At 46.0% G+C, this 57,671-nt stretch carries 49 protein-coding genes (2 of these 49 cut by a window edge); 44 read left to right on the forward strand and 5 right to left on the reverse strand.

Annotated features, from left to right (window positions below):
* From rpoB to V9W66_RS11640, 5 genes are all read left to right on the forward strand, one after another.
* On the forward strand, positions 1–450 hold the 3' portion of the coding sequence (gene rpoB / locus V9W66_RS11620; protein ID WP_144094191.1) for a DNA-directed RNA polymerase subunit beta. It extends 3,408 nt beyond the left edge of the window; 450 of the gene's 3,858 nt are visible here — the last part of the coding sequence; the start codon falls outside the window, past its left edge; its stop codon occupies positions 448–450.
* 17 nt (positions 451–467) lie between these two features.
* Positions 468–4,166, forward strand: coding sequence for a DNA-directed RNA polymerase subunit beta' (rpoC, locus tag V9W66_RS11625; RefSeq protein WP_118609109.1), 3,699 nt, complete (start codon positions 468–470; stop codon positions 4,164–4,166).
* 98 nt (positions 4,167–4,264) lie between these two features.
* Positions 4,265–6,214, forward strand: coding sequence for a serine/threonine protein kinase (locus V9W66_RS11630; protein ID WP_144094190.1), 1,950 nt, complete (start codon positions 4,265–4,267; stop codon positions 6,212–6,214).
* A 30-nt stretch (positions 6,215–6,244) separates the two neighbouring features.
* Positions 6,245–7,060 (forward strand): PP2C family protein-serine/threonine phosphatase, encoded by an 816-nt coding sequence (locus V9W66_RS11635; RefSeq protein WP_144094189.1) that lies wholly within the window; start codon positions 6,245–6,247, stop codon positions 7,058–7,060.
* 42 nt (positions 7,061–7,102) lie between these two features.
* On the forward strand, positions 7,103–8,329 hold the full coding sequence (locus V9W66_RS11640; RefSeq protein ID WP_144094188.1) for a hypothetical protein: 1,227 nt from the start codon (positions 7,103–7,105) through the stop codon (positions 8,327–8,329).
* A gap of 68 nt (positions 8,330–8,397) precedes the next feature.
* On the opposite strand, the gene V9W66_RS11645 is transcribed toward V9W66_RS11640, so the two are convergent.
* Both V9W66_RS11645 and V9W66_RS11650 read right to left on the reverse strand, forming a co-directional pair.
* Positions 8,398–9,552, reverse strand: a complete 1,155-nt coding sequence (locus V9W66_RS11645; protein ID WP_144094187.1) for a serine hydrolase — start codon at positions 9,550–9,552, stop codon at positions 8,398–8,400.
* A 21-nt stretch (positions 9,553–9,573) separates the two neighbouring features.
* Positions 9,574–10,599 (reverse strand): N-acetylmuramoyl-L-alanine amidase family protein, encoded by a 1,026-nt coding sequence (locus V9W66_RS11650; RefSeq protein ID WP_243121739.1) that lies wholly within the window; start codon positions 10,597–10,599, stop codon positions 9,574–9,576.
* Between the two features lie 176 nt (positions 10,600–10,775).
* On the opposite strand from V9W66_RS11650, the gene V9W66_RS11655 reads away from it, so the two are divergent.
* From V9W66_RS11655 to V9W66_RS11750, 20 genes are all read left to right on the forward strand, one after another.
* On the forward strand, positions 10,776–11,096 hold the full coding sequence (locus V9W66_RS11655) for a PadR family transcriptional regulator (RefSeq protein WP_015526294.1): 321 nt from the start codon (positions 10,776–10,778) through the stop codon (positions 11,094–11,096).
* Positions 11,093–11,806: a DUF1700 domain-containing protein gene (locus V9W66_RS11660; protein ID WP_144094186.1), complete on the forward strand. Its 714-nt coding sequence runs from the start codon at positions 11,093–11,095 to the stop codon at positions 11,804–11,806. Before V9W66_RS11655 ends, V9W66_RS11660 begins: the two co-directional genes overlap by 4 nt.
* The gene (locus V9W66_RS11665) at positions 11,799–12,809 is read left to right on the forward strand and encodes a DUF4097 family beta strand repeat-containing protein (protein WP_144094185.1); all 1,011 of its coding nucleotides are present in this window, start codon (positions 11,799–11,801) and stop codon (positions 12,807–12,809) included. Before V9W66_RS11660 ends, V9W66_RS11665 begins: the two co-directional genes overlap by 8 nt.
* Before the next feature lie 231 nt (positions 12,810–13,040).
* Positions 13,041–13,973, forward strand: a complete 933-nt coding sequence (cysK, locus tag V9W66_RS11670) for a cysteine synthase A (RefSeq protein ID WP_059086667.1) — start codon at positions 13,041–13,043, stop codon at positions 13,971–13,973.
* Between the two features lie 426 nt (positions 13,974–14,399).
* Positions 14,400–14,834 (forward strand): RrF2 family transcriptional regulator, encoded by a 435-nt coding sequence (locus tag V9W66_RS11675; protein ID WP_118512709.1) that lies wholly within the window; start codon positions 14,400–14,402, stop codon positions 14,832–14,834.
* 155 nt (positions 14,835–14,989) lie between these two features.
* Positions 14,990–15,853, forward strand: a complete 864-nt coding sequence (locus V9W66_RS11680) for a substrate-binding domain-containing protein (protein WP_144094184.1) — start codon at positions 14,990–14,992, stop codon at positions 15,851–15,853.
* 123 nt (positions 15,854–15,976) lie between these two features.
* Positions 15,977–16,834 (forward strand): phosphate ABC transporter permease subunit PstC, encoded by an 858-nt coding sequence (pstC, locus tag V9W66_RS11685; protein ID WP_144094183.1) that lies wholly within the window; start codon positions 15,977–15,979, stop codon positions 16,832–16,834.
* Complete coding sequence (gene pstA, locus V9W66_RS11690) at positions 16,824–17,738, forward strand: phosphate ABC transporter permease PstA (protein ID WP_144094182.1); 915 nt, start codon at positions 16,824–16,826, stop codon at positions 17,736–17,738. The genes pstC and pstA overlap by 11 nt, the downstream gene beginning before the upstream one ends.
* A gap of 9 nt (positions 17,739–17,747) precedes the next feature.
* On the forward strand, positions 17,748–18,506 hold the full coding sequence (gene pstB / locus V9W66_RS11695; RefSeq protein WP_021652472.1) for a phosphate ABC transporter ATP-binding protein PstB: 759 nt from the start codon (positions 17,748–17,750) through the stop codon (positions 18,504–18,506).
* Between the two features lie 4 nt (positions 18,507–18,510).
* Positions 18,511–19,179, forward strand: a complete 669-nt coding sequence (gene phoU, locus V9W66_RS11700) for a phosphate signaling complex protein PhoU (protein ID WP_144094181.1) — start codon at positions 18,511–18,513, stop codon at positions 19,177–19,179.
* A gap of 202 nt (positions 19,180–19,381) precedes the next feature.
* Entirely contained in the window at positions 19,382–21,064 is a 1,683-nt protein-coding gene (locus V9W66_RS11705) for a sensor histidine kinase (RefSeq protein ID WP_330575366.1), read from the forward strand.
* A gap of 262 nt (positions 21,065–21,326) precedes the next feature.
* The gene (locus tag V9W66_RS11710; RefSeq protein WP_243121737.1) at positions 21,327–22,655 is read left to right on the forward strand and encodes a hemolysin family protein; all 1,329 of its coding nucleotides are present in this window, start codon (positions 21,327–21,329) and stop codon (positions 22,653–22,655) included.
* Positions 22,656–22,810: 155 nt separating this feature from the next.
* Positions 22,811–23,371, forward strand: coding sequence for a TetR/AcrR family transcriptional regulator (locus tag V9W66_RS11715; RefSeq protein WP_144094179.1), 561 nt, complete (start codon positions 22,811–22,813; stop codon positions 23,369–23,371).
* A 200-nt stretch (positions 23,372–23,571) separates the two neighbouring features.
* Positions 23,572–24,126: an HdeD family acid-resistance protein gene (locus tag V9W66_RS11720; protein ID WP_144094178.1), complete on the forward strand. Its 555-nt coding sequence runs from the start codon at positions 23,572–23,574 to the stop codon at positions 24,124–24,126.
* A 56-nt stretch (positions 24,127–24,182) separates the two neighbouring features.
* On the forward strand, positions 24,183–25,559 hold the full coding sequence (locus V9W66_RS11725; protein WP_144094177.1) for a radical SAM protein: 1,377 nt from the start codon (positions 24,183–24,185) through the stop codon (positions 25,557–25,559).
* 206 nt (positions 25,560–25,765) lie between these two features.
* Positions 25,766–27,214 carry a uracil-xanthine permease family protein gene (locus tag V9W66_RS11730; protein ID WP_144094176.1) on the forward strand — a complete coding sequence of 483 codons (1,449 nt, stop codon included), beginning with the start codon at positions 25,766–25,768 and terminating at the stop codon, positions 27,212–27,214.
* Positions 27,215–27,649: 435 nt separating this feature from the next.
* The gene (locus V9W66_RS11735) at positions 27,650–28,606 is read left to right on the forward strand and encodes an N-6 DNA methylase (protein WP_330575365.1); all 957 of its coding nucleotides are present in this window, start codon (positions 27,650–27,652) and stop codon (positions 28,604–28,606) included.
* Between the two features lie 85 nt (positions 28,607–28,691).
* Positions 28,692–29,114, forward strand: coding sequence for an IS200/IS605 family transposase (gene tnpA / locus V9W66_RS11740; RefSeq protein WP_439362779.1), 423 nt, complete (start codon positions 28,692–28,694; stop codon positions 29,112–29,114).
* Entirely contained in the window at positions 29,114–30,211 is a 1,098-nt protein-coding gene (tnpB, locus tag V9W66_RS11745) for an IS200/IS605 family element RNA-guided endonuclease TnpB (protein ID WP_439362780.1), read from the forward strand. The genes tnpA and tnpB overlap by 1 nt, the downstream gene beginning before the upstream one ends.
* A gap of 357 nt (positions 30,212–30,568) precedes the next feature.
* Complete coding sequence (locus V9W66_RS11750; RefSeq protein ID WP_144100377.1) at positions 30,569–31,495, forward strand: site-specific integrase; 927 nt, start codon at positions 30,569–30,571, stop codon at positions 31,493–31,495.
* 197 nt (positions 31,496–31,692) lie between these two features.
* On the opposite strand, the gene V9W66_RS11755 is transcribed toward V9W66_RS11750, so the two are convergent.
* Both V9W66_RS11755 and V9W66_RS11760 read right to left on the reverse strand, forming a co-directional pair.
* A complete protein-coding gene (locus V9W66_RS11755; protein ID WP_015526276.1) occupies positions 31,693–31,881 on the reverse strand; it encodes a hypothetical protein in 189 nt (62 codons plus the stop codon).
* Positions 31,882–32,045: 164 nt separating this feature from the next.
* Positions 32,046–32,909 carry a class I SAM-dependent methyltransferase gene (locus V9W66_RS11760; protein ID WP_144095358.1) on the reverse strand — a complete coding sequence of 288 codons (864 nt, stop codon included), beginning with the start codon at positions 32,907–32,909 and terminating at the stop codon, positions 32,046–32,048.
* 393 nt (positions 32,910–33,302) lie between these two features.
* Here V9W66_RS11760 and V9W66_RS11765 point away from each other — a divergent pair, with 393 nt between their 5' ends.
* The 5 genes from V9W66_RS11765 to V9W66_RS11785 all read left to right on the forward strand — a co-directional run bounded on the left by V9W66_RS11765 (position 33,303) and on the right by V9W66_RS11785 (position 39,369).
* Entirely contained in the window at positions 33,303–34,586 is a 1,284-nt protein-coding gene (locus V9W66_RS11765; RefSeq protein WP_144095360.1) for an aminotransferase class I/II-fold pyridoxal phosphate-dependent enzyme, read from the forward strand.
* Positions 34,587–34,658: 72 nt separating this feature from the next.
* Positions 34,659–36,059, forward strand: coding sequence for a L,D-transpeptidase family protein (locus tag V9W66_RS11770; protein ID WP_144095362.1), 1,401 nt, complete (start codon positions 34,659–34,661; stop codon positions 36,057–36,059).
* Positions 36,060–36,126: 67 nt separating this feature from the next.
* Positions 36,127–37,167 carry a D-alanine--D-alanine ligase family protein gene (locus V9W66_RS11775; protein ID WP_144095458.1) on the forward strand — a complete coding sequence of 347 codons (1,041 nt, stop codon included), beginning with the start codon at positions 36,127–36,129 and terminating at the stop codon, positions 37,165–37,167.
* Between the two features lie 64 nt (positions 37,168–37,231).
* Positions 37,232–38,620, forward strand: coding sequence for a UDP-N-acetylmuramoyl-tripeptide--D-alanyl-D-alanine ligase (locus V9W66_RS11780; protein WP_144095364.1), 1,389 nt, complete (start codon positions 37,232–37,234; stop codon positions 38,618–38,620).
* Between the two features lie 149 nt (positions 38,621–38,769).
* Positions 38,770–39,369 (forward strand): hypothetical protein, encoded by a 600-nt coding sequence (locus V9W66_RS11785; protein WP_022427348.1) that lies wholly within the window; start codon positions 38,770–38,772, stop codon positions 39,367–39,369.
* A gap of 193 nt (positions 39,370–39,562) precedes the next feature.
* Here the strand turns inward: V9W66_RS11785 and V9W66_RS11790 are convergent, their stop codons facing one another.
* Positions 39,563–39,829, reverse strand: a complete 267-nt coding sequence (locus tag V9W66_RS11790; RefSeq protein ID WP_015526267.1) for a hypothetical protein — start codon at positions 39,827–39,829, stop codon at positions 39,563–39,565.
* A 226-nt stretch (positions 39,830–40,055) separates the two neighbouring features.
* Here V9W66_RS11790 and V9W66_RS11795 point away from each other — a divergent pair, with 226 nt between their 5' ends.
* The 14 genes from V9W66_RS11795 to V9W66_RS11860 all read left to right on the forward strand — a co-directional run.
* A complete protein-coding gene (locus V9W66_RS11795; RefSeq protein ID WP_144095366.1) occupies positions 40,056–42,314 on the forward strand; it encodes a hydratase in 2,259 nt (752 codons plus the stop codon).
* Positions 42,315–44,625: 2,311 nt separating this feature from the next.
* Positions 44,626–45,324: an RluA family pseudouridine synthase gene (locus V9W66_RS11800; protein WP_092069748.1), complete on the forward strand. Its 699-nt coding sequence runs from the start codon at positions 44,626–44,628 to the stop codon at positions 45,322–45,324.
* A gap of 140 nt (positions 45,325–45,464) precedes the next feature.
* On the forward strand, positions 45,465–46,562 hold the full coding sequence (locus V9W66_RS11805) for a substrate-binding domain-containing protein (RefSeq protein WP_144095368.1): 1,098 nt from the start codon (positions 45,465–45,467) through the stop codon (positions 46,560–46,562).
* 286 nt (positions 46,563–46,848) lie between these two features.
* Complete coding sequence (locus V9W66_RS11810) at positions 46,849–47,184, forward strand: hypothetical protein (RefSeq protein WP_144095370.1); 336 nt, start codon at positions 46,849–46,851, stop codon at positions 47,182–47,184.
* A 16-nt stretch (positions 47,185–47,200) separates the two neighbouring features.
* On the forward strand, positions 47,201–49,207 hold the full coding sequence (locus V9W66_RS11815; protein WP_144095372.1) for a V-type ATP synthase subunit I: 2,007 nt from the start codon (positions 47,201–47,203) through the stop codon (positions 49,205–49,207).
* 4 nt (positions 49,208–49,211) lie between these two features.
* Complete coding sequence (locus tag V9W66_RS11820) at positions 49,212–49,682, forward strand: V-type ATP synthase subunit K (protein ID WP_015526259.1); 471 nt, start codon at positions 49,212–49,214, stop codon at positions 49,680–49,682.
* Positions 49,683–49,702: 20 nt separating this feature from the next.
* Positions 49,703–50,296, forward strand: coding sequence for a V-type ATP synthase subunit E (locus V9W66_RS11825; protein ID WP_015526258.1), 594 nt, complete (start codon positions 49,703–49,705; stop codon positions 50,294–50,296).
* A 30-nt stretch (positions 50,297–50,326) separates the two neighbouring features.
* Positions 50,327–51,298 carry a V0D/AC39 family V-type ATPase subunit gene (locus tag V9W66_RS11830; RefSeq protein ID WP_118752864.1) on the forward strand — a complete coding sequence of 324 codons (972 nt, stop codon included), beginning with the start codon at positions 50,327–50,329 and terminating at the stop codon, positions 51,296–51,298.
* Positions 51,291–51,611, forward strand: a complete 321-nt coding sequence (locus V9W66_RS11835) for a V-type ATP synthase subunit F (RefSeq protein ID WP_021652678.1) — start codon at positions 51,291–51,293, stop codon at positions 51,609–51,611. Before V9W66_RS11830 ends, V9W66_RS11835 begins: the two co-directional genes overlap by 8 nt.
* Positions 51,612–51,635: 24 nt before the next feature.
* The gene (locus V9W66_RS11840; RefSeq protein ID WP_144095374.1) at positions 51,636–53,405 is read left to right on the forward strand and encodes a V-type ATP synthase subunit A; all 1,770 of its coding nucleotides are present in this window, start codon (positions 51,636–51,638) and stop codon (positions 53,403–53,405) included.
* 1 nt (position 53,406) lies between these two features.
* Entirely contained in the window at positions 53,407–54,780 is a 1,374-nt protein-coding gene (locus V9W66_RS11845; RefSeq protein ID WP_015526254.1) for a V-type ATP synthase subunit B, read from the forward strand.
* Between the two features lie 14 nt (positions 54,781–54,794).
* Positions 54,795–55,469: a V-type ATP synthase subunit D gene (locus V9W66_RS11850; RefSeq protein ID WP_022427340.1), complete on the forward strand. Its 675-nt coding sequence runs from the start codon at positions 54,795–54,797 to the stop codon at positions 55,467–55,469.
* Positions 55,470–55,807: 338 nt separating this feature from the next.
* Positions 55,808–56,362 (forward strand): phosphatase PAP2 family protein, encoded by a 555-nt coding sequence (locus V9W66_RS11855; protein WP_144095376.1) that lies wholly within the window; start codon positions 55,808–55,810, stop codon positions 56,360–56,362.
* A 156-nt stretch (positions 56,363–56,518) separates the two neighbouring features.
* Positions 56,519–57,671 carry the 5' portion of a pyridoxal phosphate-dependent aminotransferase gene (locus tag V9W66_RS11860; protein WP_144095378.1) on the forward strand. It continues 38 nt past the right edge of the window, so the window shows 1,153 of its 1,191 coding nt (coding positions 1–1,153); the start codon lies at positions 56,519–56,521; its stop codon lies beyond the right edge, outside the window.

Consider the following 57,671-nt stretch of genomic DNA (forward strand, 5'->3'; position numbering starts at 1 on the left):
TTCGGAGAGATGGAGGTTTGGGCACTGGAGGCATATGGTGCTTCCTACACACTGCAGGAGATCCTGACAGTGAAGTCTGATGATGTGATCGGACGTGTTAAGACCTATGAAGCGATCATCAAAGGTGACAACATTCCTGAGCCAGGTATTCCTGAGTCCTTTAAGGTACTTCTTAAAGAGCTTCAGTCTCTTGGTCTGGATGTACGTGTGCTCAGCGAGGACGGATCAGAGGTACACATTATGGAAACCTCTGATTACGGAGATACGGATCTTCGTCATGTCATCGAGGGCGATTCCAGAGGACGCAGAGATGAGGAGTCCTTCGGTAAACACGGCTACACCAAGCAGGAGTTCAGCGGAGAAGAGCTTGTCAATGTAGAAGAAGATGAGGACATGGAAGACGAAGATGATATGATCGAGTTTGAAGAGTCCTTTGATGATGAGGAATAAGAAAGGGGAAAGAATACATGGCAGAAACAACCAACGCCAATGAAACATATCAGCCAATGACTTTCGATGCCATCAAGATCGGACTGGCGTCCCCTGAGAAGATCAGAGAGTGGTCACACGGTGAGGTTTTAAAACCTGAAACGATCAACTACAGAACCTTGAAGCCTGAGAAGGATGGTCTTTTCTGTGAAAGAATTTTCGGACCGAGCAAGGACTGGGAGTGCCACTGTGGAAAGTACAAAAAAATTCGCTATAAAGGCGTTGTCTGCGACAGATGCGGTGTTGAGGTAACCAAATCTGCCGTTCGTAGAGAGCGTATGGGACACATCGAGCTTGCAGCTCCGGTGTCTCATATCTGGTACTTTAAAGGAATTCCGTCCCGTATGGGTCTGATCCTTGATATTTCTCCGAGAACACTGGAGAAAGTGCTTTACTTTGCTAACTATATCGTTCTGGATCCTGCAGATTCCGGACTTATGTACAAACAGGTACTCACCGAGCGTGAGTACCAGGAAGCACGTGAGTCTTACGGAGAGGGATTCCGTGTAGGTATGGGTGCCGAGTCCATCATGGAGCTCCTTCAGGCTATTGATCTTGAGAAGGATTCCGAAGAACTGAAGGCAGAGCTTGTGGACGCAACAGGCCAGAAGCGTGCAAGGATCATCAAACGTCTTGAGGTTGTGGAGTCCTTCCGTGAGTCCGGCAACCGTCCTGAGTGGATGATCATGACCGTTATCCCGGTTATCCCGCCGGATCTTCGTCCTATGGTACAACTGGACGGGGGACGTTTTGCAACATCTGACCTGAATGATCTTTACAGAAGGATCATCAACAGAAACAACCGTCTGAAAAGACTTCTGGAGCTTGGTGCTCCGGATATCATTGTCCGCAACGAGAAGCGTATGCTGCAGGAGGCTGTAGATGCCCTGATCGATAACGGACGCCGCGGACGTCCTGTAACAGGCCCTGGAAACAGAGCACTGAAATCCCTTTCCGATATGCTGAAGGGTAAATCCGGACGTTTCCGTCAGAACCTTCTCGGTAAACGAGTTGACTATTCCGGACGTTCTGTAATCGTCGTAGGACCGGAGCTGAAGATCTATCAGTGTGGTCTTCCGAAGGAGATGGCTATCGAGCTGTTCAAACCTTTCGTTATGAAAGAGCTTGTTGCCAACGGAACTTCCCACAACATCAAAAATGCCAAGAAAATGGTAGAGAAGCTTGAGCCGGCAGTATGGGATGTCCTTGAGGACGTCATTAAGGAGCATCCGGTTATGCTGAACCGTGCACCTACACTGCATCGTCTGGGTATCCAGGCATTCGAGCCGATCCTTGTAGAAGGTAAGGCGATCAAGCTTCATCCGCTTGTTTGTACCGCGTTCAACGCTGACTTCGATGGTGACCAGATGGCTGTACATCTTCCGCTTTCCCAGGAAGCACAGGCAGAGTGCCGTTTCCTTCTGTTATCACCGAACAACCTTCTGAAACCGTCAGATGGTGGTCCTGTAGCCGTTCCTTCACAGGATATGGTCCTTGGTATCTACTACCTGACACAGGAAAGACCTGGAAACAAGGGTGAGGGCAAGTTCTTTAAGAGTGTCAACGAGGCAATTCTTGCATATGAGAACAAGGTCATCACACTCCAGACAAAGATCATTGTCCATTGTCATAAGACAATGCCGGACGGAACTGTTTTAAGCGGCAATGTTCAGTCCACACTGGGACGTTTCCTGTTCAACGAGATCCTTCCGCAGGACCTTGGATTTGTGGACAGAAGCGTACCTGGAAACGAACTGCTTCTTGAGGTTGATTTCCTTGTAGGTAAGAAACAGCTGAAGCAGATCCTTGAAAAGGTTATCAATACTCACGGTGCAACAAAGACAGCCGAGGTACTTGACTCCGTTAAGGCTATGGGCTACAAATACTCCACACGTGCAGCCATGACCGTATCTATTTCCGATATGACCGTGCCGCCGCAGAAGCCGGAGATGATCAAGCAGGCTCAGGATACTGTTGACCGTATCACAAAGAACTACAAACGTGGTCTTATCACAGAGGAAGAGCGTTACAAAGAGGTTGTTGATACCTGGAAGAAGACCGATGACGAGCTTACAAAGGCACTTCTTACAGGTCTTGATAAGTACAACAACATCTTCATGATGGCTGACTCCGGAGCCCGTGGTTCCGATAAGCAGATCAAACAGCTTGCCGGAATGCGAGGACTGATGGCTGATACAACCGGTCATACCATCGAGCTCCCGATCAAGTCAAACTTCCGTGAAGGTCTTGACGTACTGGAGTACTTCATGTCCGCTCATGGAGCCCGTAAAGGTCTTTCTGATACCGCTCTTCGTACAGCCGATTCCGGATACCTGACAAGACGACTTGTTGACGTATCCCAGGATCTGATCGTTCGTGAGGCGGACTGCTGTGAGAACAGAGCAGAGATCTCCGGTATGGTCGTTCGTGGATTCATGGACGGAAAAGAAGAGATCGAGAGCCTTCAGGAGCGTATCACAGGACGTTTCTCCTGTGAGACAGTTAAGAATAAAGACGGAGAAATCCTTGTTAAAGCAAACCACATGATCACACCGAAGCGTGCGGCCCGTATCATGAAAGAGGGCGTAAGCAACCAGACAGGCGGACCGATCGACAAACTGAAGATCCGTACCATCCTTTCCTGTAAGTGCAAGGTTGGTGTCTGCGCAAAATGTTATGGTGCGAACATGGCTACCGGTGAGCCGGTACAGGTTGGTGAGTCTGTTGGTATCATCGCAGCACAGTCTATCGGTGAGCCAGGTACACAGCTGACCATGCGTACTTTCCATACCGGTGGTGTTGCCGGTGGAGATATCACACAGGGTCTTCCTCGTGTCGAGGAGCTTTTCGAGGCAAGAAAGCCGAAGGGTCTTGCGATCATCACAGAGATTCCAGGTGTTGCCACGATCAACGACACGAAGAAGAAACGTGAGATCATCGTAAACGATCCGGAGACAGGCGATTCCAAGACTTACCTGATCCCATACGGTTCCCGTATCAAAGTCCTTGACGGACAGGTTCTTGAGGCCGGCGATGAGCTGACAGAAGGTAGTGTAAATCCGCATGATATCCTGAGAATCAAGGGTGTCCGTGCAGTTCAGGATTACATGATCCGCGAGGTTCAGCGTGTATATCGTCTGCAGGGTGTTGAGATCAATGATAAGCATATCGAGGTTATCGTTCATCAGATGCTGAAGAAGATCCGTATCGAGGATAACGGAGATACAGAGTTCCTGCCAGGAACACTTGTTGATGTCCTTGATGTTGAGGAAGTTAACGAGAAACTTGAGGCAGAGGGCAAACAGCCGGCAGAGGGAAAACAGGTTATGCTTGGTATTACCAAAGCATCCCTTGCTACAAACTCCTTCCTGTCAGCAGCATCCTTCCAGGAAACAACAAAAGTCCTGACAGAGGCTGCTATCAAAGGTAAGATCGATCCGCTGATCGGTCTGAAAGAGAACGTTATCATCGGTAAGCTGATTCCTGCAGGTACAGGTATGAAGCGTTACAGTGAGATCAGTCTTGACACAGGAATGCCGGAGGTAAAAACAGCTTCCGAGGAGCCTGAGGATACAGAGGAAATTTCCGTAGAGGAAGAGAAGACTGAGACTGCTCCGGAGGAAGAGACCATTGCTGTTGAAGAGACAGCAGAGGAAACTGCACCGGTAGAAGAATAAGTCGATATACCTTGCTAATATAAATAAATCTCCCCCCGGAAATCCGGAGGGAGATTTCTGTTTATAAGCAGGGATTTTCTGAGAGAGGAGGGATTGCGATGGACAAGGAACTGCCAATTTCCCCGTGGCCGGAATGGAAGATCGTAAGCAAGATCGGGGAAGGCTCTTTTGGAAGAGTGTATAAAGCTCAGAGAACTGAGAAGGGACGTTCTTTTTACTCGGCAATTAAGATAATCACAATCCCCGCCAGTAAAGGGGAGCTGGACAGTGTGCGCTCAGAATCCGGTGATGAAAAATCTGTCCGCGGTTATTTTGAAAATCTGGTGGAGGAGTGCATTCAGGAAGTAAGCACCATGGAGTATTTCCGGGGAAATTCCCATATTGTATCTGTAGAAGATTACAAGGTGATGGAATATCTGGACGAGATCGGATGGGATATTTTTATCCGCATGGAATATCTCACAAGCTTCATGGAATATTATGCGGGAAAAAATCTCACAGAAAAAGAAGTGATGAAGCTGGGTATCGATCTTTGCAGATCACTGGAATACTGTGGGCAGCTTCACATCATCCACAGGGATATCAAACCTGAGAATATTTTTGTATCCAGGTTCGGGGATTTCAAGCTGGGGGACTTTGGAATCGCCAGAGAACTGGAAAAAACCATGAGTACTCTTTCCAAAAAGGGAACTTATTCCTATATGGCGCCGGAGATGTACAGGGGAGAACAGTACGACAGCAGAGTGGACATTTATGCACTTGGTCTGGTGTTATATAAACTGATGAATCATAACAGGCTTCCGTTTCTGAATCTTGAAAAACAGCTGATCACATACAGAGATAAGGAAAACGCACTTACGAGGAGGATGTCAGGCGAAACACCGCCACCACCTGTGGATGCAGGAGAGGCTTTCGGCTCCGTTATCTTAAAAGCCTGTGCTTATGATGCAAAAGAACGATATCAGACTCCGGATAAGTTTCGGGAAGCACTGGAAGAAATCCGGTATGGAGCAGCAAACAGAGAACAGGGAGTTCATGAGAAACCGAAACCAGTGGAGGAAAGACCTGTTCCGGAGTCCATGCCGAAGTTTCTCCAGGAGGGTGCAGCCAGACAACTGGCAAGAACAAGTCAGCTGAATACCGATGCGATCCGTCAGGCACGTAAAAATCCTGTGCCGGTATCCGTACAGCCGGAGAAACCGACAGCCGGAGAAATAGCAAAAAATGCAGCCCGGAATACGCCAAAGGCTCAGAGCACAATACAGAAGCCTCAGGAATCTGCATCCGGAAAAACAGCATCCGAAAAGGATAGCCTGTCCGGTTATCCGTCAGGACGTTCCCGTCAGTCAGATCCCGGTATAAGAAAAAACGGAGCTGTAAAGCCCAGAGTTACCTCTATCACAGATCTGGAAGACGACCGTGACCAGAATCTCCAGGAGTGGGAAGGATCCATGCCAGAGAATGACGGAAATGACGATGACAGAAGGAAACGGAAAGGTATTTTCAGAATGCTTATAACAGCCGGGATCCTTGTTGTGCTGATCGGCGGGATCCTTGCGGTACGAACGATACGGAAACCTGCGGATAACGGGGAACCTTCGTATACAGATTCCGATGATTCTGATGCTCTGAACAAAGGAAATTTCGGTACTGCAGACAATTCGGATAAAAGTTTCGCACAGGCAATGGAAACGATACGTGACCATGCGACAACCATAGAAAATGCTCTGGACAGCTATAGACGTGAAGGTACAGAGGGGGATCGCCTGCGCTTTTATAACGGATCAGGAGAGATCGCCAAAGTACTTGTATATCCCGGCAGTTCCGCAGATGGCGTTTATGAGGAATATTTTTACTGGGGCGAGCAGATGTTTTATACTTATGTATGGGACGGAGATGAGAAACAGTATTTTTATTATCAGGACGGCCTTCTGATCCGATGGATCGATGCAGATGGTAAGGTTCATGATAAAGAGAGCGATAACGACAAATATGTAGAACTGGGAGACAAATACTGGAGTAATTCTGTAGTGGAGCTTCAGCAGTAATGTCGAAGGGTTTTTACGAAAGGAAAAAGAATGGCCTATCAGATTGATTATGCGTATACATGTCACACCGGAAAGGTGAGGACAAATAATGAGGATAATTTCTGGTGCTGCGGAGTGCGCCTGCCGGTGCACAACCAGGGGGTTGACGGAATCCTGGCAGGTCATACACAGCACTGGCAGCTTCCAATGTTGGCTGTTTTTGACGGCATGGGCGGAGAAAGCTACGGTGAAATGGCAGCTTCTGCAGCTGTGGAAGCGCTGGGAGGCTTCTATGAAGAAAACAAAAAGACCCTGAAAAAAGAGCCTGTGGTTTTTCTGACAGGAGCCTGCGAAAATATGAATGAGGCAGTATGTCGCTACAGCAATGAAAACTGTATCAGAAGCATGGGAACAACCATGGCACTTTTGTCTTTCAGCGAAAAGGCGATCTATGCCTGCAACCTTGGGGATAGCCGTATCTACCGTCATTTTCAGGGGAAGTTCCAGCAGATTTCCACGGATCATGTGATTGGCGGAAAAATGCTGGGAAAAGCTCCGCTGACGCAGTATCTGGGCTTCCAGGAAGAAAACATGGCACTGGAGCCTTCTATCGTGGAGATCGGTTATCAGCCGGGAAGCTCGTATCTGATCTGTTCAGATGGAGTGACAGACATGCTTTCTGATGAGGAGCTTCAGAAGATCCTTGACGGGACAGAAACCGCAGAAGAAAAAGTAGGTAAGATCCTGGAACAGGCATTGGAAAGAGGCGGCAGAGATAATGTGACACTGGTCCTTGCACAGATCAGCGGCTATGAAGAAAAAAATATTCTCAAACGCTGGGCAGAGCGCCACAGTACCGGACGGTAATAAACCCGGGGAGTAAGAAAAGGGATAAGGAGAAAATTTGCGATGAGAAATCGAATGCAGGATCTTGATTTTGAACAGACAGTTGCCTTCGATTCAGTGAAGGACTTTGAATTTACAAGAAAGGCGGCACAGAAGTTCCGCCAGGTTGTCAGTCTGGATTCCTTTGAGGATGAGGATGCAGATGTTATTTTTCATTATCTTTACAAGGAGATGGAACTGGTTTCCTTTGGTGACTATCTGAAACGATATGTGTATGAGCGTGCAGAGCTTGAGGAGCCTTTTTCCCAGGTACCTCAGGAAGTCTACAGAGAGATCGTTGTGGAATCCTTCAAGGAAACCTACACACCGAAATCCATGTCACCTACATCAGCCAAGCTGAGTTCTCTGGTGAATAACTGGCTGACTCAGGCATCTGTGAAGCGTGAAACAGTTTTTCTGCTGGGGTTCGGACTTCGGATGAGTACAGAGGATGTTTCAGATTTTCTGACCCGGGTGCTTCGTGAGCAGGATTTTGATTTCCATAATCCGGAAGAAGTGATCTACTGGTATTGTTACCGGAATCATCTTGGCTATTATAAAGCGGAGGAATATAAAGAAACCTACAAACAGATGACTCCGGTGGAAAAAAAGACCGGAGAGATCGTATATGGCACAGGGCTTTGTCTGGACAGTGAAGAAAAGCTTCTGGAATATCTGGCTTTTCTGAAAGGAAGACATGATGATCCGAAATCAGAGAAGAGCCAGGCTTTTCAGGAATTTATGATCCTTCTGGAGCGGGCAAAGAAGATCATTGCAGCCATGTATCAGGAAGATGAGGAAGAAAACGGTGGCAAAAAGATCTGGAAGCCTGAGAATATCAGTGCTTCGGATCTGGAAAAGGTTATCTGCAGCGGGATCCCCATTAATAAAATGGGAAATCTCAAAAAGATGTCCGCATCCATTCTGGCAAAGCATTTCAGCCAGAAGCGCTTCAGCCGCCAGAGAATCAACAATATCCTGAACCATAAATTTCCGGTGGAGCGGTTTGATCTGATCACGCTGGAGTTTTTTGTGATCTCTCAGGAGATGGCAGAGGATGATCCGTATACGAGATACCGCCATTTCCTGGAGGAGATCCAGGAGATCCTGGCCCGCTGCGAAATGAGTGAGATCTACATAGTGAATCCATATGAGTGCTTTCTTCTGATGTGCCTGCTGACAGACTGTCCGCTGGCAGTATTTTCCGAGATCTGGGAAAAATCCTATGAAGAGGGAGAAGAAAAGAACTGAAAAAAGGATGATGCGTTTCGGTGACGCATCATCCTTTTTTTGTCCGATCCGGTAAGTCTGTTATTTTGTTATTCGTTGTAGTATCCATAGATCGCACGGCTGTCCTGTGCGATGGTGTTCTGTGCAGCAGAGGTATCGTTAAGATCCTGTGACATAAAACAGACTACCAGGTCGATCCCCTTTGCTGTGTCATAGATGATGCCGGCATCGTTTTCTACGTGATCCAGTTCCCCGGTTTTGTTGGCAACCTTTACCTCGGAAGGCATCTGAGCCGGGATCTTGTTTTTCCTGGTCTGCATTTTCAGAAGACGATACATATATTCGGCTCCTGCCAGAGTATCGTTGTTATCGGTAGCAGTACCCTTGTCGATCTGATAGATGGTCTTCAGAAATTTCCCGCAATCCTTTGCGGAAGTGTAGTTATCCCCATTGGAATTATCTGCAAGAAGAAGACGTCCCATGGAAGTGCTGGTGTATCCGTGATCCTTACAGAATTTATTCACACGGGCCATTCCGGCTGCGTCATCCCCGCCGCCAAGATAACTGACAAGTGTATTGGCAGCATCATTGTCGCTGACTGTGATCATGGAGTTCAGTGCATTGTCCAGCTGCTCCTTGCTGTATTTGGAGGAAAGACTGTCATAATCCTCATATACAGCACCCATGATATAGAGCTTGATCAGGCTGGCAGCCTGCATCTGCTGATCGTTGATGGTACCTTCGGTATTTTTTGCAAGATTGCATACATATACGGACCAGGTTCCGTTATCGGTGGGAAGAAGAGACTGTACCTGATTCAGAAGGTTGTCCATGCTGGAATCCGAATTGTCTGTGAAAGTGCTTCCGCTGGATGGGGAAAGTGTTCCTTCTTCCTGAGTGGAAGAAGAACTGTCCTTGCTGCCAGAAGCTTCGGAAGAATCGGAGGCTGCCGATGTATCTGTGGATTCTTCCTGTGCGGAAGGACCCTGGACCTCAGCTGAAGATGCTGCGGCAGCAGCGCTGGAAACGGTAGGATCATCAGGATAAAGAGCATCCAGCTGATTGGCTTTGCTGCTGAGCTCAGCGGCAGAATCAGAAACCTCCTGCACACTTTTCTGCAGCTTGTTAACTTTTGTCTGGAGAGATGCAAGCTTGTCCAGGGAGCGGACATTCAGTGCCCCAAGTCCTGCCAGTGCGATGACAAGCACTGCAATCACAATATATAGAAATGTATTTTTTTTCATATATAAACAAACTCCTTTTTATTATTGGAAATAAGCATCGATTCCATTGGCGATCCCTTCTGCCATAGTCTGCTGGAAGGAGGAATCTGCCATTTTCAGATCATCGCTCTGGTTGGTCATAAATCCCATTTCCACAATCGTCACCGGGATCGTGCTCCAGTTAATACCTGTCATGGAATCCGTGTAGATGATCCCGCGGTTCTGGAAGCCGGTAGCTGCGCAGTAGGAATCCACAATGCATTTGGATAGTTTGTTGGAACTGTCATAGAGACTGGAAACATAAGGATTCTGCTGGGACGGACACATGGTCAGAGCACCGGAGACATCTGCAGAATCATCCCCGTTTGCATGGATACGGACACAGATCTCCGCACCCTGGGAAGCGACCAGCTCTGCACGCTCCTTGTTGCTGATAGCGGTATCATTGTCTGTCCTTGTCATTACTACCTGGTATCCACGCTGTTCCAGGATATCCTTAAGCAGAAGAGAAACATCCAGGTTCAGCTGATACTCCGGGAGACCGCTGAAGGAACCTCTGGTTCCGGTGGAAGACTTGGCCTTCATGGTGGAGGAACCGGGGCCGTTCGGCTCTGTGGCGCTCATATCAACATTTTCACTCTGATGTCCGGGATCGATCCCGACGATATGGCCGTTGTTGGAAGCAGAAGAGGTATCATTACCGCCATCGGTGAATCCTTCACCACCGGCTTCACTGAAAACAGAGGGTTTGGTCGTTTTCTGACTGTTTTCGGCTTCCGGTGCCCGTTCATGTTCACCGGTGTTGTTTTTGACAGCTTTTTCTGTCTGTGCCCGCTGCTGCAGGTATTTGTCGGCTGCCTGTTTCTTTTCGATCTTGGCTGTATAAAGTTCGATATCTTCTTTCATGGATTTCTGCTTTTTCTGGACCGGTTTGATCACGGAGGCCATTTTCTGGTCAACGGCATCGATCTTCCGGTAGGTTTTATAGCTGAGTCCAAAAAGTAATCCAATACAGATAAGACCCGTTAAAAACAGGACGATCGCCATCAGATGGGGCTTTTTTTCCATAAGCTCAAGTCCTTTCTGGGTGAGTATTTTGTATTTGTAAATATTATAAAGAAGGAGTCTGGAAAAAGCAATTGTGAAATTGTGCTTGACAACAGGAAAAAGTGTGGTACTATATATGTAAAATAATTATATATAAAAATTTTATATATAAAATAATTACATAAAGAGGTGTGCCTATGTATTATTATCCGGTGTCTGCAGTGCTGACGGAATGCCTGATCCTTTCTGTTGTAGAGCAGCAGGATTCTTACGGATATGAGATCAGCCAGACAGTGAAGATGGTAGCTTCTATCAAGGAATCCACATTGTATCCGATCCTTCGCAGACTGGAGACGGATGGTTATCTGACAACTTATTCAGAGGAATTTCAGGGACGGAAACGTAAATATTATTCCATCACAGAAGACGGACGGAAGCAGCTGGAATATTTGAGGAAAGAGTGGAGAGAATACCGCGATACTATAGACGATATTGTGGAAGGGAGACTTCGAAAATGACAAGAAAAGAGTATATGGAGCAGCTGAAGAAATATCTGAAGCGGCTTCCAAAAGAAGATTATGACAATGCCATTGAGTATTTTTCGGAATACTTCGATGAGGCTGGACCTGAGAATGAACAGCAGGTTATGGAAGAACTGGGGCAACCTAAAGAGGCGGCAAGGGAACTGCTTCTGAACCTTTTACAGGAGAGTGTTGGTGACAGTAAAGACATCACCGGGGAAAAAACAGCAGCTTTGCCGGCAGCAGGTTCATATTACGGAGAGAGCTCCCATGCACATAGCCGGACAGATTCAGGAAACCTGAGTACAACAGGGTACAGTACATCCGCAGGAAAGAAGCGTTCCCCCGGAAAGATCATTCTTCTCGCATTTCTGGTGATCTGTGCATCGCCGGTGAGCATTGCGCTGCTGTTTTCAGGCCTTGCAATACTGGCAGCAGTGGTGATTGTCATCGCAGCAGTGATTTTTTCCATGGCAGTTACCGGGGTATCAGCAATTGCCGGAGGCATCGTGCTCACAGGTTGCGGCATGACATTGATCGCAAGATCTCTGGCAGCATCCTGCATGATGGTCGGCAGTGGATTTCTGATGGCAGGTGCGGGAATCCTCGTTGGAGTACTTACCATATATATATGTAAATGGTGTGCAATGGGAATCGGCCGTCTGGTTAACAGACTTGCAAGAAAGAAGGTGCATAAGAATGAATAAGATTGCAAAAACAGTGCTGATGACAGGTACAGCACTCTGTGCAGCGGGAGTTGTTCTTTCCACAGCAGGATATTTTGCAGGGGGAAAAGATTTCACATATACTTCAGATCATATGTATGTATCCGGAGGAAATTCTTCCAGTCGTAAAAATCTTACAGTAATGAAAAAAGAACAGATTGATGATTTTACGAAGCTGAATGTGGACTTTGAGGATTTTGATCTGGATATCCGTACCTCAGATGATGACCATTATTATATGGAATATAAGCTTGAGAAAAACGGGAGGAAAAATCCTCTGACCTGGAAGGATAAGGATGGAGAGCTCACGCTTGAGGAGTCTGCAGGCGGCAGAGGAAGTTATTATATAACCTATGATCTGGGGATATTCTCTACACATGCGGATCTGACAGAAAAGAAAGATGCATTGAATACGGTGGTTCTTTATATTCCGGAGAAGGCACAGCTTTCCGAAGCGGAGCTTCAGCTTTCCGACGGGGATCTTGCTGCCGATCAGCTTTTGTGTAAAGAAATGACCCTGGAACTTCTCAATGGAGATCTGATGCTGGATAAGGGCGAGTTCGAAAAGTTTGATGCAAAGCTTTCCGACGGGGATCTGAATGTAAAAGAACTTCAGTGTACAGATAACATGCAGCTGAAATCCGGAAACGGAGATGTGACCATAAAAAAGGCAGAGCTTGCAGATGGGCAGATAGCTCTCAGCGACGGAGATATTCAGATAGACAACAGCAGCTTTAACGGAGATATGAAGATCAATAGCTCCTGTGGTGATATTTCTGTAGAAATGAAGAACGGCAGTGCGGAGAAAACCAATATTTATCTGAAAGCTGCAGACGGCGATGTGGATACGGAGGGGCTTTCCAGGGGAAAAACCGACAATGAGGAAGACACCTCTGTTTATGAGAACAAGGCCGGTGCTTCAGCACCGACTTTAAATGTGGAATGCAGCGATGGGGATATTACATTAACAGAATCTGAAAAATAAAGAATATGAATATCCGCCTGACTATGCATCTGCTTGTAAAAATCCTAAAAAAGAATAAATGAAATTATATGAAGCGCAGGGGTTTTTCCGGAGAAAAATTCCTGCGCTTTTTTGGCTGAAATGTATTGACAAATCCCTGTACTATGATATAATTCAATCAAATCACAGAAAACATATATAGTTACTAGGAAATAGGGAAATGGACATAAAGGAAATAAGGAGGATATCATCATGGGTAAAATTTACGGAAGCGCACTGGAACTGATCGGAAACACACCGCTTGTAGAGGTTAAGAACGTAGAGAAGTCTGAGGGACTTGAGGCTACAGTACTTGCCAAACTTGAGTATTTTAACCCGGCAGGAAGCGTTAAGGACAGAATCGGTAAGGCAATGATCGAGGATGCAGAGCAGAAAGGTGTCCTGAAACCAGGCGCAACCATTATTGAGCCAACATCCGGTAACACAGGAATCGGACTTGCAGCCATCGCAGCTGCCAAGGGCTATAAGACGATCCTCACCATGCCGGAGACCATGAGTGTTGAGAGAAGAAACATCCTGAAGGCATATGGTGCAGAGGTAGTTCTCACAGACGGAGCCAAGGGAATGAAGGGTGCCATTGCCAAGGCAGAAGAGCTCGCCAAGGAGATTCCGGGAAGCTTCATCCCCGGACAGTTTGAGAACCCGGCTAACCCGAAAGCACATGCAGCAACAACAGGTCCTGAGATCTGGAAGGACACAGACGGAAAGGTAGATATCTTCGTAGCAGGTGTCGGCACAGGCGGAACGATCACAGGTACAGGTGAATATCTGAAGAGCCAGAACCCGAATGTGAAGGTAGTTGCTGTTGAGCCTGCAACTTCTCCTGTACTTTCCGAGGGAAAAGCAGGTCCGCATAAGATCCAGGGTATCGGCGCAGGTTTTGTTCCGGACACACTTGACACCAAGGTTTATGACGAGATCATCCCGGTAGAGAACGAGGATGCATTTGAAACATCCAAACTCCTTACCAAGAAAGAAGGAATCCTTACAGGAATTTCCTCCGGTGCAGCTCTCTATGCTGCGATCCAGCTTGCAAAACGTCCGGAGAACAAAGGGAAAGTGATCGTAGCACTTCTTCCGGACAGTGGAGACCGTTACTACTCCACACCACTGTTTACAAAATAATCGATCCGAAGACCGCTTCTTTTGCCCCGAAGCGTGATCCTGCGGGATTATTTACGGCGCTCCTGAATGCCTGTCCAAGCAGGCTGCCGGAGCGCCGGTTTTATTCTTGATTTCATTAGATCAAGTAAGTCCCCTGTGGAGTTGCGAAAAGTAATAAGCAGTGGGTAGGGACTTGCTTGTATCCTGTAGCTTTTTCGGGTATAATAGAGAAAACGAATAAAACCTATTAACAATATAAAGAATAAAGTCTGCAAAGCAGATTCTGCTTCTTATGAAAGAAGATACAGGAAGCTGCCTGTGCATCACAGAGAAGGGTGCCGGTCATGGAATACAGAGGAATATTTCTGGCTGAACAGCTGCACAATAACAGAAAGAGCAAAAGGCTACAAATCAGAAGAATACTGAAATATTGGAGGTAAATATTACATGAGGATTTCTACAAGAGGAAGATATGCGCTGAGACTGATGTTGGATCTTGCTACAAATTATACAGGAAAACCGATCCGCCTGAAGGATGTGGCGAAGCGCCAGGGGATCTCCGATAAATATCTGGAGCAGATCATCTCCATTCTGAACAAAGCAGGCTTTGTCCGCAGTGTCCGTGGCCCTCAGGGTGGCTATGCACTGCAGCAGACTCCGGATAAATATACCATCGGAATGATCCTCCGCCTCACAGAAGGAAGCCTTTCCCCTGTGGAATGTCTGGACGACAACGGCGCCATCTGTGACCGTGAGGAGAACTGCGTCACCCAGATCCTCTGGAAAAAGCTGGACGACGCCATCAAAGGTGTGGTAGATCATATAACACTGGAAGACCTGATGAACTGGCAATCCGTGAAGGCGGACGAGTACATCATATAAAAAAAGCTGCGCAAGCAGCTTTTTTTTATATCACATTTTTTTACTAACATTTTACAAAACCGCGATTTTATATTTTACCTTCCATTCCTATAATAACACCTGTACTTAAGCAGTAAGCAAGTAAAAATGATCATAGAAATGAGGAGAAAAAGATTATGAAAAAAAGAATCGCAGGTATCTTAACAGCAGCACTTATCGGAACTACAGTAATGGGAACCGTTGTAATGGCAGCACCATCCGGAGCGATCGACGTAATTTCCCGTGAGGACGGATCCGGAACACGTGGAGCATTCGTAGAGCTGTTTGGGATCGAAGAAGAAAAAGACGGCGAGAAAGTAGATATGACAACACAGGAAGCAAGCATCACAAACAACACAGATGTAATGCTTACCACAGTAGCAGGCGATGAGAACTCTATCGGATACGTATCTCTGGGTTCCCTCAACGATACAGTAAAAGCAGTAAAGATCGACGGAGCAGAGGCAACAGCAGCGAACGTTGCAGATGATACATACAAGGTAGCACGTCCGTTCAACATCGTAACAGGCGACAAGCTCAGCGATGCAGCACAGGATTTCATCAACTACATCATGAGCTCTGACGGACAGGACATCATCGAAAAAGAAGGCTACATCAAAGTAGATGAAAAAGCAGAGGCATACAAAGCCGGAGATGCAAAAGGCAAAGTCGTAGTTATGGGATCTTCTTCCGTAGGACCTGTAATGGAGAAGCTTGCAGAGGCATATCAGAAAACAAACAAAAACATCACAGTAGAGGTTCAGGTCAGCGACTCCACAACAGGAATCAACAGCGCAACAGAGGGTGTATGTGATATCGGAATGGCATCCCGTGAGCTGAAGGATGAGGAAACCAAGAAAGGTGTTAAAGCTACAGAGATCGCAAAAGATGGTATCGCAGTCATCGTAAATAACGACAATGATCTTGAGGAACTTTCAAGTGACCAGGTAAAATCCATCTTCACAGGTGATATCACAGACTGGGAAGACGTGACCAAATAAATTCCCAGGTAAAAAACGATTGAAGTATTTTACAGAGAGCGGCGATCATGACAAGGTCAGGAAAGCCGCTCCGTTATATATCAGCACAGTGGATATCCACTGGAACAGAGAGAAAGGTGTCTTATGAATCATTTAGGAGAAAAGGCCATGAAGGTCGTTTTTCTCATTGCGGCCTGTGCATCGGTTCTCGCAGTATTTCTTATCTGTGTGTTCCTTTTTGCAAACGGCATTCCTGCAATGGGAAAGATCGGTCCCTTAAAATTCCTCTTCGGAACAGAATGGAGACCAACAAACGATAAATTCGGAATCCTGCCAATGATCGTGGCAAGTATTTATGTAACTGCAGGAGCAATCCTTATCGGAGTTCCGATCGCACTTTTTACATCCGTATTTATGGCAAGATATTGCCCGAAAAAAATCTATAAACCACTGAAATCCGGTATTGAGCTTATGGCAGGCGTTCCATCCATCGTATATGGCTATTTTGGTCTGGTTCTCCTGGTACCGCTGATCCGTCAGCTGTTCGGAGGAACCGGAAGCAGTATGCTGGCAGCATGTATCCTTCTGGGAATCATGATCCTTCCGACGATCATCGGAGTTACGGAATCGGCAGTACGAAGCGTTCCGGAAAGCTACTATGAAGGTTCACTTGCACTTGGCGCAACAAAGGAAAGAAGCATTTTCTTTGTTATGCTTCCGGCAGCAAAGTCCGGAATCCTGGCAGGCGTTGTCCTTGGGATCGGACGTGCCATCGGTGAGACCATGGCCGTGATCATGGTAGCCGGAAACCAGCCACGTATGCCGAAGGGACTTCTTCAGGGTGTACGTACCATGACTGCAAACATCGTAACAGAGATGGGATATGCATCAGGACTTCACAGAGAAGCACTGATCGCAACAGGAGTTGTACTCTTTGTATTTATCCTGATCATCAACTTAAGTCTTTCACTGCTGAACAGGAGGGCGGAGCATGCAAACTAACGTATCAGTAACCGCAGATCCTGCGGCAGAAACAACCATGAAAAAAAGAAATACACTTACCATAGGAGACCAGCTGAAGTCTTATGCAAGACATCCTGGCGCAGGAGTCCTGGCATTTCTCACACTGCTTGGAGCAGTGATCACTTTTGCACTGCTGTTCTTCCTCATCGGCTATGTGCTTGTAAAAGGTATCCCCTATCTGAACGCAAGTCTGTTCAGCCTTACCTATACCTCAGAGAATGTTTCCCTTCTCCCGTCACTGATCAATACCCTGATCATGACACTGGTATCTCTGGCGATTGCCGCTCCGGTAGGAATCTCTGCAGCGATCTTCCTTGTGGAATATGCAAAAAAAGGCAGCCGTTTTGTAAAGCTGATCCGTATTACCGCAGAGACACTTTCCGGTATTCCATCTATCGTATATGGTCTGTTCGGTATGCTGTTCTTTGTAACTGCACTGCACTGGGGCATGTCTCTTCTTTCCGGTGCGTTGACTATGGTGATCATGGTACTTCCCCTGATCATGCGTACTGCTGAGGAAGCACTGAAATCTGTTCCGGATTCTTACCGTGAGGCAAGCTTCGGACTTGGAGCAGGCAAGCTCCGTACTATTTTTACGATTGTACTTCCCTCCGCAGTTCCTGGAATCCTGGCAGGTGTGATCCTGGCCATCGGACGTGTGGTAGGTGAGACTGCAGCACTTCTTTATACCTCCGGTACTGTTGCGGCAGTTCCAAACAGCCTGATGGGTTCCGGACGTACCCTGGCACTTCACATGTATGTGCTTTCCAGTGAGGGACTTCATGTAAACCAGGCATCTGCAACAGCAGTAGTCATTCTGGCATTTGTACTTGTTATCAACGGACTGTCCGGTCTGGTAGCCAGAAAAATTGCGAAAGGATAATGATCGATCATGAGTGAAAATACAAAAATTTCAATTGACAATATGAATCTCCATTACGGAAACTTTCATGCCCTGAAGGGAATCAATATGGAAATCCCGGAAAAAGAGATCACAGCATTTATCGGACCAAGCGGCTGTGGTAAATCCACACTTCTGAAATCCTTAAACCGTATGAACGACCTTGTGGAAGGCTGTTCCATTACAGGAAAGGTAGAGCTTGACGGGGAAGATATTTACGGAGATATGGACGTGAATCTTCTGCGTAAACGTGTGGGAATGGTATTCCAGAAGCCCAATCCGTTCCCGATGAGCATTTATGATAATATTGCATACGGTCCGAGAACACACGGCATCCGTTCCAAGGCGAAGCTGGATGAGATCGTGGAAAAATCTCTCCGTGATGCGGCAATCTGGGATGAGGTCAAGGACCGCCTGAAAAAAAGTGCTCTTGGAATGTCAGGCGGACAGCAGCAGCGTCTCTGCATTGCCCGTGCCCTGGCAGTACAGCCGGAGGTGCTTCTTATGGATGAGCCCACATCTGCCCTGGACCCGATCTCCACTTCCAAGATCGAGGATCTGGCAGTAGAGCTTAAAAAGGATTACACCATTGTTATGGTCACACATAACATGCAGCAGGCAACCCGTATCTCCGACAAGACAGCATTTTTCCTTCTTGGTGAGGTTGTGGAATTTGCGGATACAGACAAGCTGTTCTCCATGCCGGCAGATAAGCGTACAGAGGATTATATTACAGGAAGGTTTGGTTGATATTATGTCAGAACGTTTTGTAAGACAGCTGGAAGAGCTTCACGTGGAACTGATCACCATGGGAAGTCTCTGCGAAAAAGCAATTTCACTTTCTGCCAAAACTATTCAGGGTGAAGGCGGGATGACTCTCATTGGCAAGATCTTTGAGACGGAAAAAGAGATCGACGCACAGGAAAGAGAGATCGAAAATCTCTGCATGAAGCTTCTTCTTCATGAGCATCCGGTAGCTGGAGATCTGCGGTCCATTTCCGCAGCGCTGAAGATGATCTCCGATATGGAACGCATCGGTGACCAGGCAGCAGATATTGCGGATCTGTCCAAGCATATCGAGGACAAAGCAGTTACCGGAGATATCATTAATATCCGGAAGATGGCAGAGGATACTGTCCGGATGGTTACAGAAAGCATCGATGCCTTTGTAAAGGGTGATCTTGAGCTTTGCAGAAAGGTTATTGACGATGATGATAAGGTGGACGATGCTTTCAATGATATTAAGGAAAAGCTGGCCGAGGTTCTGAATAACGGAAAGCCGGATGCAAGCATCGGTCTGGATATCCTTATGGCTGCAAAATATTTTGAGCGTATCGGTGATCACGCTGTAAACATCGCAGAGTGGGTGGAATATTCCATCACAGGAAACCACAGAAGTGGTTCCAGCCATACAGATAACTAGTTTGTTGAGGAATAGAAATAAGTAAGAGCAGATTGCAAAGAGTTGCATTATTGCAAAAAAAGTGCTGTGGTATTGAAAGGATATCACGGCATTTTTTATAATGTGAGGAAATTTACAAGGATTTAACTTTTTTCAGATAATTATTTTTACATTGGTTTTGTAAAATACTGTACAGATTTCGGAGAAAGGAAAGGGCTGAATTTTGAGTAAAAAAATATTCAAGTATATCATGCTGGTTTCATCCCTGATCACAGTACTGGGACTGGCATTTATCGTTGGGATCCTGTATCACTATTTTCAGGGACAGCTGATGGATGAGCTGAAAAAAGAAGCCGTGTATATTTCCGGAGGTGTGGAAAGTGCCGGGACGGATTATCTGCAGCAGCTGAATGATGAGGACTCCAGGATCACCTATGTGGATGAAAGTGGAAAAGTTATCTACGACAATGAGGCAAATGTGGAAAGCATGGATAATCACGGACATCGCAAGGAGATCCGTGAAGCAGAGATCAACGGAGAAGGTAAAGATGAAAGAATGTCATCCACGCTTTCCGAAAAAACCATGTATTATGCAGTACGCCTTGAAAATGGCAATGTGCTGAGAGTTTCCAGTAACCAGGCTTCTGTATGGATGCTGCTCCTGCAGCTTCTTCCCCCTTTGATCACGGTACTGATCCTTATGTTGATCCTGTCCGGTATATTTGCATCCAGGCTTTCCGGGAAGGTTGTGGAACCTCTTAATGAACTTGATCTGGAGCATCCGGAGGAGAATGATGCCTATGATGAGGTACAGCCGCTTCTCAGCAAGATCGGCAGACAGAGCCGGCAGATCCGTCTGCAGCTTGAGGCAGCCAGAAGACAGCAGAAAGAATTTTCTATTATCACGGAGAACATGCAGGAGGGACTTCTTGTGATCGACCGTTATACCATGGTACTTTCTGTCAACTCCAGTGTGGGAAAGCTTCTTAAGGTAAAGGAGATCAAAACAGGAGAAAGTGTATATCTTCTGAACCGCTCGGAGGAGTTTCGAGGTGTCGTTGGGCAAGTCCTTGAAGGAAAGCATGAGAACAAGATCCTTCGTCTGGATGGCAGTGAGATTCAGGTGATCGCCAATCCTGTCACAAGAGAAAATAAGACAGAGGGTGCGGTGATCCTTCTGGTGGATGTGACCGAAAAAGTAGAAAGGGAACAGCTGCGAAGAGAATTTTCCGCCAATGTTTCCCATGAACTGAAGACGCCGCTGACTTCCATTTCCGGATTTGCTGAGATCATGCAGGACGGATTTGTGAAGGATGAGGATGTGAAGGTTTTTGCAGGACGCATCTATAAGGAAGCGCAGAGACTGATCCGTCTGGTTGGGGATGTGATCCGGATCTCCTGTCTGGATGAGGGCGGATTGCCGTATCAGTGGGAAAAACTGGATCTTTACAGTCTGACTCATGATATTTTTTCTACCTTACATGAAGCTGCCGAAAAGCAGGAAGTGCATATGTATATGGAAGGCGGAAGTACAGTGCTGGATACAGTGCCGACGATCATGGAAGAGGTTCTCTATAATGTCTGCGATAATGCTGTCAAATATAACCGCCGGGGTGGAGAGGTCTTTGTGAGACTGAAGGATGGCGAGGATGCAGTTCGCGTGAATGTGCGGGATACAGGAATCGGTATTCCGAAGGAAGATCAGGAACGCATTTTTGAACGCTTTTATCGGGTGGACAAAAGCCATTCCAGGGAAATCGGCGGAACCGGCCTTGGCCTTTCCATTGTGAAGCACGGGGTAAAAACTCTGAACGGCAGGCTGTGGCTTAACAGTGAACCGGGACAGGGAACCGAGGTCATTATGGAATTTCCGAAACATCATATGGAAAAGGAAGCAGCAGAGTGAACATAGGTCGTGCAGCGATGATGTTCACAGGCATGCAGCAGAGTGGAAGATAAAAGGCCGTTCTGTTGTATGTATCTGCTGTTTTTTATATCATAGTATATTGCTGGTTGGAGGTTGATGGTTTGACAGACCGGAAGGGTTATGCTATCTTATGTAATAATAATCAGAATAAGCAACAGGAAAGCGGATGATAACGGTCCGCTTTCTGTATTATAATTGGTTCGGAATAATTCCGGACGACTATACTGAGGGGAATAAAAATATGATACAGGCAATTGTTTTACTGGTGTTCCTGATCTTTCTGAATTCTGTTTTCGCAGGTGCGGAAATGGCAGTTCTGTCCATGAATGAAGCGAAGATGAAGGAGCTGGCAGAAGAGGGAGATCACCGGGTGCAGATTTTGATAAAGCTTACAGAACAGCCGGCACATTTTATGACAGCGATCCGTGTAACGGTAACTACGGCAGGATTTCTGCAAAGCGCTTTTGCGGCAGAATATTTTGCACAGCCGATGACAGAGGCACTGATAAAGACAGGGATAGATGTACCACAGAATGTTCTGAAGATCGTATGCATGATCATTGTGACCATACTGCTTTCCTATGTAAGTCTTCTGTTCGGAGAACTGGTGCCAAGACGTCTGGGAATGAAAAATCCGGATGAGCTGTCTCTGCGTCTGGCAGGACTTCTTAAGATCGCGATGATTGCAGTCTGGCCGGCTACTGCACTTCTGACAGTAACTGCCAATGGTGTGCTGTATCTGATGGGGATCAAACCGGAAGAAAAAGAGGAGCAGGCCACAGAGGAAGAGATCCGTATGCTGCTTACAGAGGGAAATGAACAGGGCAGCATCCAGCAGGAAGAAAGCGAGATGATCCAGAATGTTTTTGACCTGGATGATACTGCGGCAGATGAGATCTGTACACACAGAAGAGATGTGGTTGTCCTCTATATGGGGGATTCAGATGAGGAATGGGAACGGATCATCAGAGAGAACCGTCACACCTTTTATCCGGTATGCGGGGAAGACCAGGATGATATTATCCATATTCTGGACACCAGAGATTATTTCCGTCTGGATGACAGATCCAGAGAAGCTGTTCTGCAGCATGCCTGTTATTCACCGTTTTTTGTACCGGAATCCATGCGTGCCAACCTGATCTTCCGGGAAATGAGGGAGAAACGGGATTATTTTGCAGTAGTGCTGGATGAATACGGCTGCTTTGTGGGAATTGTCACTCTGCATGATCTTGTGGAGACGCTGGTGGGAGATATTGACGACAGGACAGATCTGCCGAAGCCGGATGATATTGAGAAGACAGGAGAACATATCTGGAAAATACAGGGAGGAGCGATCCTGGATGATGTGGCAGAGGTCATAAATGTGGAGCTTCCTGTAGAAAAATATGATACCTTCAGCGGCTTTGTCTGCGGAGTTCTGGAACGTGTACCGGAGGACGGAGAACAGTTCCGATGCAGCTGGAAAAACCTGGATATTGTGGTAAATCAGGTCAGAAACCATACCGTTGTGGAGGGGATCGTTCATGTTCAGCCAGAGAAAAAAGTGCAGGAACAGAAAGAAGAGATCTGACAAAACCTTGTTCAGCCAGGTTATGGGACAGTTATTGAGAGGAAGATTTTTGGGGATTTATGGACATTTTCTAACATGTTGTCGCTTGAAAGAGTGTTAATTTTGTGACATAATAAGGAGATAACCCGAGGAAAGCTTGTGATGAGGGAGAGAAAATGCCAAGTTTTACAAGACGGATCATACTGCATACGCTGACGGAACTTATGAACGAAAAACCACTGTCCAAGATCACGGTAAAGGACATCGTGGAACGCTGTGGAGTAAACCGGAATACATTTTACTACCATTTCAGGGATATTCCGGATGCGGTGGAGGCAATGGTAGGGGAAGAACTGGTGGATATCCTGAAGAATCAGAAAGTGCCGGAATCAGTCAGCGACTGTATGGAAATTCTTGTCAATGCAGTTCAGAAGAACAAAAAAGCCATGATACATCTGTACCGTTCGATTCAGAGAGATGTATTCGCCGATTATCTGGACCATGCCGCAGAGCGTGTGGTGGAGGAATTGATCAGCAGAGCAGTTGGAGACTTTGAAATGGATCAGGAAGATAGGCATCTTATAAGCCGGTATTATAAATGCGTATTTGTGGGAGTGATCCTGGACTGGCTGCGGCATGATATGGATTATGATATCCTGTCAGATATGCATAAGCTGGAGTATATTTATGAGAAGAGCCTTGAGAGTCAGTACAAAAATCTGAAAGAAAAGCTATGATTTCAACTAAATGAAGATTAAAAATATCCATTTACTGTAGAACAGGAATGTCCTCGAATATTATTAAGGTATAGAAACGGTTAATTCTGAGCCGGTGTCTGAAATTTAGGCACTGGCTCTTTTTTGTCTGTTTTTTTAAACGACACAGCGATGTATAATTCAGTACAATAAATGAGAAAAAATTGTCAAGGAGGGAACGTATGGATGACCTGAAAAAGCTGAAGCTTGTAAAAAACATCTACATCGTCATGTCATTACTGTTCTGCGTGCTGGGTATTTTTCTGATGGCAAGGCCCAAAAGCTCTGTAAAAATGCTGTGCGTGCTCATGGGAATCATGCTGATCCTGTACGGAGCTATTAAGATCAGCGGATATTTCACGAGAGATGCTTTCTGTCTGGCATTTCAGTTTGATCTGGCTTTCGGAATCCTGCTGATGGCAGTGGGAGTGATCCTGATAGCCAGAAAAAATTTCGCAGTGTATCTTATTTTTTCCGTGTTTGGAATCCTGATCCTGGCAGATGCCCTGTTTAAGATCCAGATGTCTGTAGATGCGAAGAGATTCGGTCTGGCGTTGTGGTGGCAGATCCTGCTGATCGCACTGGTCACCGGAGTGATCGGAGTTCTGGTTTTTATCAGACCATTTGAAGCAGCAGCTATGATGATGGTGTTGGTAGGATTTTCCATTTTACTGGAAGGGATCCTCAATCTATGGGTCGGGATCCTGACGATCAAGATCATCAAGAGTCGGCTTTAAACATAAACATAAAAATAACCAATCACTTTAGATAATAACACAGGAGGAAATAGAGTATGGGAATCGTAGACAAAGCAAAACAGGCAGCGATCGCAGCTACCGTAACAAAAGCACTGGATTATCTTGAGAAGGATCCGGAGACAAACATACCGAAGATCATGGAAATGGTTGATAAAGTAACACCGGATGGCTGGTATGCAGGACAGAGAAATGCGATCCGTCACTCCATCGAGGCAAAGGACAACTGGTATCAGCTGATCCTTCGTATGTATCAGCTGGATGCAGGCGTACGCCAGACATTTTTCCGTAACTTTATTGTAAATGCCAGTCTTAAGGGAAGCGCAACGCAGGAAAAGGTATCAGAAGAGAATGACTGCAATGTACCGTGGGCAATTCTTCTTGATCCTACCAGCGCATGTAACCTTCATTGCACAGGATGCTGGGCAGCAGAGTATGGCCACAAGCTGAACCTGGATCTTGAGACCATCGATTCTATCGTAAAACAGGGTAAAGAACTGGGAACCTATATGTACATCTACACAGGCGGTGAGCCACTGGTTCGCAAAAAGGAACTCATTAAGATCTGTGAGATGAATCCGGACTGCGAGTTCCTTTCCTTCACAAACGGAACTCTTATTGACGAAGAATTCTGTCAGGAAATGCTCCGTGTGAAAAACTTCGTTCCGGCTATCAGCCTTGAGGGAACAGAGGCAACTACAGACGGACGTCGTGGTGATGGTGTATATCAGAAGGTTATGCACGCCATGGAGCTTCTGAAGAGCCACGGCCTTCCGTTCGGTGTTTCCACATGCTACACATCCGCAAACGTAGACGCAGTAAGCAGTGAGGAGTATTTTGACCATCTGATCGAGTGCGGAGCTTATTTTGCATGGTTCTTCCACTATATGCCGGTTGGAAATGATGCAGCAGCAGATCTCCTTCCCACACCGGAGCAGAGAATCAAAATGTACGACAGCGTCCGCAGATTCCGTGCCACAAAATCTCTTTTCACTATGGACTTCCAGAACGATGCAGAGTATGTAGGCGGATGTATCGCAGGTGGCCGTCGTTACCTCCATATCAATGCAAACGGGGATATTGATCCCTGTGTATTCATTCATTTCTCCAATGCGAACATTAAAGAATGTACACTCCTTGAGGCGCTGAAGAGCCCGATCTTTATGGAGTATCACAAGGGTCAGCCGTTTAACAAGAACATGCTTCGTCCATGTCCGATGCTTGAAAATCCTGAACTTCTCCGCAAGATGGTTGAACGTGCAGGAGCGAAATCTACAGATCTTCAGTCTCCGGAAACAGCGGAGCATCTCTGTGCAAAGTGTGATCACTATGCCGAGGTATGGAAGAAACAGGCCGATGAGCTCTGGAGTGAGAGCCAGGCAAAAAAAGCTGCAAAAAAATCAACAACTTGTTAATTAACACTTGATATAGATGTTGGGATACTGTATAATGAACCCGTTTTTCAGGAGTCTGAAATAACAGTTCAGATAAGAGTGTCAAAACAGAAGAGACACGATACGTGTACTGACAGATAACAGGGCGGTTATATTCAGCAGTGGGTATAACTGCCTTCTTTTTTATGTTATCGTCAGGACATAGGGAAAGAAAGGATGGATTCATTATGGAAAAACAGGAGAAAAACACAGCCAGCCCTTATGAGCTGGACGGACGCCCACCTCTTAAGGTGGCAATTCCCCTTGGACTGCAGCACGTGCTTGCCATGTTTGTGGGTAATCTTACCCCGCTTCTGATCATCACAGCTGCCTGCGGGATCGAAGCAGGAGGGGATCTTCAGGTTGCATTACTTCAGAATGCAATGCTGATCGCAGGAATTGTTACACTTGTACAGGTCTTTACGATCGGACCGGTCGGTGGCAAGCTTCCTATCGTTATGGGAACAAGTTCAGGCTTCATCGGCGTATGTCAGAGTGTTGCCGGAGTTATGGGAAATGGTGTCGTTGCCTATGGTTCGATCATGGCAGCCAGCTTTATCGGCGGTCTTTTTGAGACTGTTCTGGGAAGCTTTCTGAAGCCCTTAAGAAAATTTTTCCCATCTGTTGTAACAGGTACGGTTGTACTTTCAATCGGTCTTTCACTGATCGGTGTGGGAATCAGCTCTTTCGGTGGCGGAAGCTCCGCCAAGGATTACGGTTCTCTTGAAAACCTTTTCGTAGGCTTTGTAGTTCTGATCGTGATCATTGTACTGAAGCATGGAACAAAAGGCTTCACAAGCTTTTCTTCAATCCTCATCGGTATTATCGTGGGATACATTCTGGTAAGTATCATGGCTATGGTACTTCCAACAACATTTACATATGTAGATGACACAGGTGCTACTGTGGAGGCTACAAAGGCCTGGGTTCTCAACTGGGACAAGGTTGCTCAGGCAAAATGGTTTGCGGTACCGGCACTGATGCCTGTAAAATGGGTATTTGACGCGCGTGCGATCGTGCCGATCCTGATCATGTTTATTGTAACTGCAGTTGAAACAGTTGGTGATATTTCCGGAATCACAGAGGGTGGTCTTGGAAGAGAGGCTACAGACAGAGAGCTTTCCGGTGGTGTTATGTGTGACGGACTTGGATCTTCCTTTGCAGCACTGTTCGGTGTGCTTCCGAACACATCCTTCAGCCAGAACGTTGGTCTGGTTGCAATGAATAAGGTTGTAAACCGTTTCTGTATCGCTACAGGAGGAATCTTCCTGATCGCATGCGGACTGTTCCCGAAGCTTGCTGCACTGATCTCCATCATGCCGCAGAGTGTTCTTGGCGGCGCTGCTGTTATGATGTTCTCATCCATTGTTGTCAGCGGTATCCAGTTAATTACCAAGTGGCCGATCGGACCGAGAAATGTTACGATCGTTTCCGTAGCACTTGGTCTTGGTTATGGACTTGGCTCCAATACAGCGATCCTGGTGCATCTGCCACAGGCGATCAGCCTGATCTTCGGCGGTTCCGGTATTGTTCCGGCAGCGGTATTTGCGATTATTCTTAATATTGTTCTTCCGAAGGATGAGAAGAGCGAGATTGAGAGAGCTGAGGAGATGCTGGAGAAAGTTAAGAATAAATAAGAAAGTGTAAGAATAAAAAGAGTTTTTTTCTTTTTTTGAGACTGTTGGACTTTATTGGTCTGACGGTCTTTTTTTTATATGTTTTTATTTTTTTTTATTTTTAGGATAAAGGTTCGGCCTTTTGGAAGGCGGAAATTTGCGAGAAGGGGAAGCACTCGGAGTTAGCGAAGGCCGTCTCCCCTTCTCGCACTCTTCCCCTCCTGGCCACGCCGCTGTTCTGCGTTGTGGAATGTGATTCTGTATTGGCGGGATGATGGATTCTACTGTGTTGGATGTGAAGCGTTGTGCCGACCTGTTGGGTGGTGGACGGGAAGGCGGCCCACTTGCGGGCCTGTTCCCTGGGAATTGGATTGGTTAAAAATATGTGACGTAGTTTGTTTGGCTATGGTATACTGTGTTATAAGATATGATTTTAAAAGCTGGAGGATAAATAACATGGCAGAGCAGGAAAACAGTAAGGATCTGATCAGTGTATTGTGGAGTGGGGCGGATATACTTCGATCCAAAATGGATGCCAATGAATATAAAAATTATTTGCTTGGTATTGTTTTTTATAAATATTTGTCAGATTCTTTTTTGATCAAGGTATATGACATGATCTGTGATGATAAACCGGAATCATTAAAAGAGGCGTTAGACGTTTATGTGGAAGAACTGCAGGGTGAAGATGCCGATGAGCTGATAAAGGAAATGAAGGATGAATGCCATTATATCATTGAGCCGGAACTTACGTATACCTGCTTTGCAGATGCAGCCAGAAATAATATATTTAACCGTGAGCAGTTACAGAAGGCATTTAACAATATTGAGCAGAGTGATCCTATATTTGCGGATCTGTTTGCGGATATTGATCTGTATTCCAACCGCCTGGGAGCGGGCGATCAGAAACAGAGTGACACGATTGCCAGTCTGATCAGAGAAATCGATAAAGCAGACTTGTTGAACACAGATGCGGAGATTCTTGGAAATGCTTATGAATATCTGATCGGACAGTTTGCGTCAGAGACAGGAAAGAAAGCAGGAGAATTCTATACTCCCCAGGCAGTATCCAAGATACTGACTCAAATTGCTATTGCAGGGCAGGAGGATAAAAGAGGTCTGTCTGTTTATGATCCCTGTATGGGATCCGGTTCCCTTCTACTGAATGCAAAAAAATATGCGGAGAAACCGGAATATATTAAATATTACGGCCAGGAGCTGAATACATCTACCTATAATCTGGCCAGAATGAATATGTTTCTTCATGGAATCTCACCGGAAAATCAGAACCTCCGCAATGGAGATACCCTGGATGAAGACTGGCCAACAGGAGAAGAAACAGATTTTAATATGGTACTTATCCTCCTTATCCAATGCGTCGTAAAACCCCTTGCTTCCGCTATGGGGATATAAGACGCGTCCATCGAATTTATGCAAGTAATTGAAGATGGACAAAATAGTAATTGTATTAACTGGCAAACCATAGTATAATATAAATATGAACACAACATATAAATCAAACAACAATGTCGTCTATTCCTGTAAATACCATGTAGTATGGTGTCCAAAGTATAGACGAAAAGTATTAATTAACGGTGTGGACGTCCGGCTGAAGGAGCTGCTCACAGAGTATGCTGCAAATCTTTCTGTAGACATTCTGGAAATGGAGATCATGCCAGACCATGTTCATATGCTTTTGGAAGTAGATCCTCAGTTTGGCATCCACAAAGCTGTAAAGTCATTTAAAGGCTATACGTCCAGAATTTTAAGACAGGAATTTCCCTATCTTAAAACGAAAATGCCGACTCTCTGGACAAACAGCTATTTTGTATCGACGTTGGGCGGTGCTCTGCTGGAAACAGTAAAACAGTATATTGAAAACCAGAAAACATCGCAGAGACAAAAGGATAAGATGGGATAATGCAAAAAGGAATTAAATTTAGGATCTACCCGAACAGAGAACAGAAAAACTTCATCCATCAGACCCTGGGATGCTGCCGGTTCATCTACAACCGGGGACTTGCCATGCGTAAGGAAGGCTATGAAAATGGGGAAAAGATCGGCTATCCCCAGACTTCCGCCATGCTGACTGAACTGAAAAAGCAAGAGGAGTTTGCCTTTCTGAAAGCAGCAGATTCCATTGCATTACAGCAGTCTTTGCGGGATCTCGACCGGGGATTTGTGAATTTCTTTGAGAAACGGGCTTCCTATCCAACCTTCAAAAGTAAACATAACCGGTTCCAGTCATACAGAACGGTAAATCAAAAAGATAATATTCGTATTGTGGGAAGATATATCAAACTTCCGAAACTTGGATTTGTTAAAATACGGCAGTCGATGGAAGTGGAAAAGATTAATCACGTGATCATTGAGCACACACCGGCTGGAAAATATTTTGCGGTTTTAAATGTTGATTTTGAACCGGAACCACGCTCAAATGCTGGCGGAACGATAGGGATTGATGTCGGAATCAAAGCGTTCTACTCCGACAGTAATGGAAATACGGTATCAAATCCCAGATATCTGGAACGCTCAATGCGAAAACTCATAAGAGAACAGCGCAGGCTTTCCCGAAAACAAAAAGATTCCCATAACCGCGAGAAGCAGCGGATCAGGGTGGCAGGAGTGTATGAGAAAGTAACCAATCAGCGGAATGATTTCCTGCAGAAACAGTCAACGATGCTGGTGCGTGAAAACCAAACCATCTGTATTGAAGATCTGAATGTTAAGGGGATGATCCGGAATCATAAACTGTCAAAATCGATAGCGAGTGTTTCCTGGGCAAAATTTTTTGAAATGCTGGAATATAAAGCTGGCTGGTATGGAAATGAAATTCACAGAGTACCAACGATGTATCCGAGCAGTCAGACCTGCAGCTGTTGTGGCTACAGAAATCCACGGATAAAAAATCTGGGCATTCGTATCTGGGAGTGTCCCAAATGCCATGGGGTTCATGACCGGGATACGAATGCAAGTATCAATATTCTGAAAAAAGGACTGCAGATGCAGTCTGCATAAAGATAAAAACTGTACCGTAGGGCATACGGGAACAGTATAAATATAGCTTGTGGACACTGTGTAAGACATTGCAGTACCGTAAGGTGTTTGCCAATGCAGTAGTGGGAGAAGCAAGAATCCCCCTGCTTTAGCTGTGGGGAGTGTCAAGAGCGGATGGGTAGATAGGGAAAAATACTATTAATTATTCAGGGTATAAGGCAGCACAGGAAAAACCTTTGCCCAAATTTAAGTATAATCGGCGCTGTATAGAAGAATTAGGTAAGATCCTGGATGAGGAAATAAAGCCGCTGATCAATATTGCATAATATACTGTAATTGCTTATATCAGCGTAAGTGATTTCTGGAAAGGAATAACCTATGCAGAATGATGTAAACAAAAAACAGCTGTTTTACGAGTATTATCATCAATGGATAGAAGTATACAAAAGAGGTGCGATCAGAGAAGCGACAATGGCAAAATATCTGATGACGCTGAAATGGGTAAAAAAACTTGCTCCGGACCTGCAGGTGGCAGAACTTACCCGTACAACGTATCAGAAACTGCTTAATGACTATGCCAGGGAACATGAAAGACAAACAACACTGGATTTTCATCATCAGCTGAAAGGTGCGGTTCTGGATGCGGTAGACGAAGGTCTCATTGAACGTGATCCAACCAGAAAGGCGATTATCAAAGGAAAACCACCAGGTGCAAAGAAGATAAAATATCTTAATCAATTTGAACTTCATACCCTGATCGCACATCTGGACATTGGGGAGCAGGTAAATTGGGATTGCTTTATCCTTCTGGTTGCAAAGACCGGCATGCGTTTTTCGGAGGCACTTGCCATCACACCGGCAGATTTTGATTTTGCAAGACAGACTTTATCTGTAAGTAAAACCTGGGATTATAAAGGGGATGGCGGATTTCTGCCAACAAAAAATAAATCATCTGTAAGAAAAATCCAGATTGACTGGCAGATCGTAGTTAAGTTTTCGGAATTGATAAAGGGACTCCCCCAGGACGAACCGATTTTTGTAGGTGAAACAAAGATATATAATTCTACAGTAAATGATGCACTGACCAGACATTGCAAAGAATGTGGAATATCAGAAATATCGATTCATGGACTCAGACATACCCATGCCTCATTACTGTTGTTTGCCGGGGTATCTATTGCCAGTGTGGCCAGAAGACTGGGGCATGCCAGTATGACAACAACACAGAAAACATATCTGCACATTATTCAGGAACTGGAAAATAAAGATGTGGACCTGGTTATGCGAACTCTGTCCGGTTTATAAAGTATTATATTAATAAAAATCATGAAAATGTTGTTTGTTATAGAGTTACATAGCAAATAAAGATTGCAGATATGCGTCTGACAAAAAGAAATACTTACGCTGATTGAAAAAAGAACCTGCAAAAAATGAATCAGACAACACTTTTTTACAGGCCCTTTTTTCACATGAATTCCGGAGCTGCTATAAATTGTAGCTAATCAATAATTGTAGGCTCCCTCATAAGCATTGCATCGTTCCTTCCGATGTCCCTGCTCTACACAGGAGCTGCATCGGTCACAAAATTCCTGTTCATAGCAGGTGGAACAGACACACCCCTTACAGGCATCCCGGTCATAAGCCGGCGTGCAGGTAAAAGGAAGAGTATCCTTCGTAGTTTCCGTACTCATAAAGATCACGCTCCTTTTTTCTATATTATAGACCTATCAAAAAAGCGTTTCAATACAAATAATCAGAAAATACAAAGAAATACCTGATAAAAATCGGCACAACGCCTCACATCCAATACAGTAGAATCCATCATCCTGTCAATACAGAACACAACATCCCGGTCCTACCGGGAGGAACTCCACCGTCCGGAAGCTCCGCAAGGAAGCACCAGCCCACTCTCCGTCACAGGAAGCCCAATTTCCTGAGATTCCACACTACCTTTCCAGGGCTTCAGTTCGGTAGCCAGCATATAAGTCAGCACAGCCGGTGCAAGACCTGTAGTATAGGAATTCACCAGGAAAAACAGCGGATCATCGCTGAGGATCTTCGTACAAAGCTTGATCAGTGGATGGATCGCATCCTCGATCTTCCAGATCTCGCCCTTAGGTCCGCGGCCGTAAGAAGGCGGGTCCATAATGATCGCATCATAATGATTTCCTCTGCGGATCTCACGCTCTACGAACTTCACGCAGTCATCCACAAGCCAGCGGATCGGCGCACCGGAAAGTCCGGAAGCAGCAGCATTCTCTTTTGCCCAGTTCACCATACCCTTGGAAGCATCCACGTGAGTAACGGAAGCGCCGGCAGCAGCAGCAGCCAGAGTAGCGCCGCCGGTATAGGCAAAAAGATTTAAGACCCTGATCGGGCGTCCTGCATTGCGGATCTTTTCACCGAACCAGTCCCAGTTCACTGCCTGTTCCGGGAAAAGTCCTGTATGCTTGAAGCTGAAAGGCTTCAGATTAAAAGTGAGGTCCTTGTAATGAAGCTCCCACTGATGAGGCAGATCAAAGAACTCCCACTCACCGCCGCCACGGCTGCTTCTGTGATAATGTCCGTTCATATGCTTCCAGCCACGGTTTTTGCGGGGAGTATCCCAGATTACCTGCGGGTCCGGACGAACCAGAAGATAATCCCCCCAGCGCTCCAGCTTTTCTCCTTTTGATGTATCAATAACTTCATATTCTTTCCATCCATCTGCAATCCACATGATGATCAATACCTCTTTCATAATAGTAAATTTATAAGATATATATATCATTTTTATATAGCATTTCCGGAGATTACTGTACCAGATCCGGCTGACCGGGACATGAATCCATAAAAACGCCATAATAATGTTTTTTCCAGTATAGAGGAAAAATGGATGCTGTGCAAGAGAAGTGCAGGATTTTCCACGAAAGATTTGACAACAGCGCTTTTACATACTAAAATGTACGCAGAGATTTTCTGCCGGGGCAGAGGCTTCCCGCTTCCGTGAAACTGTGGCTGTTTTTTGCGGAAGAGATTTTGCAGAGAATTCCTGACAGACAGAAATCGTTAACAGAAGAAACACAGCAACCGCAGATATGAAACTGTGCACAAAAAGAGGAGAAGCAAACTTATGAAAAAATATTGTGAGATGAGCAGGGAAGAGCTACTCGATTTAAAGAAAGAATTCGACCGTGAGTTCGACGAGATCAAAGCCGAAGGTCTGGCACTGGATATGTCCCGTGGTAAACCTGCACCGGATCAGCTTGATCTTTCCATGAAAATGATGGAAGTACTTGCAGGGGATGCAGATCTGAAATGTGAGACCGGTGTGGACTGCCGTAACTATGGAGTCATCGACGGAATCCCGGAAGCCAAGAGACTTCTCGGCGAGATGTCAGAGGTAGAGCCAGAGAACATCATCATCTATGGTAATTCCAGTCTGAACGTAATGTTCGATACCATTGCACGTTCCTATTCCCACGGAGTAATGGGAAATACACCATGGTGCAAGCTTGACAAGGTGAAATTCCTCTGTCCTGTACCAGGATACGACCGTCATTTCCGTATCACAGAATTTTTCGGCATTGAGATGATCAACATTCCGATGACTCAGGAAGGCCCGGATATGGACATGGTTGAGAAATATGTCAATGAAGATCCGGCAGTAAAAGGAATCTGGTGTGTTCCGAAATATTCCAATCCGCAGGGCTACACTTATTCCGAAGAAACAGTTAAGCGTTTTGCGCATCTGAAGCCGGCTGCACCGGACTTCCGTATTTACTGGGATAACGCTTACAGCATCCATCATCTCTATGATGACAATCAGGATTTCCTTCTTGAGATCCTTGATGAGTGTGCGAAAGCAGGAAATCCGGACATTGTTTATAAATTTACTTCTACCTCCAAGGTAAGCTTCCCTGGTTCCGGTATCGCAGCAGTTGCTGCATCCAAGGCGAACCTGGATGACTTCCGCAAATACATGACTGTACAGACCATCGGACACGACAAACTGAACCAGCTTCGTCACGTTCGTTTCTTCAAAGATATCAACGGACTGCATGAGCATATGAAGAAACACGCAGACATCCTTCGTCCGAAATTCGAGCTTGTTCTCGCAACACTGGATAAAGAGCTTACCGGACTTGGAATCGGTGAGTGGACCAAACCTCACGGCGGATATTTCATTTCCTTTGATTCTATGGAAGGCTGTGCGAAAGCCATCGTTGCCAAAGCAAAAGAAGCAGGCGTTGTTATGACTGGAGCAGGCGCAACCTATCCATATGGAAAGGACCCGAAAGACAGCAATATCCGTATTGCACCAAGCTACCCAAGCGTTGAGGAGCTTGGCAAGGCAGCAGAGGTATTTGTTCTCTGTGTGAAGCTTGTAAGTGTGGAAAAACTTCTGGAGAAATAAATCGATCACATCAGACTGCCCGGTATTTCAGCATGCGTAATACCGGGCAGTCATAACTATTGGAGAGAGCTCATGGATGAGGAAAAAGAAAAAATGAAAACAGGCAAAAAGTTGGTTATTGCACTGATCATGATCCTGCTGATCTTTACAGCAGGGGCTTATGGATATGGTGTACACTATTTTACAGATCATTTTTTGCCGGGATCTCAGGTGAATAGTTTTAACTGCTCCTATAAAACTGCAGATGAAACAGAAAAGCTTCTTGCAAAGGAAGTGCAGGCATATGTTCTTACCGTTGATACAAGAAACAACGGAAAAGAGAGCATTACCGCAAAAGAAGCCGGCCTGGTCTACAAGCCGGATGGCGGAGCCAAAAAGCTGATCAGGAAACAGGACCGGTACAAATGGTTCCTTGCTTTTAATCAGAAGAAAAAATATACACTGGCAACGGATACTGCTTATGAAGATCAGAACAAGCTGACAGAGGCTGTGAAGAATCTGAAATGCATGCAGAAGGACAATATGGAAAAGCCTGCAGACGCATGCATTAAGGATAATGGCGAAACCTACGAGATCCAGCCGGAAAAAGAAGGAACGACCCTGGATACAAAAAAGGTTCAGAAGGTGATCCGTGCAGCTGTTTCCGCAGGAGACAAAACAGTCAGTCTGGAAAAGAAAAACTGCTACAAAAAACCATCGATATATAAAGACGATGAAGCTCTGAAAAAAGATTGTGACCAGATGAACAAGCTTACCAGCTGCGTGATCACCTATGATTTTTCGGACCGGTCGGAACAGCTTGACCGAAATACCATCAAAGACTGGCTGCTCAGGGACGCAAACGGAGATTATATAGTAAACAAAGATCAGGTTGCAGCTTATGTGAACAGCCTGGGATATAAATATGATACCTTTGGCTGCACGAGGACATTTACCACCTACGATGGTCGCCAGAAGACTATCAAGGGCGGTGATTACGGATGGGCTATCAATCAGACCACAGAGACTGAATGGCTTTATAATGCCATTCTTGCAGGAACTACAGAAGTGAGACAGCCGGCGTATGCTTACAGTGGACTTTGCAGAGATACCAATGATATCGGAAATACATATGTAGAGATTGACCTGACCAACCAGAGAATGGTATTCTATAAAGACGGACAGCTTCTGGTAGATACACCGGTAGTTACCGGCTGTGTCCGAAAGGGCCATTCCACACCAACCGGATGCTTTGCACTGGATGCCATGCGTTCACCGGCAGTTTTGAAGGGACCTGGATATGCATCACCGGTTACATACTGGATGCCGTTTTCCGGAGGAGTCGGAATCCATGACGCAAGCTGGCGTTCACAGTATGGCGGGCAGATCTATATCACAAATGGTTCTCATGGCTGTGTAAACACCCCGAAGGATAAGGCGGCAATCATTTATAATAATATTAGTGTAGGAGTACCGATCGTAGTTTATGAATAAGAGATTAAAAGAAATATTAAAAGAATACGAAGAAAGAAAACACAAGATCATCAAGGGAGATGAAAGTATGAATATCGTTGTATTGGCAGGCGGAACCAGTACAGAAAGAGAGATCTCCATCGTAACAGGAACCGGTGTCTGCAAGGCACTTCGTAAAAAAGGCCATAATGCCATTCTTGTAGATATTTTCTGCGGACTGGAGCCGGTGGACTGGGATGGACCCTTTGGAGATAAAGATTATGAGGTAGATTCTGCGGCAGAGTATATGAGAAGCTTCGATGATGATATCGAAGAGATCAAACGCACAAGAAGAAGCTTTTTCGGACCGAATGTACTGGAATTGTGTCAGGCAGCAGACATTGTATTTATGGGACTTCACGGTTCCAACGGAGAGGATGGAAAGGTTCAGGCAACCTTCGATCTTCTGGGGATCCGTTACACAGGAACCGGATATTTAAGCAGTGCCCTTGCTATGGATAAGGGCCTCACCAAGAAGATCTTTCTCATGGATCAGGTACCGACACCAAAGGGCGTTTCCATGCTGAAAGAAAACTGTACAAGAAACATCCATGATCTTGGTATGGAATTTCCTGTTGTTGTAAAAACATGCTGCGGTGGTTCCAGCGTAGGTGTTTATATTGTAAACAACCAGAAAGAATATGAGGATGCCATTGACGGTGCTTATTCTTATGAAGATGAGGTAGTTGTTGAAGAGTATATCAGGGGCCGTGAGTTTTCCGTTGCAGTTGTAGACGGAAAGGCTTATCCGATCATCGAGATCGCACCGAAGCAGGGCTTTTATGATTACAAGAACAAATATCAGGCAGGCTCCACAGTAGAAACCTGTCCGGCTGAGATCTCACCGGAACTGACCGAGAAGATGCAGCATTATGCGGAAGCTGGCGCAAAGGCTCTCTGCATTGAGGGCTATGCACGTTTTGACTTCATGATGAAAGAAAACGGTGATATGTACTGCCTGGAGGCAAACACACTTCCGGGAATGACACCCACCAGTCTGATCCCGCAGGAAGCAAAGGTCCTGGGAATCGACTATCCGGACCTCTGTGAAGAACTGATCCGCATTTCTTTTAAGAAATACAGCAAATAAAATATCTGACCGTAACTCCTCCTGTTGACAGGAGGAGTTTCTGGCAAAAGAAAGGATTTTATTCATGAAAAATCTTACATTGGAAAATATCACAAAAGTCTGCAATGGTATTTACCACGGCCCGCAGGAAAAACTTCAGGAGGAAGTGACTGCGATCACAACGGACAGCCGTAAGGTGGAAAAAGGAGGTCTTTTTGTACCGGTAGTAGGAGAGCGTGTGGATGCTCACCGTTTTATCCCGCAGGTAATGGAAGCAGGTGCACTCGCGACCTTATCCGAGAGAACTCTTGAAGGGGCGGATCATCCGTATATCCAGGTAGGCTCCTCCCTTCAGGCAGTAAAAGACATTGCGGAGTTTTATCTGGAGCAGCTTGATATTCCGGTTGTGGGAATCACAGGAAGCGTTGGAAAGACCAGCACAAAAGAGGTGATCGCCTCTGTGCTGAAGGAAAAATACCGTACACTGAAAACCCAGGGGAATTTCAACAATGAGCTGGGACTTCCACTGACAGTATTCCGCCTTCGTGAGGAAGATGAGATCGCAGTTCTGGAAATGGGAATCAGTGATTTCGGTGAGATGACCCGTCTTGCAAAGATCGCAAAACCGGACACCTGCGTGATCACAAACATCGGAACCTGCCATCTGGAAAACCTTGGGGACAGAGACGGCGTCCTGAAGGCAAAAACAGAGATTTTTCAGTATGTGAAGAAAAATATCGTACTTAACGGTGATGATGATAAGCTCTCCACAGTAAAGGAATACAATGGCATGCAGCCGGTATTTTTCGGAAACGGAGAAAATGCTTCTGTTACCTGTGAAAATGTGGAAAGCCGTGGCCTGAAGGGAATGAGCTGTGACATTTGTCTGAAGGGGAAAATGGCAGAGAACGGAGAGCTCCAGACATTTCATGTAGATATTCCAATGCCAGGACGCCATATGGTATCCAATGCACTGGCAGCAGCAGCTGTGGGCAGACTTTACGGACTGAATGCAGAGCAGATCAAAAATGGCATCGAAAGCCTGGAACCGGTCAGCGGAAGATTCAATATGATCGAGACCGGTAAATTCATGATCGTAGATGACTGCTACAACGCAAATCCCATGTCCATGAAGGCCTCCCTGGATGTTCTTCAGGACGGACTTGGAAGAAAGGTTGCCATTCTTGGCGATATGGGTGAGCTTGGAACGGATGAAGCTGCACTTCATGAAGGTGTAGGCGTTCATGCAGGTCAGTGCAGGATCGATGCATGCATCTGCGTAGGACCACTTGCAGCCCATATCGCGGAAAAGGCATCTCAGACCAATCCGGACCTGACAGTCATCCGGGAAAAAGATCTGGAAAGCCTTCTTAAGAACCTGAACACATATGTGAAACCTGGAGATACCATCCTCGTAAAGGCTTCTCACTTCATGAAATTTGAAAATGTAGTCAAAGCACTGCAGGAAATGTAAAAAGACGGAAAACAGGGGCAGTATTTGACGAACGAAAATTCTTTCCAGTTAAGTTATATAGAAGTATAATATTCCTAAGGCGATGAGCAGTGCGGCTAAAGAACAAAAGCACGCTCAGGCACTGTGCGGCAGTGAAAAAGGGAGGGCTTATGCTGGAGATGATCATGAAGCTGAACATCCCGCTTTACGTCATGACATCCATGGGATGTATCGGCGGTCTGGGGATGCTGGCAACAAACCTTACCTACCGAAGAATGATCCGAAATACGCAGCGATTACAGAATCTCAAAGAAAAATGGCTGAACCTGTGGAAGTCAAGGGACAGGCTCTGGCATCGGATGAACCGATTTGTGTGGTATCCGTCACTGTTTTGTACATTTCTTCTTGGACTGTCTGTTTTTCTCAACAGCAGACTGGGATACAGGGAAGGATTGTCTATGCTTTATCTCTATATAGGGGCGGCAGTGCCGGTAGTACTGCTTCTTCTTCGTCAGGCATTGGACTTTTCTTATAAGGAAGAGCTTGTGATGGCTTCTCTTGCAGATTATGTGGAACAGGTCCGTACCTGGGTGGAGGAAGTACCGGTCGCAGAAAAGCCGGATCCTGTTCTGCAGGAAGAGATCGTAGATAAGATCACCAGAAGTATCCGTCAGACGGCTGCTACCGGAAGCCACTTCAGCAAGATGCTTTCTCCGGAGGAGGAAGAGATCATGCGGGAGATCATACGGGAGTTTATGAATGCAGAGTAAAAACATATCCCGGTATATCTGAGAAAATACAGAAATGTACACAAAGATATTCCGGAATAAGGGAACCGGATGCAAAAAAAAACTCTCCGGCAGATACGATTCTCTGTATCCGCCGGAGAGCTTTTTTGTGTGACAGTAAAAAGAGAACGCAGGATAAGCATCCGTGGCTTTCCTGCGTCCTTTTATATGTTACTCAGTCTTCCTCGATCACCTGGATCTCCAGGTAGTCGAATTCAATATGTTCAATGAAATTATCCTGATAAAAACGGGCCTTATCATGCTTTTTGAAATCCCGCACTGTGGCATCCAGCCAGATAGGATTTCCCAGATCCATCTGATAACAGATTTCCTCAAGTCCGTGAAAGATCTTGTGGGTTCTGGTATCATCGCTGTCATCACAGACAACGGTGTCCTGAAGCATGCGATTGTCTTTCCATATTTTTCCCCATAAACGAAACATAAACAGTACCTCCGTATTGAAACTGCCACAGCCGGCAGAATATGAATATCCGTCCGATATGGTCTTCAGTATAGCGGATTTTGCAGGGAAAGTAAAGCACAGGACAATAACGCTTGTACGCAAAACAATGCACCAGGTGTGCTCACTTTTATTGACTAATGTGTAAAAATCCTCTATAATAAACGAAATTATGAAAAAAGAATCATTACAGATTGGAGGAACCGAAATGAAACTTTACGATACCGGCGTTTATCTTCAGAACGGACAGGAAATCATTCCCGAGAACCAGGCTGATCTGCCTGTAGCGAAAGAAGAGGCTGCTAAGAATACCATCGCATATTCTATTCTCAAGGCTCATAATAAATCCGATAACATGGAGAAACTTCAGATCAAATTCGATAAACTGACTTCCCATGATATCACATTTGTGGGAATCATCCAGACTGCAAGAGCTTCAGGACTTGAGAAGTTCCCGGTACCATATGTACTGACCAACTGCCATAACTCCCTCTGTGCAGTAGGCGGAACCATCAATGAAGATGACCACATGTTTGGTCTCACCTGTGCCAAAAAGTACGGCGGAGTTTATGTACCGCCTCATCAGGCAGTTATCCATCAGTTTGCAAGAGAAATGCTTGCAGGAGGCGGAAAGATGATTCTCGGCTCCGACAGTCATACAAGATACGGAGCACTTGGAACCATGGCTATGGGAGAGGGCGGACCGGAGCTTGTAAAACAGCTTCTCTGCCAGACATACGATATTAATATGCCAGGAGTAGTTGCTATTTATCTGAAAGGTGCTCCACGTCCGGGTGTAGGACCGCAGGATGTTGCGCTTGCCATCATCGGCGAGGTTTTTGCCAACGGCTATGTGAAGAATAAGGTTATGGAGTTCGTTGGACCAGGCGTTGCCAGCTTAAGCGCAGATTTCCGTATCGGTGTTGATGTTATGACAACAGAAACCACATGTCTTTCCTCCATCTGGCAGACAGATGCGAAGATCGAGGAATTCTATGCGATCCACGGAAGACCGGAGGATTACAAAGAACTGAAACCGGGCAACGTTGCATACTATGACGGCTGTGTGGAGATCGACCTCAGTGAGATCAAACCAATGATCGCAATGCCGTTCCACCCAAGTAACACCTACACCATCGATGAGCTGAAGGCAAACCTTGACGATATCCTTGCAGATGTGGAGAAGAGAGCACAGGTAAGCCTTGACGGAAAGATTCCGTTCACATTGAGAGACAAGGTAGTTGATGGCAAGCTTTATGTTGAGCAGGGAATCATCGCCGGCTGTGCAGGCGGTGGATTCGAGAATATCTGCGCTGCAGCAGATATCCTCAAGGGCAAAAATATCGGCTATGATGCCTTCACCTTAAGTGTATATCCGGCAAGTACTCCAATCTACATGGAACTGGCTAAGAATGGTGTTCTTGCAGAACTGATCGGAACAGGCGCAGTTGTGAAAACTGCATTCTGCGGACCGTGCTTCGGCGCCGGAGATACACCTGCAAACAATGCATTCAGTATCCGTCATACAACCAGAAACTTCCCGAACCGTGAAGGCTCCAAGATCCAGAACGGTCAGATCTCTTCGGTTGCACTTATGGATGCACGTTCCATTGCAGCTACAGCAGCAAACAAGGGATTCCTTACCTCAGCAGAGGAGTTTGACGGAAACTATTCCGAGCATAAATACTACTTCGATAAGTCTATCTACGAGAACCGTGTATTTGACAGCAAGGGCGTGGCAGATCCAAGCGTAGAGATCCAGTTTGGACCGAATATCAAAGACTGGCCGGAGATGGCTGCACTTGCAGACAACCTGATCCTGAAGGTTGTTTCCGAGATCCACGATCCGGTTACTACCACTGACGAGCTGATTCCGTCCGGTGAGACATCCTCCTACCGTTCCAATCCGCTTGGACTTGCAGAGTTCACACTGTCCAGAAAGGATCCGGCTTATGTTGGCCGTGCAAAAGAGATCCAGGCAGCACAGAAGGCGATTCAGGCAGGTCAGTGCCCGGCTGAGGCAGTTCCGGAACTGAAACCGGTTATGGAAACCATCCATAAATCCTATCCGGATGTTGATAAGACAAACCTTGGCGTAGGAAGCACTATCTTTGCAGTGAAACCTGGCGATGGTTCCGCAAGAGAGCAGGCTGCATCCTGCCAGAAGGTACTTGGCGGCTGGGCAAACATTGCCAATGAGTATGCAACCAAGAGGTATCGTTCCAATCTGATCAACTGGGGTATGCTTCCATTCCTGATCCCGTCCGGAGATCTTCCGTTCAAGAACGGTGATTATCTGTTCTTCCCGGGAATCCGCAAGGCGGTTGAGGAAAAAGCAGACGTGATCAAGGGATATACTGTTGAAGGTGACGCTCTGAAGGAGTTCGATGTAACTCTGGGTGAGCTGACAGATGATGAGAGAGAGATCATCCTTAAGGGTTGTCTGATCAATTATAATCGTAAATAGATGCAGGGATTGAACATATGTAGAGCGTGAAGGCGTTGGAGCTGTGTTCATGAATATGCTGCAGAGCGGAATATAGTAATTTAAGAATTTCCGTGCTGTTTTGCAGACTGGTGACCGTTTTGATCGAGGTTGCCGGTCTGCTTTTTTACTTTTAGAGGTGTGGTTGTGGGAAGTTTTTAGGGTTGTGGATACTTATGACGATGCGGACGCGTGAGGTGTCCTGTGGGGAGCAGAGGCTGTCGTTTCGCCTGGTCATACTAAGCGTCTGAGGTGACCTGTGAAAAGGCCGGCCCATAACTCGCCATGTACGCTGATGCGTACCTGGCTCAGACAGATGGGCCTTATTCTGCGGCCTGTATCCGCAGAATACCTTTCCACAGGTCACCTCAGACGCCAAGTATGACCAAAGGCTCACTCCGAAGCCCCTGCTCCCCACAGGACACCTCACGCTGACATTCCCAGAGACAAACCCCAGCCCCGGTAAAAATATCAAGAAAAGCTTAATAAATGATGACCGTCTCAACACTCTTCGTTATTCAATTTTTCTTCCTCTTCGTTCTTTCGAATAAAGTTTATCTCAATCCCCTGCAAACATTGCAAAGTACAAACATTGTAAAGTACAAACATTGCAATGTTTGCAGGGCCAATACAGTCCCACAGAAACTTTTCTAACTAACTTTCCATGTTCGAAAGTCAGGTCGTGAAGGACGGGCGGGGCGGGTGACTCTGCAGGAGTCGTAGTACTTCTTAGGCCGCGGGGAGGCTGCGTTGCTGGAAAAATCCCAGCTGTTTGAGCGTCAGCGAGTTCTGGGATTTTTTCAGCGGTTTTAGCAGAATCCCCGCAGCCTTAGAAGCACTAGACCTCCGAAGCCTCACCCGCCCCGCCCGTCCTTCACGGCCGTCCGTTCGCGACATATACCCTACCTTCACAACCTCACAATAGTACAAATTAACAGAAAATAATAAAAAATACAAACAAATTATAAAATATAGACACATAACAAAACAAATAAATAAAAATAATAGCATAAAAACACAAAAATGTATTGACAAATACCCGCAACGATGTTATTATAAGACCATCAAAAACAACAAGAGAAAAACAAAAAAAGAAAATCATTCAATTCATAGCATAGATGCACATGAAGGATGAAGAAAGGAAAAGGTGATTCCAGTGGGAACATAAACAAACACCATCATCAATATGAGAGTGACAGGAACCGGATTTCCTGCAAGAAAGACCTGATACAGATCACATATGATACACCTTAAGAAAACAGAAGTTTCTTTTATGAAATATAAATAAGATCCTCTTAAATCTTACTTATATTTTAAGAAATCAGAAACAAAAGGAAATCAGTATTTCAGGTAATATAGAATCGGTAACTCATATTGAACAACTGTCACACACCTGATACAAAGATTTCAGGAAATATGTAAAGAAATATTTCCCGAAAGAGTAAAACCCTCAACTCACCGGTTCGTTGGAAAGAAGAGATTCCAAGAACAAACGTGAAGATGAGAACGATACTTTGAAATGCATATCAGAACCATTAGGATATGGATTGAAGCTTTGCATCAGAAGAATATCTGAGAGGATATTAAAAACAGAAGAATCGGGCAGGAACTTTTTCCAGGATACTTTAAAGAACTGCAGAGGAGAAAATCCCAACAGGTCGATTTGAATCAGCAGATCGCAAAGTACAGAGATGACAAATGGTTTTGAATTTAAGAAGTTAAGCCCAGAATTGTTTAGTGAACAGGAAAAAGTATAACCACCGAAATTCTTCAGATAAACAGGAAATCAAACATCGTAAAAAATGATTTCTGATCTATAAAACTTTCTAAATAATCGAAGAGATATACTTACATATATCAGTCGTTTATGAGCAGGAAATAAAAAAGAAGAGAGAATCTGAAAAAGAAAAATTTCAAAATTGAATAAAGAGAATCGAAATTATTTTATAAAGTATATAAAATCAAAGATTTCGATTGATAAGTATAATAAGTATAACAAGAAAACTTTATTCGAAAGAACGAAGAGGAAGAAAAATTGAATAACGAAGAGTGTTGAGACGGTCATCATTTTTGGAAACTGTAAAAGTAAAAAAAGTGATGACCGTCTCGTTGTGTATATAAGATTGCATATATTAAGTATATAACCGTTCCGAAAAGTCCTAGATAAAATAATATGATCCGAGCAGAGAGCAAAATTTTCGGTCAGAGATTTTTCGAACAGTTATATTTATCAGTTGCCATCAAAAACATCATCAGTTATACTTCTGTGAGAAAGGAAGTAAGATGAGAAAATATGTGGAATTATCAGATTGAAGAAAATATTTTATATGAAGACAAAGAGATCCTTGTGTGCAGAAAAACAGCAGGAATGCCGGTGCAGGCAGCAAAAATAGGAACAATGGATATGGAAAGTGCCCTGAAAAATTATCTGGCACAAAAAACACCGGGAAAGATCCCATATCTGGGAGTAGTACATCGCCTTGATCAGCCGGTAGAAGGCATTCTTGTATTTGCGAAAACATCCGAAGCAGCAGGAAATTTGAGTAAACAGATGATGGCAGGAGGCGCCGGAAAATATTACCTGGCAGTAACGGAGGGAAAAGCAAAGAGCTCAGAAGGGACTCTTACAGACTATCTGAAAAAAAATGGAAAAGCCAACATGTCTCAGGTGGTGTCTGCCAATACACCGGGAGCAAAAAAAGCGATCCTTCACTATAAAGTTCTGGATCAGCAGGAGATAAACGGAAAATCCCGGACACTTCTTAAGATCAGGCTGGAAACAGGTCGGCATCATCAGATCCGTGTGCAGCTCTCTCATGAGGGACTGCCCCTTCTTGGAGACCGGAAATATAATCCTTCGGGAGAAAAAGGTACATCACTGGGACTTTGTTCCAGTTGTCTGGAATTCAAACACCCCAGAACAGGAAAAATGATGAAGTTTGAAACAGAGCCACAGGGAAGTGCGTTTCTGGATTTTGTGAAAAAAGTGTAAAAACTCTGGACGGAAATACGAAAAAGTGTATAATGTAAAAAGCAAGTAACCAAATGTAAGATTTTTGTAAAGTATAAGTTACTGTGGACGGACAAGGCAGACGATAAAGAACAGTAACCGGCGAGGAAGAGGAGATTACAATGAAAAAAGCTGCAGTAGCGTCAGCAGCCTTGTTGGCTGTGGCAACCCTGCTGACAGGCTGTCAGAAAGAAGAAGTAGAAAAGCTTGTTGCACCGATTGTAGCAGATGTCCAGGAAACCCCTGAAGCAACCGAAGTGGAAGAAGAAAAAAGCCCGCTGATCCCTGAGATTGATGACACTCTTTCTATTGAAGAAGGTGCCAGAATAGCTGTTGTCAGCAAAAGCAAAAAAGGCGAGTTCTGGAATAAAGTAAAAGAAGGAATGGAAGCTGCTGTCAAGGATGTAAATGAGGCGTATGGTTTCAAAAAAGACAAGCAGATCACGATGACCTTTGAGGGTCCGGATGATGAAGAGGACGTAGAAAGTCAGATCAATACTCTTGATGCAGTAATCGCTGAGAATCCATCTGTAGTGTGTCTTTCTGCCGGAGATGTGGATTCCTGTCAGGCACAGCTGGAAGCAGCGAAAGAGAACGGAATTCCGGTGGTCGCATTTGATTCCAATGTCAGTGATACGAAGCTGGTCAGAGCTTTCCGTGGAACAGACAATACACAGATTGGCAAATATGCAGCATATAAGCTTGGCAGCGCCATTGGAAAAATGGGAAATGTGGCTGTTTTTTCCGCACAGGAGAAAACACAGAGCGCGCAGGAACGTGTAAAGGGATTTCTGGATAATATTGCAAATTATACGGATATTAAAGTGGTGGAAACCGTATATTCTGACCAGGTTGATGATATGAAGGAAGCCATGAAGGAAGTTCTGGATAAATATCCGGCATTGGATGGCGTTTTCTGCACCAATGCCGAGGTTTCTGAAATGTTTCTGGAGGTAAATAAGGACACAGGAGAAAATAAAGTTGCTATGGTAGGCGTAGATGCAACTAGCAAACAGCAGGAAGCAATCCAGAAAGGGGAAGAACTGGGAGTGCTTTCACAGAATCCTTATGCGATGGGATATCAGACCATGTGGGCGGCTATTCAGTCTACTGCACCGAAGAAGGAAACAAAGATTGATAAGAAGGTTTTACTTGATCCGGTATGGATCGATGCTGAGAATATCAAAAGCGAAGACATTGCAAATTACCTGTACAATTAACAAATAGAACAGATAGCCACTGTAGGTCGGGTGAGTAGGTTAGTCCGCATTCACCGTCTGTTCATAACTGAAAGCCATCAGCCCGATGAAGATGTAAAAAACATTTTCATCGGGCTGATGGCTTTTTTGAATAAAAATAAAAAATATGAATAGAATAAACAAATAAAAAGTGTGCGAAAAAATGGCAAAAATATAACATATATGACGATTTTTTGACACAATACAAATAAATTTCTCGTTAAATTGCATAATAAACATTGTTTTGAAAAAGCGATTGTGGTACAATTTGGATATGCAGAGAGGCGGTGATCAGATGATCCAGGAAACGATCAAGGCAGTGAAAGAGGCGGAGGCAAAAGCACAGCAGAAGATAAAGGAGGCATCCGTCCGTGCACAGAGTATCATCAGCGAAGCTGAGAAAGAGGCAGAGAATATTATCAGAAAGACGGAAACAGCCGCCGGCGAACAGGCGGCATCTGATATGAAAGCGGCCGAGGAACGTGCACACAGTACAGAGAACACTGTCGTTGGACAAGTAGAGGAGGAGCTTGCAGCTTTGAAAAAGAAAGCGGAGTCGAAGCACGAGCAGGCTATCCAGGCAGTAATGGACAGTTTGTTCTGAGAGGGGGAGTGCGAAAATGGCAGTATTGCAGATGCAGCGAATCAGTATCTGCGCAATGAAAAAGAACCGTAAGGCCATATTGGAAGAACTGCAGTCACTTGGAGTATTGGAGATCGATGCAGCGGAATTGGATCCGGAGCTTAAGACGATGGATACTATGAATGCCCGGCTGATCTTTGAGAAGAACGCATCCCTTTGTGATCAGGCAATCGAAATACTGGATGAATTTTCGAAGGAAAAGCAATCCATGCTGGCATCCCTGGCAGGGAAACCGCTGATCGGAAGGAAGCAGGAGGAAGAAGCTATCCGGGATCAGGAAGAGATCCTGAGAACAGCCAGAGAAATCCAGGGATACCGGAAGAAGCTTACAGAGAACAGTGCGGCGGCAGTTAAGCTAGAACAGCAGGAAGCAGCTCTTGCTCCATGGCTGAAGCTGGATATTCCGATGAACTTCAGTGGTACAGCGAAAGCAGCGGTACTTGTGGGAAGTATTGACGGAAATATAACTCTGGATCAGGTATACAGTCAGCTGGCAGCGGACGCACCGCAGCTTGAAGCCTTTGACATTCGGGAAATCTCAAATGACGCCGGTAAGCTGAGCCTGGTGGCTGTCTGTCTGAAAGCACAGGCACAGGAACTGGAAGAAGCGCTTCGGATGCAGGGATTTGCAAGACCGGCACAGCTGGTATCAGAGGTTCCGGCACAGGAGCTGGAGAACCTTAAGAATGAAGTGGTACGCATTCAGGAAGAGTCCGAACAGATTCGGGAACAGATACGCGCTCTTCACGACAGGAAGAGCTCTCTTCAGCTTTTGTCCGATTATTTCCGGATCCGTGCACAGAAATATGAGGTATTAGGACAGCTCCGCCAGTCGGAGAGCACTTTTTTTGTGACAGGATATCTTCCGAAGAAACAGGTTCCTGCAATGGAGAAACGGCTTACGGAGAAGTACGATATTGTTTTTGAAGCAGAAGATGCTGAGGGAGAAAATGTTCCGGTTGCCCTTCAGAACGGTAAATTCGGAGCAGCAGGAGAGGGAGTTCTGGCAGCTTTTGGTCTTCCCGGAAAGGGAGAGATCGATCCTTCCACGATCATGACAGCCTGCTATGTATTTCTTTTCGGACTGATGCTGTCAGACGCAGCATATGGACTGATCGTCTTTGCAGTTTGTCTGGGAGTACTTCTGAAGTTCCCCAGGATGGAGAGCGGAATGCAGAAATCCATTCGGCTTTTTATGTATTGCGGATTGTCCACTTTGTTCTGGGGCGTAATGTTTGGCGGATATTTCGGAGATTTTATCGATGTATTTTCGAGGGTATATCTGCACAGGCCGATCACGGTGAAGCCGGTATGGTTTGCACCGTTAAATGAGCCAATGCGACTTCTGGTGTTCTCCATGCTGTTTGGCCTGATCCATATGTTTCTTGGAATGGGTCTTAAGGGCTACATGCTGTTACGTGACAGAAAATATCTCGACTTTTTCTGTGACGTAGTACTCTGGTTCCTGCTTCTTATGGGACTGATCCTGATCTTTATCCCAAGCAGCATGTTCCGTTCTATTTCTCAGATGGATCTGAACCTTTCACCGGCAGTGATACAGGTCGGAAAATGGATGGCGCTCATCGGTGCGGTGGGAATTCTCTTCATGTCAGGAAGAGATAAGAAGAATCCATTCCTGAGGCTGGCGCTTGGAGCCTATGATCTTTACAATATCACGGGATGGGTCAGTGATATCCTTTCCTATTCCAGACTTCTGGCCCTGGGACTTGCCACCGGAGTTATCGCATCAGTTATGAACCAGATGGGAAGTATGCTGGGAGACAGTATTCTGGGATGGATCGTATTTATTCTTGTATTTGTGATTGGTCATATCTTTAACCTTCTGATCAATCTTCTGGGTGCATACGTGCACACCTGCCGATTACAGTATGTAGAGTTTTTCGGCAAATTCTTTGAGGGCGGAGGAAAAGAGTTCCACCCCTTCCGCGAAAATACAAAATATGTAGATATTAAGGAGGATTAATATTATGAGTGGTATCGTTTGGGCATTATTGGGAGCAGCAATTTCCGTAGCTCTTGCAGGTATAGGTTCCGCCATCGGTGTTGGTACAGCCGGACGTGCAGCAGCAGGCGTTGTAACAGAAGACCCGGACAAATTTGCCAAGGTTCTGCTTCTTCAGCTTCTTCCCGGTACGCAGGGTATTTACGGACTGCTGGTAGCATTCCTTGCACTTTCCAAGGTTGGTATCCTGGGCGGCGGTGTTGCTGATATTTCCCTGGAAACCGGTCTTATGATCTTTGTGGCTTGTCTTCCGATCGCTATCGCAGGTCTTCTTTCTGCGATCCATCAGGGAAAAACTTCCGTAGCTTCCATCGGTATTGTAGCCAAGAAGCCGGAGCAGTTCGGTAAAGCCATGCTTTTCCCTGCAATGGTTGAGACATATGCGATTCTGGCTCTTCTGATCTCCATTCTTGCAGTCAGCGGAATTCAGGTTTGATTCATCAGGAGGGGCAGAGCATGACAGGATTAGAGAAGATGGTAAGCCAGATTCTTGAAGAGGCCGATGCTTCTGCAGCCGTTACGATCAGTGATGCGGAAAAAAAAGCCGCAGAGATCCTCAGGGAAGCCGGAGAAAAGGCAGATAAGATCCGGCAGCAGAGAGAAGAACAGTCCAGGGCAAAGGTGAAAAGCTATGAAGAGCGGACAGCTTCCGCCGCAGATATGAAGAAGCGTACCGCAGTTCTTGCAGCCAAGCAGGAGCTGATCGGAAATGTGATCGCAGATGCCTGTGACCGTGTGAAGAATCTGGATGAAGAAAAATATTTTGGGATCCTTAAGAATATGGCTGAGAAATATCTTCTTCCAAGAGAAGGAGAGATCTGTTTTTCAAAAAAGGATCTGGAACGTATGCCGGCAGGTTTTCGTGAGGAAATAAAGAGCCTGGCACAAAAAAAAGGTGGTGTGCTGGAAATTTCCGGTGAAACCCGAAACATAGACGGAGGTTTTATCCTGATATACGGCGGCATTGAGGAAAACTGTTCTATTGATGCCATGTTCGCAGAGAAGCGGGATGAGCTTCTGGATCAGGTAAGAAAGATTTTGTTTGCGTAAAACACCATCGCAAAAAGGAGGGCGTGAATGATGTTTGGTGAAGATTATGCCTATGCGGTGGCGAGGATACGTGTTCTGGAGACCGGACTTCTGAATCAGGCGGCGATCGAGCAGCTTCTGGCATGTCAGGATGAGCAGCAGTGCCTTCAGATCCTTACAGAGAAGGGCTGGGGAAACGGTGATCCTGCAGCCGGTGCGGACGCCATTCTTTCCCGGGAGAGAGAAAAGATCTGGGAGATCATGGATTCGCTGGTAGCGGACCGATCTGTTTTTTCTGTTCTTTCTTATCAGGATCTTTTCCATAATCTGAAAGCGGCTGTGAAGGCAAGCATCCTGCAGGGGGCAGCGCCGAATATTTTTTTCAGCGACTGTTCCATTGACGGAGAGGATATGGTGAAATTCCTGACAGATAAGGAATATGATCGTTTTCCTGAGGATATGCGGGAAGCGGCAAGAGAAGCCTATGAGACCTTTTTGCACACAAGAGACGGACAGCTTGCGGATATTATCGTAGACAGGGCAGCACTGGATGCCATAAAAAAAGCCGGAGAACGGTCAAAAGAAGAGATCGTCCGGCAGTATGCGGAATCCACGGTAGCGGTAGCAGATATCCGGATCGCAGTCCGGGCCTGCAAAACAGGAAAAAGTTCGGACTTTATGAAAAAAGCCATGGCAGAATGTGACACACTGGATAAGGAGAGACTGATCCACGCGGCAGTAAGCGGAATGGATCAGATCATGGGTTATCTGGCAGAAACGAAATATGGGGACGGAGCTCTGGCACTGGCGGAATCAGCTTCCGCTTTTGAGAGATGGTGTGATAACCAGATCATGGAGACCATCCGCCCTCAGCTGTACAATTCATTTTCACTGGGACCGCTGGTAGCCTATGTGCTTGCCCGTGAAAATGAGATCAAGACGGTGCGGATCATTCTCACCGGAAAGCGCAGCGGCCTTCCGGAAGAGTTTATCCGGGAAAGGGCAAGGGAAATGTATGTATAAGATCGCAGTTTTAGGTGATTATAACAGCATTTACGGGTTTGCGGCTCTTGGCCTTGATACTTTTCCGGTGGAGGATCCTGCAGAAGGTAAAGAGAAGCTTAACCGTCTGGCGGCCGGTGAATATGCGGTTATTTATATTACGGAACAGCTGGCGGCCCAGCTTTCCGCAGAGATCAGTAAATACAGTGAGGAGCTGATGCCTGCGATCATTCAGATTCCCGGAATTTCCGGAAATACAGGTGCAGGTATCGAAAATGTAAAGAAATCCGTGGAGACGGCAGTTGGCTCCGATATTCTTTTCAGTAATGAGTGACAAGAAAGCAGGTGATTGGTTCAGATGAGCAGAGGAACCATTAAGAAGGTGGCAGGACCGCTGGTAATTGCCAAGGGTATGCGGGATGCAAATATGTATGACGTGGTTCGTGTAAGCAGCCAGCGTCTGATCGGTGAGATCATTGAGATGCATGAAGATGAGGCTTCCATACAGGTATATGAGGAGACCTCAGGACTTCGTCCGGGAGAACCGGTAGAGTCCATGGAGGTGCCCCTTTCCGTGGAACTTGGTCCTGGCCTTATTACAAGCATTTACGATGGAATCCAGCGTCCGCTGGATGACATCATGAAGGTAGCAGGCAGCAACAACCTGAAACGAGGCGTTGAGGTTCCTGCCCTGAAGCGGGACAAAAAATGGAATTTCGTTCCGGCTGCGAAGGTGGGAGAGCAGCTGGAGGGCGGCGATGTTCTTGGAACCGTTCAGGAGACTATCGTTGTTACACAGAAGATCATGGTACCTCCCAATATGAAAGGTACTCTGAAGGAAATTAAATCCGGCGAGTTTACCGTGGATGAGACCGTTGCAGTTCTTTCCACAGCAGACGGCGATAAAGAGCTGACCCTGATGCAGCACTGGCCGGTACGACGTGGCCGTCCATATAAGAAGAAACTTCCGCCGGCCAAGCCTCTGGTAACAGGACAGCGTGTTATTGATACCATGTTCCCTATTGCCAAGGGTGGTGTGGCAGCAGTTCCCGGCCCGTTCGGAAGCGGCAAGACGGTTATCCAGCATCAGCTTGCAAAATGGGCTGAGGCGGATATCGTGGTCTATATCGGCTGCGGTGAGCGTGGAAATGAGATGACAGACGTTCTGAACGAGTTCCCGGAGCTGAAGGATCCGAAAACAGGACAGTCTCTGATGGAGCGTACGGTTCTGATTGCCAATACCTCAGATATGCCGGTTGCAGCTCGTGAGGCGTCGATCTATACAGGTATTACAATTGCGGAGTATTTCCGTGATATGGGATATTCCGTAGCATTGATGGCAGATTCTACTTCCAGATGGGCTGAGGCTCTCCGTGAGATGTCCGGACGACTGGAGGAGATGCCAGGCGAGGAGGGTTATCCTGCATATCTTGGTTCCCGTCTTGCACAGTTCTATGAGCGTGCCGGACATGTGATCTGCAGTGGAAAAGACGGAAGAGAGGGTGCCCTGACAGCGATCGGCGCCGTATCTCCTCCAGGTGGTGATATCTCCGAGCCGGTTTCTCAGGCGACACTTCGAATCGTAAAGGTATTCTGGGGACTGGACGCAAACCTTGCATACAAACGTCATTTCCCGGCGATCAACTGGCTGACCAGTTATTCTCTGTATCTGGACAGCGTTGGCGGATGGTTTGACGAAAATGTAGCGAATGACTGGATGAAGCTCCGTCAGAGAATGATGACCCTTCTTCAGGAAGAGGCAGAGCTGGAAGAAATCGTAAAGATGGTAGGTATGGATGCGCTTTCACCGGGTGACCGACTGAAAATGGAAGCAGCCCGTTCCATCCGAGAGGATTTCCTCCACCAGAACTCTTTTCACGAGATCGATACCTACACATCTCTGGAAAAACAGCACAATATGATGCGTCTGGTACTTGCATTTTATGATGCGGGTCTGGATGTGCTGAAACAGGGCGCAGATATCAATGATATCGTAAAGCTTCCGGTACGTGAGCAGATTGGCCGTTATAAATATACAAAAGAAGATCAGCTGGCAGCAGAATATGAGAAAGTAACCCACCAGCTGGCAGCAGAGACTGCAGAACTTCTGGGAAAGGAGGGCCTGTAAAATGCCAAAAGAATATAGGACCATACAGGAAGTTGCCGGCCCTTTGATGCTGGTACGGGGCGTTGAAGATGTGGCATTTGACGAGCTTGGTGAGATCGAGCTTGCCGATGGCGAAACAAGAAGATGCCGTGTTCTGGAGATCGACGGAAGCAATGCTCTGGTGCAGCTGTTTGAGAGCTCCACAGGTATCAATCTTTCCAACAGCAAGGTACGTTTCCTGGGACGGAGCATGGAGCTTGGTGTATCCGGCGATATGCTGGGTCGTGTTTTTGACGGACTGGGACGTCCCATTGATGACGGCCCGGAGATCCTTCCGGAAGAGAGAAGAGATATCAACGGACTTCCCATGAATCCGGCAGCCAGAAGCTATCCGGAGGAGTTTATCCAGACGGGTGTATCTGCGATTGACGGCCTGAACACCCTGGTACGCGGACAGAAGCTTCCGATCTTCTCCGCATCCGGTCTTCCCCATGCACAGCTTGCGGCACAGATCGCAAGACAGGCGAAGGTTCGCGGAAAAGATGAGCAGTTTGCCGTTGTATTTGCAGCCATGGGTATCACTTTCGAGGAGTCAAACTTTTTTGTAGAGAGCTTTAAGGAAACCGGAGCTATAGATCGTACTGTTCTGTTTGTGAACCTGGCAAATGACCCGGCTGTTGAGCGTATCGCTACTCCGCGAATGGCACTGACAGCGGCTGAATATCTTGCCTTCGAAAAAGACATGCACGTATTGGTAATCCTTACGGATATCACAAACTATGCGGATGCTCTCCGTGAGGTTTCCGCAGCTCGTAAGGAGGTTCCGGGACGCCGCGGATATCCCGGATATATGTACACAGATCTTGCTTCTCTTTATGAGCGCGCAGGCCGTCAGAAAGGAAAATCAGGAAGTATCACCATGGTTCCGATCCTGACTATGCCTGAGGATGATAAGACCCATCCGATCCCGGACCTTACCGGTTACATCACAGAGGGACAGATCATCCTGAGCCGTGAGCTTTACCGTAAGGGAATCACACCGCCCATCGATGTTCTTCCGTCTCTGTCACGACTGAAGGATAAGGGTATCGGTGAAGGCAAGACAAGAGCAGACCATGCAAACACCATGAACCAGCTGTTTGCCGCATATGCCCGTGGTAAAGAGGCCAAAGAGCTGATGACTATTCTTGGTGAGGCAGCTCTCTCCGACATTGACCTGATCTATGCAAAATTTGCGGATGCTTTCGAGAAGGAATATGTTTCCCAGGGCTATCAGGCTAACCGTGATATTGAGGAAACACTGGCCATCGGCTGGAAGCTGCTTTCCATTCTTCCGAGAAGCGAGCTGAAACGTATCGATGACAAATTCCTTGATCAGTATTACGGAAAAGTATAAAGGGGGGATGATTTGTGGCATCAACACAGGTGAATCCTACCCGTATGGAGCTTACGAAGCAGAAAAAGAAGCTGGTGACTGCAGTACGTGGCCATAAGCTTCTGAAGGATAAGCGGGACGAGCTGATGAGACAGTTCCTGGATCTGGTACGGGAGAATATGGAGCTGCGAAAAAAAGTAGAAGCCGGTATCCGAAGCGCCAACACCAATTTTGTCATTGCAAAAGCAGGAATGTCGGAAGAGACGCTGAATACGGCACTGATGGCTCCCAAGCAGGAAGTTTATCTGGAAACCGGAAAAAAGAATGTCATGAGTGTGGATATTCCTGTTTTTGAATACAAAACAAGAACACCGGATGCTAACGATATCTATTCCTATGGCTTTGCTTTTACATCCAGTGATCTGGACGGAGCGGTAAAATCCCTGGCAGACATCCTGCCGGATATGCTTCGTCTGGCAGAAGTGGAAAAGGCCTGTCAGCTTATGGCTTCCGAGATCGAAAAAACAAGGCGTCGTGTAAATGCCCTGGAGCATGTCATCATACCGGAAGCCCGGGCGAACATTAAATACATCACCATGAAGCTGGATGAGAACGAGAGAAGTACTCAGATCCGACTGATGAAGGTGAAAGATATGATGCTGGAGGAGGCACATCATTATAAGGAGCGGGAGGCAGAGCGCGGAGCGTAAAGCGCAGCCATCCTGAAAGAAAAGAAAAGTTTATATAGAAAGTTTTAAGTAACGGGAAGGAGATGTCCCTGTACTGTGTGAAATTTCGGCAGTACAGGGGCGTTTTATTTATAAAATATTTAGCTTTTGTTATCAGAAAATCAAGAAAAATACAGTATAATAGATAAGAGGTAAATCAGACAGCTGCAGATGCAGAGATATAAAAGAAAGCTGCTCTGTCTGCTGAAAAATAAAGAAAGAGGAGAAAGCTGATCTGACCAGGTAAACTGCCGGGCAGCTGCATGGCTATGAACAGATGGCAAAGCAGATTGCGGTAGCGTCTGATCAGTAAGAGGTATATGAATATTTTACAGTCAATACAACAGCTGGACGGAGAAATCCTTCTCCGGATCCAGCGATATTTAAGAATGGATATGCTGACACCATTTATGAAATCTGTTACATTTCTGGGAAACGGAGGATGGTTCTGGATCCTCTGTGCAGTTGTGCTTCTTGCTGTTCCAAAGACAAGAAAAACAGGCTATGCGGCAGCCTTGTCCCTGATCTTCGGGGCGATCGTTACCAACCTGCTTCTCAAAAATATAGTGGCAAGACCAAGGCCTTTTGCGGAAATCGAAGCTCTCATTCCCATGATCACCAAACCGAAGGATTTCTCTTTTCCGTCAGGTCACACCACAGCATCCTTTGCCGTTGCTCTGGTAATGCTCCGGATGCTTCCGAAGAAATTCGGAATCCCGGCAGTAGTCCTGGCAGCACTGGTGGCATTTTCCAGACTGTATCTTGGTGTCCATTATCCGACAGATATTCTGACCGGATTCGTGATCGCGCTGGTGGGAAGCACGTTGTCAGTATGGATCGTGCGAACGAAACCGGAAGACAAACAGGTACACTAGCATTGTCCATAGGAAATATGAAGCACTTTACCTGGACAAAGTATTGACACGCTGAAGTAAGACGGGGTAAAATTGTAGACAGCACAACAGATTCTGACTATGGTAGAAATAATGATAAGAAACCCTGTAAAATCGGATAAAAGGAGAGAGCACAAAATGATATCAGAAAAAATGAAACCCTACGTAAAAAATAATTCCGCCATCCGTATGATGTTTGAGGAAGGAAACCGCCTCCGTGCGAAATACGGCGCAGACAAGGTTTTTGATTTCAGTCTGGGAAATCCAAGTGTACCGGCACCGGACAGCGTCCGCAAAGCAATTATCGAGCTTGTAAACACTACGGATCCGACAGTTCTTCACGGATATATGAGCAACGCAGGCTTTGAGGATGTACGCCAGACCATCGCAGAATCCCTCAACAGACGTTTCGATACGAAATTTTCCGCAAAGAATCTGATCATGACCGTCGGTGCTGCAAGCGGACTGAATGTGATCCTGAAAACAATCCTGAATCCTGGAGAAGAGGTGATCGTTTTTGCGCCATATTTTCTGGAATACGGTGCATATGTCCGCAATTATGATGGTGTCCTTGTGGAAATCTCTCCGGATACCACAACCTTCCAGCCAAATCTCGCTGAGTTTGAGCAGAAGATCACACCGAAGACAAGAGCGGTTATCGTAAACACTCCGCACAATCCTACCGGAGTTGTATATTCAGAAGAAACGATCAAGAAGCTTTCCGCAATCCTGGAAGCAAAACAGAAAGAGTTCGGAACCGTGATCTACCTGATTTCCGATGAGCCATACCGTGAGCTGGCTTATGATGGCGTGGAGGTCCCATACCTGACAAAATATTATAACAATACTGTTGTAGGCTATTCCTACAGCAAATCTCTTTCCCTTCCGGGAGAACGTATCGGATATCTGGTGATCCCTGATGAGGCAGACGGAAGCGAAGAGCTGATCTCTGCAGCAACCATTGCAAACCGTACACTTGGCTGTGTAAATGCACCGTCCCTGATCCAGAAGGTAGTTGCAAAATGTGTAGACGCCAAGACTGATCTTGCAGCTTATGATAAAAATCGTCAGGCACTTTATGATGGCCTGAAAGAATGCGGATTTGAGTGCATCAAACCACAGGGTGCCTTCTATCTTTTTGTAAAATCTCCGGTTGAAGACGAAAAAGCCTTCTGTGAAGCCGGTAAGAAATATAACATCCTTATGGTACCGGGAAGTTCCTTCGCATGCCCCGGTTATGTGAGACTTGCATATTGTGTATCCTATGAGACAATTGTGAATTCTCTTCCTG

Origin of the sequence: Blautia massiliensis (ex Durand et al. 2017), from assembly GCF_051861785.1 — a bacterium.
Taxonomy (GTDB): Bacteria; Bacillota; Clostridia; order Lachnospirales; family Lachnospiraceae; genus Blautia_A; species Blautia_A luti_A.

Excerpts from the sequence above, each read along its gene's own strand:
- rpoC (WP_118609109.1), top strand. The coding sequence starts at position 468 with ATGGCAGAAACAACCAACGCCAATGAAACATATCAGCCAATGACTTTC.
- V9W66_RS11630 (WP_144094190.1), top strand. The coding sequence starts at position 4,265 with ATGGACAAGGAACTGCCAATTTCCCCGTGGCCGGAATGGAAGATCGTA.
- V9W66_RS11635 (WP_144094189.1), top strand. The coding sequence starts at position 6,245 with ATGGCCTATCAGATTGATTATGCGTATACATGTCACACCGGAAAGGTG.
- V9W66_RS11640 (WP_144094188.1), top strand. The coding sequence starts at position 7,103 with ATGAGAAATCGAATGCAGGATCTTGATTTTGAACAGACAGTTGCCTTC.
- V9W66_RS11645 (WP_144094187.1), bottom strand. The coding sequence starts at position 9,552 with ATGAAAAAAAATACATTTCTATATATTGTGATTGCAGTGCTTGTCATC.
- V9W66_RS11650 (WP_243121739.1), bottom strand. The coding sequence starts at position 10,599 with ATGGAAAAAAAGCCCCATCTGATGGCGATCGTCCTGTTTTTAACGGGT.
- V9W66_RS11655 (WP_015526294.1), top strand. The coding sequence starts at position 10,776 with ATGTATTATTATCCGGTGTCTGCAGTGCTGACGGAATGCCTGATCCTT.
- V9W66_RS11660 (WP_144094186.1), top strand. The coding sequence starts at position 11,093 with ATGACAAGAAAAGAGTATATGGAGCAGCTGAAGAAATATCTGAAGCGG.
- V9W66_RS11665 (WP_144094185.1), top strand. The coding sequence starts at position 11,799 with ATGAATAAGATTGCAAAAACAGTGCTGATGACAGGTACAGCACTCTGT.
- cysK (WP_059086667.1), top strand. The coding sequence starts at position 13,041 with ATGGGTAAAATTTACGGAAGCGCACTGGAACTGATCGGAAACACACCG.
- V9W66_RS11675 (WP_118512709.1), top strand. The coding sequence starts at position 14,400 with ATGAGGATTTCTACAAGAGGAAGATATGCGCTGAGACTGATGTTGGAT.
- V9W66_RS11680 (WP_144094184.1), top strand. The coding sequence starts at position 14,990 with ATGAAAAAAAGAATCGCAGGTATCTTAACAGCAGCACTTATCGGAACT.
- pstC (WP_144094183.1), top strand. The coding sequence starts at position 15,977 with ATGAATCATTTAGGAGAAAAGGCCATGAAGGTCGTTTTTCTCATTGCG.
- pstA (WP_144094182.1), top strand. The coding sequence starts at position 16,824 with ATGCAAACTAACGTATCAGTAACCGCAGATCCTGCGGCAGAAACAACC.
- pstB (WP_021652472.1), top strand. The coding sequence starts at position 17,748 with ATGAGTGAAAATACAAAAATTTCAATTGACAATATGAATCTCCATTAC.
- phoU (WP_144094181.1), top strand. The coding sequence starts at position 18,511 with ATGTCAGAACGTTTTGTAAGACAGCTGGAAGAGCTTCACGTGGAACTG.
- V9W66_RS11710 (WP_243121737.1), top strand. The coding sequence starts at position 21,327 with ATGATACAGGCAATTGTTTTACTGGTGTTCCTGATCTTTCTGAATTCT.
- V9W66_RS11715 (WP_144094179.1), top strand. The coding sequence starts at position 22,811 with ATGCCAAGTTTTACAAGACGGATCATACTGCATACGCTGACGGAACTT.
- V9W66_RS11720 (WP_144094178.1), top strand. The coding sequence starts at position 23,572 with ATGGATGACCTGAAAAAGCTGAAGCTTGTAAAAAACATCTACATCGTC.
- V9W66_RS11725 (WP_144094177.1), top strand. The coding sequence starts at position 24,183 with ATGGGAATCGTAGACAAAGCAAAACAGGCAGCGATCGCAGCTACCGTA.
- V9W66_RS11730 (WP_144094176.1), top strand. The coding sequence starts at position 25,766 with ATGGAAAAACAGGAGAAAAACACAGCCAGCCCTTATGAGCTGGACGGA.
- V9W66_RS11735 (WP_330575365.1), top strand. The coding sequence starts at position 27,650 with ATGGCAGAGCAGGAAAACAGTAAGGATCTGATCAGTGTATTGTGGAGT.
- tnpA (WP_439362779.1), top strand. The coding sequence starts at position 28,692 with ATGAACACAACATATAAATCAAACAACAATGTCGTCTATTCCTGTAAA.
- tnpB (WP_439362780.1), top strand. The coding sequence starts at position 29,114 with ATGCAAAAAGGAATTAAATTTAGGATCTACCCGAACAGAGAACAGAAA.
- V9W66_RS11750 (WP_144100377.1), top strand. The coding sequence starts at position 30,569 with ATGCAGAATGATGTAAACAAAAAACAGCTGTTTTACGAGTATTATCAT.
- V9W66_RS11755 (WP_015526276.1), bottom strand. The coding sequence starts at position 31,881 with ATGAGTACGGAAACTACGAAGGATACTCTTCCTTTTACCTGCACGCCG.
- V9W66_RS11760 (WP_144095358.1), bottom strand. The coding sequence starts at position 32,909 with ATGTGGATTGCAGATGGATGGAAAGAATATGAAGTTATTGATACATCA.
- V9W66_RS11765 (WP_144095360.1), top strand. The coding sequence starts at position 33,303 with ATGAAAAAATATTGTGAGATGAGCAGGGAAGAGCTACTCGATTTAAAG.
- V9W66_RS11770 (WP_144095362.1), top strand. The coding sequence starts at position 34,659 with ATGGATGAGGAAAAAGAAAAAATGAAAACAGGCAAAAAGTTGGTTATT.
- V9W66_RS11775 (WP_144095458.1), top strand. The coding sequence starts at position 36,127 with ATGAATATCGTTGTATTGGCAGGCGGAACCAGTACAGAAAGAGAGATC.
- V9W66_RS11780 (WP_144095364.1), top strand. The coding sequence starts at position 37,232 with ATGAAAAATCTTACATTGGAAAATATCACAAAAGTCTGCAATGGTATT.
- V9W66_RS11785 (WP_022427348.1), top strand. The coding sequence starts at position 38,770 with ATGCTGGAGATGATCATGAAGCTGAACATCCCGCTTTACGTCATGACA.
- V9W66_RS11790 (WP_015526267.1), bottom strand. The coding sequence starts at position 39,829 with ATGTTTCGTTTATGGGGAAAAATATGGAAAGACAATCGCATGCTTCAG.
- V9W66_RS11795 (WP_144095366.1), top strand. The coding sequence starts at position 40,056 with ATGAAACTTTACGATACCGGCGTTTATCTTCAGAACGGACAGGAAATC.
- V9W66_RS11800 (WP_092069748.1), top strand. The coding sequence starts at position 44,626 with ATGTGGAATTATCAGATTGAAGAAAATATTTTATATGAAGACAAAGAG.
- V9W66_RS11805 (WP_144095368.1), top strand. The coding sequence starts at position 45,465 with ATGAAAAAAGCTGCAGTAGCGTCAGCAGCCTTGTTGGCTGTGGCAACC.
- V9W66_RS11815 (WP_144095372.1), top strand. The coding sequence starts at position 47,201 with ATGGCAGTATTGCAGATGCAGCGAATCAGTATCTGCGCAATGAAAAAG.
- V9W66_RS11820 (WP_015526259.1), top strand. The coding sequence starts at position 49,212 with ATGAGTGGTATCGTTTGGGCATTATTGGGAGCAGCAATTTCCGTAGCT.
- V9W66_RS11825 (WP_015526258.1), top strand. The coding sequence starts at position 49,703 with ATGACAGGATTAGAGAAGATGGTAAGCCAGATTCTTGAAGAGGCCGAT.
- V9W66_RS11830 (WP_118752864.1), top strand. The coding sequence starts at position 50,327 with ATGTTTGGTGAAGATTATGCCTATGCGGTGGCGAGGATACGTGTTCTG.
- V9W66_RS11835 (WP_021652678.1), top strand. The coding sequence starts at position 51,291 with ATGTATAAGATCGCAGTTTTAGGTGATTATAACAGCATTTACGGGTTT.
- V9W66_RS11840 (WP_144095374.1), top strand. The coding sequence starts at position 51,636 with ATGAGCAGAGGAACCATTAAGAAGGTGGCAGGACCGCTGGTAATTGCC.
- V9W66_RS11845 (WP_015526254.1), top strand. The coding sequence starts at position 53,407 with ATGCCAAAAGAATATAGGACCATACAGGAAGTTGCCGGCCCTTTGATG.
- V9W66_RS11855 (WP_144095376.1), top strand. The coding sequence starts at position 55,808 with ATGAATATTTTACAGTCAATACAACAGCTGGACGGAGAAATCCTTCTC.